The following is a 56,539-nucleotide window of genomic DNA, read 5'->3' as shown; positions in this document are numbered from 1 at the left end:
GTGTGACCCAGGCGGTTCCACGCCAGCACGTCACTACAGCAGAAGGGCCCAGATCTCTATCGGAGATCTGGGCCCTTCTGAGCAGTAGCGGGGACAGGATTTGAACCTGCGACCTCTGGGTTATGAGCCCAGCGAGCTACCGAGCTGCTCCACCCCGCGTCGATGCCTCCACCATACGGCACCTTTGGCCTGGGCTTCTCCGGATTTCCTGGCCGACCTGCTGTCGCAAGCGCTCGCAGCTTGCAGGGGCATTCGTTCTCTGCCGCCTCCGGCCATGGGGGAGTGCGGGCCGCAGCTGCCGGGGAGCGGCGACCCGCACTGCTGTTTCCGAGGATGTCCTGACGACTGCGAAGCTATGCGGTTCGCCTGGTGCCGAGGGCCTACCGGGTGGCCTTGCTATCAGTCTGAGTCCCACGGAAGGCATCGGCGCGAGAGGTCAGATGAGGGAGGGCAGGATGCCGCGGGGCCAGTGTCCGAGCCAGAATGCGGCGGCTGAGGGCCGGTCCTGGGCCTCGGTGGAGCCGTCGTGGAGCAGGTACTCGGTGGGAGCCACATAGCCTTCGCCCGGGGCGAGGCGTATTCGGATGATGCGGATGAGGCGGCCGCTGGCGACGTAGTCGCGGTAGTCCTGGGTGTGCGGGTAGCGGTCGGCGTGGTAGTCGGGGTGGACGGCTCGGCAGACCGCTTGGGCGTCGATGGCACCGAGAATGATGTATCGCACTCCGGGGCCGAGGTTGAGGCAGAGCCTGCGGCGTCCGGTGTGCCTGTCGGCGTACGCGAGCTTGTCCCAGTTGTCGAGGTGCAGCCCGATCAGTCGGCCGTCCTCGTAGTTGTCGGTGGTCGTGGTCATGTCGGGCTTGGCGAGGGCTTGACCGAGGTACACCGCGTCCGGGTCGCCCAGTGGGCCGGTGAGGTCTTCGAGCGGGAGTCCTTCCCGAAACGTGGGCCGGACGATCTCCACGAGGGCGCTGTCCAGGGGGCGACGAGGGGCCGTGACCGCCTTGACGTCCGCTTCCCTCATGGGGCGCCACTGCCCGGCGGGGATGATCGCGCCGGGCTCGTATGCGGCCTCGTCGGGGCGGGTGGTCCGGACGGTGGCGACCTCGCAGCGGGCGCGGAGGGCGGACGGGGCGCCGTAGGCGATGTGCAGGGGCACGAGGTCCTCCCGGTCAGTCGTCCCCGATGATGATGTCGAGTTCGTGCACCAAGGCCTCGGCAAGGTCGGACTGCTGCCCGGGGTCGATGCGGACCTTGGCGAGGTTCGCGACACCGCGGATGGCCGACAGGTCGTTCTCCCGAAGGTCGGTGTTGCGGTAGCGCCCCGTGCCGAATTCGGTGAGCCGGAGCGTGCAATCGGTGAACACGACGTCGGACAGGTCACAGTCGGTGAACGTGGCCTCTGTGAGGACGCAGCCGATGAAGGCCACGGGGCCGGTGACGCGGACCTTCTCGAAGGTGGCGAAGTCGAGCTTGCAACCTTCGAACAGCACGTCGTCGAGGACCAAACCGTCCAGGGAGATGCCCATCAGCTTGCAGTCCCGGAAGTGGACGCGGGTCAGCTTGCTGCCGGTCCAGTGTGCCGAACCGAGCTCGCTGTCGCCGATCTCCACACCGTGGAGGTTGACCTGCTCGAGCTCGGCCCGCTTCGCGCGGATGCCCGCGATTCGGCCGGTGACCAGCTGGGTCTCCGCGAGGTCGAGCGATCGGAGATCGACGTCCCCGTACGCGAAGTCCTGGACGGTGCCGCGGGAGCTGTCGAGGCTGTCGACGTTGCTCAGGTAGAGGCCGGGCTCGTCCAGCTCAGGCAGGGTGATCGTGGTGTGCCCGAAGGTTCGGATGGCCATGGTGCTCCTTGTCGTTGGGGCGGGGCGGCCCCGCGCGGCGGCGGGACCGCCCGCTGTCGGCGGGGTGCTACTTGTTCTTCCAGTTGTCCCAGGTGGGCCGGTTGTCGAAGGTGGCCGTGGGGTTGTCCCAGGTCGGGCGGTTGTCGAACGTGGCGAGGGGCTTGGCGTGCTTGGCTTCCGAGGTGAGCTGGTTGCTCCAAGTGGCGTTGGTCCAGGCGTTCTCCCAGCGGGCGACGGCGGCGGCGCCGGCGGCCTCCAGGAGGGACTCAAATCCATTGGCTGAGTCCATCACGAGCGTGGCGGCGTCAGCGGGCGTGTGCACGGACATGTCGCGTGACTCCTTCGAGTAGGGCGATCTTGGCGGTGGTGCAGTACCGGGTCCTGGTCCCGTCGAACCGGCCGGCGTGCTCGAAATACCGGTTCGCGGCGTGGGCGCCCCCACAGAAGGCGAAGGCGGGGCAGGTGGCGCGGCACGCGTCGACGCCCTGCCAGAACTCAGTGATCCAGGAGGTGCGTTCCTCGGCCTCGGCCACGAGGACGTCCAGGCCGTCTTTGAGCACGTTGCCGGTGGTGAAGTCGCCGAACCGGGCGTCGGTGAACCCCGCCAGCTCGGGGGAGAGCATGACCACCCCGCCGTCGTGGGCGACGGTGGGCATCGGATCCCAAGGTGCAGACGTGGGCGTGGGGGCGGTGTCGTGGCTGCCGAGAACGGCACCGGCGAAGTTGAGCACGCGCTGGATCTCCCGCAGCCGGATCACCGGATTGGCCCGCCAGGCATCCGCGAGGGCGGCCCAGAACTCGGTCGCGCGCACGGGGTCGGAATCCTTGGCCCCGCGGTTCACCCCCTCTTCCTCTTCGACGTTGACGCCGAGGGTGGTGACGCCCAGCTCGGCGAAGAAGTCGTAGAAGCGGGCTGCATCCTCGGGGGCCGGGTCGGAGACGACCGCGATGGCGGAGAACGGGATGCCGTGGCGGCGCAGGCGCTCGATGCCTCGTATGGTGACGCGGAATCCGGGGTGGCCGGCGAGGGTGACGCGGTGGGTGTTCATGTCCTCGGGGCCGTCGACGCTGACGCCGACGTGCACCTCGCGCTCCAGCAGGAACGCGCACCAGGCGTCATCCACCAGAGCCGCGTTCGTCTGGACGCTGTGCTTCACGCCCTTGAAGGGGGACATGAGCGCGGCCAGGTGCTCGCGGCCGGTGGCGAGCGGCTCCCCGCCGTGCCACACGACCTCGAACGCCGGATCGTTGGCTGCCCACGGATTGACGGACGCGGCCACGGACTCTGCGACCGTCACCGGCATCAGGTGGTTCATCTTGCGGAACGGCAGGTAGCAGTACGTGCAGTCCATGGGCAGGCACTTCGTGGTCGGCTGCATGATCACAGACCGGGGCCTGGCCGCGAGCCGTAATGCACTCTGCATCGTGCTCCTCTCGATCGGGTCCGGGCGGTGTGTCCCGCCCAGGCGGTGGTGCTGTTGGAGGCACCGGGCGGAGAGTCGGTGGGGTCAGCGGGGGTCGGTCTGGCGCAGGGCCTGGTGGTCGGCGACGACCCATTCGATGCCGCCGCCCTCGGGGCGCAGGAAGACGGCTTCGGGGATGAAGCGCCGGGTCTTGGGGTCTTCCCAGTCGCCGATGAACTGGACGATCCCCTCGCGGTCTTCGGCGGGGTCCAGCACGCGGGCGCCCTCGTAGAGCCAGGCGGGCCGGCTGCTCATGCCGCACCGTCCGTGCCGGCCGATTTCCTGAATCGCTGCATGCCGCGTTCGGCGCGGACCCTCAGGGAGGGACTGGGGTCCGGATTGCCGAACGGGTCGTCCCACGGGGCGTATTCGGGCCCGTGCTGCGGCGAGCCGCCGGGGGCCCTGCGGGGGAGCGGAACGGGCGCGTTCTCCGTGGGCACGAGGGTGTCGAGCGAGGCGTTCCAGCCGTCCTCGCCCCCGCCCTCGGGACACAGGCGGTAAACCGTGGTGCCGGTGTCCCCGGGGACGTCTATGACCACACCCGTGCGGGAGGTTGCGGTGTCGTACGCAAGGTCGCCGCGTAGCGGCCAGCGGGGATCAGGGTCGTCCGCCTGCTGTCGTACGCGGTCATGGTCAGTGCGACGAGTCGAGGTCATGTAGCGGAACGTATGCGCTCCGCTACGGAGCAATATGAATCCGTGGAATGTCCCCAGGTCAGTCCAGCGAAAATCGTCCGGTCATGCCGCGCAGCCGCTGGCGCGTGGCAGCACGCTCGGCGTAGATGATCTTCCGCAGAGTCGCGCGTGCGACAGGGTGATTGCGGACCAGCTGGGGAGCGATGCGTTCGGCGGTCTCCAGTTCGGTCAGGGCCTGGTCGCGGTTGCCGTCCCACAGCCACGCGCGGGCAAGGTCCATGTGGTGGTGGCCGAGCCGGGAGTTCGGCAGAACCGCGACGTGCGCGGGATCCGCCTCGCGGTTGAGCCGGAGCGCTTTCGTCTGGTCACTCATCTCCAAGGCGGCGCTGACGCCGTGGATGACGACGTTGCCCAGACTGAACGTGACCGAGTGCCGGTCGTGGATCTCGGGCCCGACGTACGAGTTGACCCGCTCGCCGGCCGTACGGGCCAGCGCGAGCCGCTCATCGGACCCGGCGGCGTTTCCGCTGCGCGCGGACGAGATCGCGGCGCGCAGGTGCAGGGCTCCCCACATGCGCAGGGCCAGAGGGTCACCGGCCTCGTACTCGGCTTCGATGCCGGCGAGGGCCTTGTCCCCGAGAGCGAGGGCGTCGTCCCAGTCGGCCGACGCCCACGTGTCCCACATGCGCATCCACAGCGCCATCGCCGGCATCAGCGGGTCACCTGAGAGCTGCGCGGACCAGGTGGCCCGTTCACAGGCCATGGCGACCAGCTCGGGATGTCCGAGGGCATGGGCCGCAGTGTGGGCGAACTTGCAGGCCACCGCATAGATCGCGAATGCCTCTTCACGTTCGTGGCCGGTGGACGCCTCAGCGAGGGCTCGGGCCTCGCGCAGCATGTCCGGCAGCTCCTTCAGTACGGCGGCGTTTGCCGCAGCGTCGCGCAGGCGGAACAGGCGCTTCATGTCGTGCCACAGAACCTCGGACGGCCGAGGGGTGCCGTCAAAGACGGGAGCCAGGTCGTAGCGACGCAGTTCCCGGATGATGGAGGCCGCGGATACCTGCCACTTGGTTTCGGCGCCGCCGCCCGAGTACGGGCGCTCGATCAAAGTGTTCGGATGGCAGTGGAGCGCGGCGGCCACGGCGTTGATCAGACCGGCCCGGTCCAGCTCGATCCGCCCCTTCTCCAGCTTGGACACCCACCCTTGAGTCCGCCCCAGCGTGGCGGCAAGGTCGGCCTGAGTCATCCCGACCGAGAGCCGCTGCCGCCGGACCCGCTGTCCGATCCGCTCTTGCTCCTCGATGTACCCGCTCACACCCACCACCCCGATCTGCGAATGCTTCTGACGCGACGGTACCGCTGGCTTGCTCCATAAGGTGGGCCTTGGCCAAGGGATCTCAAGATGCAGAAACCCCTCGCGACGAGTCGGCGGCGCGCCCTGAGGTGATGTCAGTGGGGGCTTCCACGCTGGTTGGACGGGGTGCGGGGAAGATGTCTGAGGGACGCCATGCCTGAATGGCTGCTCGCGGTGCTGATTCCAGCCGCTTTGCTTGGGGTGGGTGTCTGCACCTTCCTGCTCTGGGGCCGTGCTGGGTACGGACAGGCCGGTGGAACACCACTCCTCGATGCCTAGCAGCTGGAAGGGGCCAGAGGGCGGTGGCTGAGGCCGGTAGGCGGGTCGGTCGGTCACTGCGATCAGGAAGCCTCGGGAGGGAGGACCCCCCCAGGTTGGCTGCTGGGAAAGGTCCTCTGCCGGCCCAGCCTGGTCCGGGCCTTGGGCGCCGAGGGCAAACACTGCTGCCCTGCCACACGGCCAACAGGTGGTGCGGGCTTCGCCGACAACCTCGCGCTGGCCACCCACCCTGCCTACTGGCGAGGCCTCGCTGAACTCCGGGAGATGGCGTTCTGATCGGTGGGTATGCGCCGCACCGGCCTAAGGTCGGCGGGAGAGCGGATTGCTTTCGCTGGGAGGAAGACCTTGATCTGCTCACTCCCCTCGTCTCCCACGTCGGAGCTGCCGATCCGTCTCGGCGCGGCCTGTCGTGAACCGCGCCGCGGATCGGTCGGGGGTGGCGGCAGCCATCGTCGTATGGAACCGCCGTGTGCTCTTGAGGCGACGTCGGGTGGCTGAAGACGAGCTCTCGTGGCAGTTCACTGCAGGGAAGCTTGAGCCCGGCGAGTCTCGGGAGAAGGCGGTTGTACGTGGAACGGGTGAGGAGACGGGAGTGAGCGTCACCGCCCACGAATTGCTCGGGGAAGGTGTCCATCCGGCTACCGGCAGACTGATCTCCTACACGGCCTGCGTGGTGCTCGAGGAGGTGCGCATGTGGCTGCCCCGCCAGACGTCGCTGGAGTGACCTGGGTGCCGCAGGGTGAGCTCCTCCGTTACGTCTCCCAAGGGATCTACGCGCCTGTGCAGAGGTACCTGGACACCGAGCTGCCGTGAATCCGTCCTGCGGCTCGATAGCTGGACGCGACGGGTCCAGCCTTGCTGCTGATGGATGTCACAAAGGGAGGGTTTCCCGACATTGCGGTCGCGTGAGGGTCTGGGCATGGTTGATGTATGAGGCCGCATACCGTGCTGGTCACCCTTTTCGACGGAGTCGAGGCGCTGGACGTAACCGGCCCGCTGGGTGTGCTGGCCGGCGCGAATGCCTACCTTGCCCCCACCGCGCCAGGTCAGACGGCCTACCGCATCGCCACGGCCTCGCCAGGAGGCGGCCCCGTGGACGCGCCTTCCGGCGTGACGCTGGGGGCGGACGGAGACCTGGCCGAGGCTGCCGCACCCGACATCTTGATCGTCCCGGGAGGTACGAGGTACCTGACCGGACCGACCGACTGCAATCCCGACGTCGTCCGATGGCTGCGCGATAACGCGCCGAAGGCCCAGCGTGTGGTCTCGGTGTGCACGGGAGCCTTCCTCCTGGCCGAGGCCGGTGTGCTCGCCGGCAAGCGGGTGACAACGCACTGGAGCCGCGCCGAGGAACTGGCGAACCGGTACCCCAACGTGTCGGTGGACCCGACCCCGATCTTCGTCCAGGACGGCACCGTCTACACGGCCGCAGGAGCGATGGCGGCGATCGACTTGGCTCTTGCCTTCGTCGAGGCGGACATTGGGCGCGACGCGGCGATGACGGTGGCTCGCTACATGGTTGTTTTTCTGCGCCGGTCCGGTGGGCAGTCGCAGTTCAGTGCCCAGATGCGAGCGCAGATCGCAGAGCGTCCGGTGCTGCGCGAGATCCAGCAGTGGATTGCCGATCACCCCGACGAGGACCTGTCCGTCGAGGCGCTGGCCCACCGAGCGAACCTGTCGCCTCGCCAGTTCACCCGCTCATTCTCCAGTGAAACGGGAATCACCCCGGGGCGCTATGTGGCCCACACCCGCCTGGAGACTGCGCGACGCCTGCTGGAGGATACGCACGACGATGTCGTGCACGTCGCTTCTTCCAGCGGCTACTCCACCACCGAAGCGATGCGCCGCGCATTCCAGCGTGTCCTCGGACTCTCGCCGAGCCAGTATCGAAGTCGGCACAGCTGAGGGAGCTGGCCCGGCCGTCCTCGACGGCTTCTGTCCCTTGCGGTCTCGGAGAGGCGATCAACTCACTGGATCATGCGGCCGAGTGGGCGATGCTGGTACAGCTGACCTGGTTTCGCAGGTCGCGCAGGAGGTCCAGAGCCGCGCTGTGCGGAGCGAGCAGATCGTCGATCTGGCGCATGGCGGTCCGGGGGTCGGGTGCCAGCGTGCAGCGGAGCAGGTCCTGGTACTCGCGTCGGGCGTCGGCGGTCAGCGCCGAAGCAGGGATGCGTGCGAGGGCCTCCTGCGTCGAGAGGTCCTCGAAGGCGATGGTGCCGCCGGCCTCGCTGCTCGCCCAGATGATCTGTTGTCCCGTGTAGTCGGCGGTGAGCCGGGTGCCGGGCCCCACCATGCTGCTGAGGGCCGGCAGATCCAGGGGGGAATCGCCGGCCAGCGCCCGCGCAGCTTCGTAGGAGTCGAGCGCCCAGTAGGGCCGGGGTGCCGAGCCTGGAGAAGGCGCCATGGGCGCGACTCGAGTCCTGCGCTGCTGTTGGGTTGCCGGGCCGCCGTGAACTGCGTCTGCTCCGGGGTCCTCGCGGCTTCCCAGCCAGGTGATGGCGACGAAGCGGAGGTCCTGGAACGCGGCGGGATAGAGGACCTGCGACACGACCTCGATGTCCTGGTGGTCGAAGCGCGGGATGTGGAGGCGGAACACATGTCCGTCCCGGTTGCTGACCAGCTCGGGCTTGTTTTCCCAGATGCGGCGACAGTCGCCATTGGCCAAGAGCTCGTTCAGGAGCGCGGCGAGCTCCGGGAGCCGGTCGTGTCTGACCAGGGCCATCCGCAGCATGGCCAGATAGATGCGCGCGTGGTCCTCCCAGTCGACGTACTGCTCACGGGCGTCCGGGTGCAGCAGTGCCCAACGCATCAGGTTGGCGCGTGGCTCCAGGACCCAGGGGAACCACTGCGCCATGGCCCGGTTGAAGCCGACGATGTTCCACGCGACATCGCTCAGGTAGGCGGGGCGGGGCATCTGGTGGTCGAGGAGTAGTTGGAGCGGGTGGAGGCCGGGCGTCTGGCCTGGCGGGGTGACCGCCCGCGGCGGGGAGGCGCCGTCGGTGTACAGGTACAGCGTCTCGCGCTGGTCCTCGTCCAGAAGCAGGGCCTCCGCGAGCTGATCGATCTTCGCCCGCCTCAGGCGGGGCGACGCCCCGCGTTCCAGCTCCCCGTACCAGCGCTCGGTCATCCCGGCCCGAGCTGCTACTTCGGCCTGGGACAAGGGTTTGCTGCGGCGCAGCTTCGTGCCGGCCGCCGCCCGCCACGCGCGCAGAAGACCTGCGAGTCCAATCAGCTCATCGAGGGCAGGTCGTGGATCAGGACTTTGGTCCCGACTTCCTGCTGGGATAGGCATCGCATTCCCTTCGCTCGTCGTGATTGCGCGAGTGCTCGACGTGATCCCTTCATGTGCGGGCCCAGTGATTGCAAGCCCTGGGAAGTTGCACGTGAGGCCTGCAGGGAGCCTGCGGGGAGGGGGCTTTAGTCCCGGAAGTCGCACTTCCTGAAGCGGAAGTTCCTTCTCGCGGCTGGGACGCTTGCGCGGACGGCGTACCGCCCGGTTGATACCCGTCGGGACTGCGCCCACGCGCGTTGCCCGACGTATGGCGGTTTTGGAGGTAGATATGACGGACACGGTGTGCGGCCGTGTATTTCACGTGCAGAGAACCCTGGCGTTCATGGATGGACCGTCGCACGGACCGCGTGCCATAGCGAGGGAAGCAGGTCTGAACAAGAGCACGGTGCACCGGATATTGAATTCCGGACTCGCCTACGACGTATTCGTGCGGGACGATGCCGGGAAATATCGGCTCGGCTCCGGTCTGGTCCGTGCCGGCGTCCGTGCCACGACGTACCGGCTCGCCGAGGATCGTCAGCGCCAGGTCCTGTATCGGCTGCTCGGCGAGGCTGGCGGTGTGCTGTGTGCCATCGAGTCCATCGCCGGGCTCACCACCGCCCGACGCAGGACTGAGCAGCTGGTGACCCGAGACACGGCCTTGGCAGAGGCAGGCGTGACTCGCGCGGAGTACCTGACCTCGGAGTGCTCTCTTCGGGCGGGCGCCGCAGGAAGGGCCATCCTGTCTGGGCTGCCCGCCAGTGCCCAGCGGGTAGTTGCCGGACAAGACCCTCCGCTGCCGACTGTTGGCCCTGGGTACATCCAGGATCCTCGGGAATTCCTGCGCGCCACTGCTGACGTCGCGTTGCGAGGTGTGGCCGTCTCCCGTGAGGAGGTGCGCGCGGGCTGGTGCGCTGTGGCGGCTCCGGTCAGCTGGGGCTCGGTGACGGGAGCGGTGGTGCTGGCGAAGCTCTCCGCAGACATGTCTCCGGACGCCACTGAAGAGATCATTTATACGCGAGAGGCGGCTGGCCGAATAAACCAGCTACTCGCCGAACCTTTCGCTGCGTAAATTCCATCACCGTCCCCGGACGAGGGACATAGAACGCCTCCACCTCGCTCATTGAGGTGGAGGCGTTTCACGTCCCGGGACAAGATGTATTTCCGGGTCTCAATTGACTGAAGAACATTGACCCTGCTCTTCACGTCTCATTAGAGTCAGCCCTCGGTAAACCGTGCTCCTGCCCTGCCGGCGGGGGTTCGGGGGTGCCTGGCGCTTGACTTCACCGTAGATGCCGCGATGGCCCTGCGGGAGTACATGTCGAGTTGGCGTCGATCGCGCACAACACCCTCTGTCCGCTGGAGTGTTGCGGGCATCGTGCATATGTTGCTGCTCCCTCGGGGATCGCCCGGGGAACCGCACCGCGCTCCGTCCAAGGCGAGGGAGGCGGCGCCCAGGAGTTAGCCGCTCCCGGGCGCCGCGCCGACACCCCGAAGGGCGCGGATTCATAACCGGAGCGGGCCGGCTGGCCTTTTCGACGAGAACGGCCGCCCCGCCCCACCTACGAGTGAGGAATTCTCGCATGCCCGAGTACCGGAGCCCACGGGCACACCGGCTCGCCCGCATCCTCGCGGACATGGCACCCGGAGCAGCCGTGCTTCGCATCTCCCAGCTCGATCCGACCCAGAGCTGGCCCAGCCCCTTCTGCCGCGCCTACGACCGGACGGGCCGCGGCATACCCCTCACCAGGGTCCGCGGCCTCACCGCCGCACGCTGGGTCATCCGCGCCCACCCCGACGTCCGCTGGGACCAGCCGTACGACCTCGACCTCGACAGCGGAGCCCTGCGCCCCGCGAACGAGCGGCACACAGCAGCCAAGGGGGCGAGCTGACCATGGCCCGCATCAGAACCATCAAGCCGGAGGCCTTCGCCTCCGAGTCCCTGGCCGCGGTCTCCCTCACCGCCGAGCGCACCTTCTTCGGCCTGCTCACCCAGGCCGACGACCACGGACGCTTCCGGGACCAACCCGCGGTTCTCGCCGGGCTGCTGTGGTCGCTGCGCCCGGACCACGGACCCGTCGGCGTCGAGGACGACCTGGCCCAGCTCGCCTCCCAGGACCTCGTCTGCCGCTACGCGGGCGAGGACGGCAAGCGGTACCTCCACATCACCACCTGGCACCTCCACCAGAAGATCAACCGCCCCAGCGGCATACGCCACCCCGCCTGCGCACAACACGAAGGCGAGCGTGCTACGGCCGCACAGCCCATGAGCCCTCACGGAGCAAGACATGAGGCCTCCGTGACCCCTCAGCAAGGACTCACGGAGGGTTCGAAGCACATGCATGAGCCCTCAATGAATCAGAAAACCCCAGCTCAAAGGGCATTCACTGGACCCTCCATGACGACTCACGGAGCCCCCAGTGAGCCCTCAGTGACGCCTCACCGTCCGGATCTAGGACCTAGGAACGTGGATCTAGGATCTCTACCTTCGGGGAGCGCGAGCGCTCCCGCACCCGAGCCCCCCTCGACCCAGCAGCTCATCGCCGAGTACGCCTCCGCCTGCACGCACCGACCGCCCCGCGACGTACTCGGCCGCCTCGGCCGGGAGGCCGCCAAGCTCCTCGCCGAGGGCATCGACCCGGCCCACGTACGCGAGGGTCTGACCAGGCACCGTGCCAAGGGGCTTCACCCGAGCACACTGCCCAGCCTGGTCCACGAGGCGATGAACGCGGCCCCCACCGGTTTGGCCCGAACGGGATCGCGGCCTGGCCTCCCCGCTCACCGGGGATGGGCCAACCCGACCGACCCGGCCACCGCCTACGCCGAGGAGCTGTGATGCGCGACTACGACGCACAGCGCGTCGGCGGCCTCGCCCGCCGGCTCACCAGCATCCTCATCTCGCGCGGCCAGAACCCCGACGCGATCCCCGCGCCGGTCGAGGAACCGCTGGCCGCCCTCAGGGCAGCCGAGGCGCGCATCCCCGCCCGCTACCGCAACGCGGTCGCCGATCACCCGGCCATCAGCGCCTGGGTACGGGACGTCGCGCAGGCAGGCCGACCCGGTCCCGGCGGAGCCCCCGGGATCGGACAAGGCCGGTCGCTCCTCATCGTCGGCACCACCGGCACCGGCAAGACACACCAGGCGTACGGAGCGGTCCGCTGCCTGGTGTCGGCTGGGGTCCGCCTCCGATGGAAGGCGACGACAGCCGCCGACCTCTACGCGGACCTGCGCCCCCGACCCGGCCACGACGGCGAGCGGGAACTCATGGACCTCGCCCGCTGCCCCCTCCTGATCGTCGATGACCTCGGCGCCGCCAAGAACAGCGAATGGACCGAGGAGATCACGATGCGGCTCATCAACCGCCGCTACAACGAGATGCTCCCGACGCTGCTCACGACCAACCTCGGCATGGCCGACCTCAGAGAACACATCGGTGACCGGGTCGCGTCCCGCCTCACGGAGATGACCGACAAGGTCATCCTCGACGGCCCTGACCGCAGACGCGCCCTTGCAGCCGAACGCCGCCGCTTCGACGCGGCCACCGCCACCTGACCTTCCCACCGGGGCTAGCCACCGCAGTGCGCCCCCTCGTACGCACCAACCCCCGGCCTGCACCTGCAGAGCGCAGGCCGGGGTGATACGGAGACACCCGCATGACCACCCCCGACCCCCACACGCCTCGCACCCTCGGTGACCACACCTGGCAGGACCGAGCCGCCTGCCGATCGACCCCGCACCACCGAGTCGACTTGGGCCTCTTCTTCCCCGACCCTGATGAGACCGACCGCATCCGTGCGGCGAAAACCCTGTGCAGCCAATGCCCCGTCCGCCGCACCTGCCTGGACGCCGCCCTCGAGAACGGCGACCGCGAAGGCATCCGAGGCGGCATGACGGAGGAAGAGCGAGCCTCGCTGCACAGCAAGCTGGCCAACCGTCTTGACTACGCGCGAGTCGACGCCGCCCTCGCCGGCCGCGACATCCACCTCACCGGAGCCGAGCGCCAGGCCGTCGCCCGCGCCGCCTACCAGACCGGTACCGACATCGACCGGCTCGCACGCCTCCTCAAGGTCACCGAGGACCACGCTGGGAAGCTCTACCGCAAGACCCGCCGAGAGTTCCGCAACCGAGCCATCGGCACGAGGAAGCCCCAGAAGGCCGGGCCCGCCGACGCCGTACTGCCGACCGACCCCACGGAGCTCGGTAGGGCCGCATGACGGGCCGAGCCACAGCGCGGATCAACGGCTGGGACCGCGCCGCCATCGTCATCCTCGGTGCTGCCGCCTGTGCGCTCTCCTACGACGCGCTCCAGCAGATGGCCACCGCCATCCACGTCCGCGGATTCCTGACGTACCTGTTTCCCCTCGTGATCGACGGCTTCATCGCCTACGGGGTGCGCGCGCTGCTCGTCATGAGTACCGCGCCGCTCACCGCCCGTACCTACGTCTGGACGCTCTTCGGAGGAGCCACGGCTGCCTCGATCTGGGCCAACGCCCTCCACGCCATCCGCCTCAACCAGCAGCAGTCCTCCGGAGCCGGACTCCGGCTCGGTGACCTGACCGTCGGCATCCTGTCCACTCTCGCCCCGCTCGCCCTCGCCGGCAGCGTCCACCTGTACATCCTCATCGCCCGCCGGACAGAGGTGTCCGGTGTCCCCGGTCAGCCGGGCGACCGGGACGGCCGTACGGCCCGAGTGACCGTCACCCCAGTGACTTCCGGTCGGCTTTCCGGTTCGCTCGCCGACCAGCCCGGGCTTGACAGCCGAGCCCAGGCGACCCCTGAGCGGAGGATCGGGCAGGTGACCGAGGCGAACCCGGCCGGTGACCGTGTCCTGCGGCCAGCGCCCGCCCCTGACACGCAGCACAGCCGCGCGCCCGACGAGAGCCCGGCCGCCGGCAACAGACCTGCGCAAGCCGCCCGCCAGCACCTGACGGCGACCTCCGCTGCCCGTCCCGCGCGCGGCCCTCGGACAGCTCACCCGGCGCCCCCGGTCACTGTCCCGGTGATCGATGACCTCCTCCCGATCGCCCGCCGCGCGGTGACCGAAGCAGGCAAGGCCACCCGCCAGGTGGTCGCGGACGCCATCCGCGGCCAGGGCCTCCCGCTGGCCAACGACCGTCTCACCGGCCTGATGGACCAACTGCGGATCGAGGCCGTCGGCCAGGACACCCGGCCTCGGTGACCTCGGACGATCCCATGCACCACCCCGGCACCCGACCAGGGCAGCCGAGGGCCAGAACCGAACACCACGCCCCCCACGCACCACCGGAGACACCATGCGGCGCACCACCCCCGCGACACGGGCCGAAGTCGACACCTGGATGACCGTGCTCCTGGCCCACGGCCACCTGCACCGGTTCGAGCACGGACCCGACGGCGCATGGACCGTCTGGCGCACCACCACCAGCACCCCCTTCACCCTCCACCACCCCGTGCTCGCCATCGACTACGTGGCCCGGACCCTCCTCGACCTCCGCCGCCCCACATCGGAGCGGCACCGGTGAGCCGTGCCGTCGAACGGCCTGAGCCTCCCAACGGCCCCGAGCAGCACCACTGCCCGGCACCCGGCCGAGCAAGCTGTAGCTTCCGAAACTCCTCCGCAGCCCGTGGCAGCGGAGGAGTTTCGGAAGCGCATGCCCCCGCCCCCTCAGGGGCGGGGGAGGACAGGCACCAGGGGGCGCCGGATCCGATGGCTGCGACCGGGGGCGGACCGCAGCCAGGGGAGGAGAAGCTACCCAGCGCCGCCACGCGCACCCGCCCCCGATTGCGCCAGCACGAGCAGCGCGACCACGTACGCAGCGTCCGCCTCACCCGACACGAACTCGACGACGTTCAACGCGCCGCCGAGGCCGTCGGACTGAAGACCGCCGGATTCCTCGCCGACGCCGCAGTCGCCGTCGCCCGGGCCCAGCACGGCCCGAAGACCTGGCTCCTCGACCAGCGCGGCCTTGTCGCCGAGCTGATGAGCGCAACCACCCAGCTCGCCCGCGTCGGGAACAACCTGAACCAGATCGCCCGCGTACTGAACAGCGGCGGCCATGCGGACTACGCCGATGAAGCCGTACGCCGCGTCCTGCGCGCCGCCACCCGGGTCGAAGGCGCCGCAACCCAGCTCGCGAAGCGCTGACCGGGTGGTACCCGACATCTCCACCGGGGGTCGGACGTACGGGCTCCTCGCCTACCTCTACGGCCCGGGCCGCCGAGACGAGCACACCGACCCCCACCTGGTGGCTTCCTGGCTGCCAGAGCTGGCCCCCGACCCGGGCCGAGACCCCGCCGCCACCCTCAAGCAGCTCACCGACCGACTCGACCTGCCCGTCCTGGCGCTACCGAAGCACCGACGCCCGGCTCGGCACGTCTGGCACTGCCCCGTACGAACCGCCCCCGGCGACCGTCGGCTGACCGACGCCGAATGGGCGCAGGTCGCCCGACGGATCATCCACGCCACGGGCATTGCCGAAGAGGGGGACGGCCAGGCCTGCCGCTGGATCGCCGTACGCCACGCCGAAGACCACATCCACCTCGTCGCCACCCTCGTACGCCAAGACGGGCGCCGACCGCGACGGCACCAGGACGGCATCCGGGCGCAGGCGGAATGCCGGCGGATCGAAGCCGAGTTCGGCCTCCAGGTCCTCAATCCGGGTGACCGCACTGCCGCCCAGCGCCCGACGAGTGCCGAACGATCGAAAGCAGAACGCACCGGCCGCCCTGAGCCGAGCCGGGAGACCCTCCGTGCATCGGTACGCCAGGCCCTGGCAGGAGCCGCAACTGAAGAGGAGTTCTACCGGCGGCTCAGGGAGGCAGGGCTCCGTGTCGAGAAGCGACTCGCACCCTCCGGCGACACACTCGGCTACAAGGTGGCCCTTCCCGGCGACCGCAACCGGGACGGGGAACCCATCTGGTTCTCCGGCTCGAAACTGGCCCCCGACCTCTCACTCCCGAAGATCCGCCAACGTCTCGCTGCTGGTCCCCTGGACGACGGCCCCAGTGGCGACGACCAGGACCATCCGCGCCCGGCCCGTACCCGTCGCACCGCCGCCCCGCTGGTCGAGCGCGCCGCAGCCACTCTCACGGCAGACGATGACGAAGACGCAGCAGCCCAGCTCGTCGGCATGGGAGAACTGCTCGACGCCCTCGCCCACACCTCACCCGTCTCGACACGCGGCGAACTGCACCAGGCAGCAAGCGCCTTCGAACGCGCCACCCGCTCCCACATCCGCGCAGCACGCTCGGGCAACCGCGCCATCCGCTCCGCCGCACGAGGCATCGTCCGTGCCGGCGACGCCCTCGGTCGAGGCGAAGACGGCGGCGCCACCGCGATGCTGCTGTCCACGCTCGTCCTCGCCACGATCGCCGCCGTGCACTGGCACTCGGCCCGCGGCCACGCCCAACAAGCCGCCGCCGCCCGCCAGGCGGCCTGGCACCTCCGAGCGGCATACCGTTCGTCCTCCGCGTCCCCGCTCGGCGCGATGCGCGAGCAGGGTCGACGGCTCACTCCCTCAACTCGGCGACGACATGCTGACGCCGTGAGCTCGACTCTTCCCGAGCGTGCCGATCAGGTTCTGGCCGATCCTGGTTGGGACGCACTCGCGGCCACGCTAGACGAAGCCGAACGGGCAGGCTACGAGCCGACGGCGCTGCTTCAGGGAGCGATCGACCAGCGCGAATTGGAGTCCGCGGACAACATCACGGACGTCCTGGTCTGGCGCGTGCGGCGAACGGCGAAACTCCCCGCAACGGCTGGGGCCGCCCCCCATCGCTGGGACGCCCAAACAGTGAGCATCCGGCAGGGCGCTGCGGAGCACACTGATGGAACAGCCCGTGCCGCTGCCGGGGTGAACCGCCGCCCCCGGCGGTGACCCTCACCGGGCTTGGGTGGTCGCCCGGCAGCTGGAGCACGCGAGAGGGCTGTATCGGCCGTAACGGGGAATGGGTTCCGCGCAGAGCATGCAAGGTCCGATCTCCCAGAGAGGACAGCTCGGTTCTGCCGCGATGACGGCGCACTCGCGGGCTGACAGGCGCCGCAGCTGCACCGGCCGAAACGGCGATGCTCGGCCCGGCCCAGAACCGCTACGTGGACCCGCTGACTGGGACCGGCTCCTTGCAGAGCCCGCGATCCGGCTGCCGGCTGACTATCAGGCCCTCGTGGACGCATACGCTCCAGCATGCGAATCGCGTGACGCCTTGTCAGGCATCCGTCCTACGCTTCCCTTCATCCGTTCATGAGGGGGGAAGTTGAGCACTACCGAGACACCGACGTGGCGGCACCCGATGGTCCGCCTGCACCACCGCCGAGTGGAAAAGCATCTCGCTCCTGCCGGGAAGGCTGCGGCCGAGCTGGGCGCACCACTCGACATGGAGATGATCCGCAAAGCCCTCGGTTACCGGAGGTGGACCTTCCTCCGGAGGTTGCGCCGTGTGGGATACCCGTTCGGCGCGATCGCCCTTTCGGGAGCGGCGGTCCATGGACCTGCGTGCACACCGGGCGGACGCTTCACCCTTTCCCCTGCCGAGTGCTCGTCATGGTTCGCCTACTTCGACCTGGGCACGCCGAGCTCATTCTTCACGCTGCTCGGATGCACCCTGGCCGGCGTCTGGATCATCTCGGCGTGGAAGGGGGACTTCATTGCCGGGTGTTACCGGCCGCTGTACGGCCTGCTCGATCTGGTGACCATGGCCGCCGCCGTGGCTACCGGGGAGGCGGGCGACTACACCCAAGCGGCGAAGCTTGCCGACAAGACGACTGATCTCCGCCAGATGTTCTGGGAGCTGCCGGGGGACGTGGCCAAGGAGTTCGGTCACGCGGGTGACATCCGAGCCCAGATGGGCGACCACGCCAAGCGCGTACTCAAAGCCTTGGAGAGCGATGCTGCCGAGCTGGCTGACGACCCCCGGGAGGCCGCCCGGACGCTGGGGCTCCACGTCACGGAGGTGGTCGGCAACCTCGCTTCCGGTCGCTTCACGCGCCTGCTGCCCGTCGATGAGCTCCCTGAAACCGAACTCGATCCCGATCGGATCGCAGGACGGTACCTGGTACGGGCCTCCGTGAAGTCGGCGCTGCTCGTTCTCCTGCTCTGCCTTGCTGGCGACCGGTTTGGGCTGCCGACCGTGGGCGTACTCGTCGGCAGTCTGCCTGCCTTCGTCCTTACGACGTATCTGATGTTGCTTCACAAGCACGGCCTTGCGGAAGCATCCCGGCTTATCCGCGCCATGAAGGAACCCATCGACGGCCCCAACGCGGCCAGTCCCGCACCGTGACGATGAGTGAGGCTGCGGGAGGCGTTTGTGGCAGGCGGTGCGCCCTCATCACCCGCCGTGCGCTCCAGAAATGGTCACCTGCGCATCCGGCCCTGATACCCGGCGGCGGTCGCGTGTCGTGCATCTCAGGCGGTGGGGTCCCAGTGGTTCTGTGAGCGTGACGGCTTGCCGTCGAATCCAGCTCAGCCCGCTCTCGGGCAGGTACCTGTCCTTCGCGGGAGCGCGAAAAGATCACGCTGTTTAACGCTCAGGCGGTGTTGGTGCTCGAGATCGGGTTCTGACTCACACTTCGGATGTTGTTGGTGATCTTGTCGCAGCCTGTTGGCACGGAGGTGTTGTACCCCCTGAGACTGGCGGACTGCAGCCAACGGACTTGCTCGCGGCTGCCGCTTGGCCAGCAGGCCGGCTTAAACGCCCGTCGCGCGACCAGCGGTCATTCGCACGCACCGATGTTCCACTTGGAGATCACCATCAGCATCCGGAAGAGATGCCAGAACCGTTTCCAAGAATCCCCAGTATCGCGGCGGATGCGCGTCTGCTCTGGGCGAAGCGCCGGTGTCCACTTGGGCGTCAGCGCTGCCGACGGGGCGGGGCGGAGTAGGCGGCCTGAGCCGGAACGATGGGCAAAGCAGTGCCGGGGTTCCCTGGTGCCCTCGTGGACCGGGCAAGGGCTGCAGCGGTCCGCGGTTGCTGTGGTCCAGAGGCGGGATGGACGGTGACGAGCGGGAGATGGAGGTCCGGGATTGCGTGGGCGACCCGCGAGACCGGAGCAGGGTCCGCCAGTGCCATGGCGGAGGCTGCGATCAGGTGCTGGGGCGTGCTGGTGCTGAAGTACGCCTGCCAGGTCGGCGCGGTGAGGGGATCCAAGCCCCCGGAGAGTCGCCATGTGGAGAGCTCGGGGTCCATCAGTTCGTCGTATTCGTGCAGTCGGCCGATGCGTATCCGATAGGCGGAATGGCCGTCCGGCGAGAGCTGGTAGTGGGCTCCGGGCTGACGGTCAGCCGGGTGCCAGTCGCGTTCGGCGAGGAGGGCCGCCGGGCTGCTGGGGGTGTAGTGCTTCCCGCCCCGGAGGCGGTCGCGGAAGGTGTTGCCCAAGCCCTCGACGAGTGTGGTGGTGAAAGCGGTGACCACCTCGGCGGGCGTGTCCCGGTCGAACGTGGTGATCCAGTCCGGTACGCCGAGAGCGTCCTCGGCGAACGTGATGGTCCAGCCGCCGTAGTGACCCTCTACGGGGTTCGCGATCCGAACCCTCTGACACGGGCTGGTGTAGTACGCATCGGTCCCGAAGGCGATGACCTTGGACCAGCCCGCGGCCTCGTCCAGAGGTGCGGAGCCGGTCCGGCTGGATCCGCTCCCAGCCAGGGCCACGGGAGCGACGAGGATCCCCTCGGCATCACGGGGTCCTGCGTCCGGGGCGGGCTGCGGAGCGGTCGGGGTAAGAGGCAAAGGCGGGAACCTCCTGGGGTAATGGCTGTCGTACGAACATCGGGTGCATGGATCGGGCGCGGGCAGCCTGGGCTCGCGGGTTGACGCGGTCAGAGGTATCGGCCGGTGGTATGCGGTGGAGGCGCCGTGCGGCGGTGCGGTAGACGGCGTTGTCTTGGCGCTCGCCGACCGCGAGCAGGTAGATCTCCCGTCGGTGCTGGGACGAGGACGGCGCGTCACGGAACTGGATGACCAGTCGCCAGCGTGTCTCGGGATCCACGTAGACCTTGTGGCATCCGGCGAGCTCGCGCTGCATGGCTGCCCCGCGTTCGTTGCCGTGGACGAGGTGCTGCAGTTCCAGCAGGGCCAGATCCCGAATTTGATCCGGCACCCTGCGCAGGTCAGCCAGGGCGTCGGGATGAGCGGCAAAGGCGAATCGGGCCGTCTTCATCGCGAACGCCGGCGGGGCGCGGCTGGTGTCCTTCCGACTCGCTCACCGGTCCACGTGGCATCCGTGGGTGCCGAGACCGCTGCGTCGGCGCATGTCGTCCTGATGCGCGCTGCGTCAGCACGTTGCCCCTGGACCGACGTTGGTGCCGGCGGCAGCGGTAGGTCGACAGCGGCAATCCAGAGGTCCGCAGCCTCGATACTGCTGAATGCTCCTTCCCGCACGGTGTAGGTCCCGAAGTCCTGGGTGACCTCTTCCATGAACACCCTGTACGGGTGGGCAGCGGAGAGAGGGTGGCGATCGTGGACGAGGGTCGAAGTCCGGGCCCCGGCGTTGGAGTTGCTCTGGTGATCGGTGTAGTGGTCCAGAACCAGGTACCGCTGCCCGACATTGGTCCGTAGGAGTCCTTCGAGCCGGGAGGTCAGGGCGTCTGCCGGCTGGGGCCCGCGGTCGGTGGGTGTGCGGACGGCATCCGGCGGACAGCCCTTCGCGATCAGCCAGTTCTGTGCCAAAGGCAGAAGGGGGTGGTGCGCGTGATTGAAGTCGAAGACTCGCCGTTCGAGGTCCCTGGTGACGTGCACGGCGACGTAGGCCGGGGCGCCCGGGTTGCCGTAGATCGCGGTGGCGTCGTAGAGGACCAAGTAGGTGTCCCTGCCATTGGCGCTGTGGTGCGCGGCAACGACGGCAAGGTCCTCTTCCGCTGACGCGACGAGCTCGTAGGAGTCCTCGGTCAAGGCACTGACCGGTTCGAAGCCGGTGATTCGGAAGTCCGGCGGGCCTGCAGATTTGTCAGTGGATCCCATCTCAGACCACCGCTTCGGGTGCAGAGAGGAGCCGGTGCGCGGGCCGCGTGGGGCTGGTGGTGCAGGCGCCGAAAGGGCCTTCAGGGGAACGGAGTTGCTGCCAGGCGGGATCAAGATGGTCCCGGTGCCATGTGGAGGGCCCAGCGGGGCCGGCCTCGGCATCGGTGAGCTGCTGCCATGCCAGCCACAGGCCATGCAGGCGGGCGACGGCCTCGGGGTGTTCGGACCACTGTCCGCACCAGGGACGACTGGTGGTGATCTCCCGGCCGTATACCGGCAGCAGAAGGTGGTGGACCCAGTCCGTCAGGGCAGCCAGCTCGTCCGTGTACGCAGTGCCGTCCAATGCCAAGATGAAGAAGGAGGACGAAGCGTCCGAAGGGGAGTGGGGTGCGTCCCCTGAGCCGGACAGCATCGGCCGCAGGTTCGAGGCCAGGTTGGAGTCCTCGATCAGTTCTGCCGGTTCTTCCAGGCGCGAGATCTTCTCGTCGTGCTTCCGGCTGTCCGTGACCAGGCGCGTCACCGTGGCGACGAGGTCGTCCAGGTCGTGGTCCGAGACGCGTACCGGCCCGGCGTGGGCATGTTCGGGCATGGCGAGCCCCTTGGCGGAGTCGGATGGATGGCATGTCGAGGGTCCGGGGAAGCGGCGACTTGGCTCAGCCGGAGATCCGGAGTAGAGCCCCGCCACATCACTTCGCCCGACGATGCGGGCAGCCCTGCACTGGAGGAGCGAGCCCCGCAAGCGCGGCGGCGGCCTGCTGCGGCACCACTCCGTTCCCCAGGGCGCTGAGCTGAGCCGGTCGGCTGAGTGCAGGCGTTGAGGTGACCCATCCCGCTTCCAGTCCTTGCATCCACTCGACGAACAGGGGACTCAAACGACCCGCAGGATCGGTCGGTGCGGGAGCAGGACGGGTCAGTGCTTCCCATCGGACCACGGCCGCGGCATAGGGCCCCCACCGCTCGATGTCGAGTCCGGAAGGGTGAAGAGCAGCGGCGGAGAATGAAGGAGGCGCGGACTCCTTTTGGAGCAGGGCAGGCCGGATGAAGCCTTGGTCGTCTTGGCGCGCGTCGGCATCGGCAACAGCCACTCCACCTCGTCCGCGAGATTCGGACCGTGGCCGCCCTGCTTGCGCTTCGCGGGATGCTGGCTTCCACCGTTCGTCGCCAGGTTGCTGGTCGGTGTCTTGAACAGCGCGGCGGTGGGAGGAAGGCCAAGCAGCGAGGAAGACCCGCTCGCGGCGGTGTGGCGCTCCGATGTCAGAGGCGCGTACGACGCACCAGCGTGCATCGAACCGGAGGTCGGCCAGGGAGCCGAGTGCGGCTCCGAATGCCCGCACAGCAGGCTGATCTGCAGCGTCTCCCAGGCACCACGGGCAGAGTTCCATCGCGCCAGGGGAAGTGGCGGGCGAGGTGAGCAGTCCACGGACATTTTCGATCACCACCAGACAGGGGTTGAGGGCCTCGACGGCACGGATGACGTGGTGCCAGAGACCGGACCGGGTGCCTTCGGCCAGTCCGGCTCGGCGGCCAGCTACCGAGACGTCTTTGACAGGGGAAGCCGGCCGTCAGGACGCAGACCTCGGGCACGGTGGCCCAGTCCACGGCTGAGATGTCGCCGAGGTTCGGAACGGTTGGCCAGTGCCGAGCGAGGATTCGAGTGGCGCCGGGATCGATGTCGGCGTGCCAGGCGACGGTCCCGCCCAGTGCTGCTTGAACGCCCAGGTCAAGTCCGCCGTAGCCCGAGCAGAGGCTCCCGATGAGTGGCCCGCTGCCGGGCCTCACGTGGTCATCGGCCATGACGGGGAGCGGGCGTGTACGCGAGCCGTGCGGGTGGCGTCGATCGGGGTGCCGGGGAGGTGAAAGCGGTCGCGTCCGTCATGCGGGCAGAGCGGCTGAGCGCGGCCACGGAGCGTGGCGGGGCGCCGCCGAGCCGGGCGGCAACGCCGTACAGTCCCTGAGCAGCGTCGCCGAGCTCCACGCGCGCGGTCTCCAGGCGATCCTGCACCACCAGGAACGCCGCCTCCCGACCCTCCTCGAGCTCCGGAGCGCCGGGCAGGACGTGGGCGAAGCGTCGGAGGAAGCCGAGTTGCTCGGCCGATGCGGTCAGGGCCTCCATGGCCCGTCCGGCGGGTACGAGCGCCGAGGTATAGGCCAAGATCACCGGTCCCGGGTCGGGCTCCGCCGTATCGGTGGCAACGCGGAACAGGACTTCATCGGATACGTCCGCGATCAACGCAGACAGACGCTGAAGCTGGTCAGCCGCGACGAAGAGATCGGGCATCTCCTTGCGGCTCGAGGGAACTTCGACGATGTCCCGCACCTCCTCGAAGGCACGGCCCGTGGTGTGGAGCGCGAACGTCTCGTCGGGCGGGTGGACTGCTCGTACGGTCATGAGGGACTCCGTCGTGGGGCAGGGCGGAAGGAGACGGGATGTGGAGTGGAGGCCGGGGCTGGGGGCGAGCCCGGACGACGGGCGCTGCTGCGGATACGCGCGGCATCAGCTCGCGCTTCACGTGCCGGTGCCGCCCTGGCAGGCGCAGGCGGGGAGGCCGGCACGTCACCGGTGGCTGTGCGCAAGCGGTCGTGGACGGCGCTCAGAGGCCCAAGTGCATGCAGGGCGTGGCCGATCAGCCTCCCCGGAGCGAGGCTTTCGTTGTCGGCCAGGGCGCGTACCCGACGAGCGGTGTCGGCGGCGGTGCGGACGAGGGCTGCGCGCACCACGCGCTCGCCGTAGTGCTCCGCGGCCCCGCCGAGCGATGAGCTATCGCAGATCCGCAGCACTCGATCCGTATCCAGCGTCCGGTCGGCGAGCGCGCCGCGACGCTGGATCTCCCACAGCACGGTCAACTGGTCGACGGGCTCGCCCCGATGGTGCAGAGCTCCCAACGCTCGGTAGACCTGCTGATGGCCGGCGTCGGCGAAGTCCCCGGGATGCAGCCAGCCCACCACCTGGCCCAGCTGCTCGGGGCGGGCACTGAGGCTGCCGAGCAGGTACTCCTCTTCAGCCAGCAGTTGTTCGTCCGGTTCGGCCGGCACAAATGGGGGTGGCAGCGGATGCGGGACCGGCTGTACGTCGGTGCCCCACCGGCCGCCGAGGTCGCTGAGGGCCGTCGCGAGCGCCTCGGCCTGGCGGACCGACTCCTCCGATGTTCCTCGCGGAGCATCGGCGCGAGCGGCCTGATGGAGCTGGGTCGCATGCTGCGCGACAGAGCGGCGGATCGCTCCCTCCAGCACCATCCGCCCGTACACCACGGCATGATCGGGACGGGGACAGGAGGAGACGACCTGATGGGCGTACGACGCCGTGACGCCCCGGGTCTGGGTGCCAGCCTCGACGACGGTGTCGGCCAGCCACGACAGGGGGATGGGTTCTTGCGTCCCGAGCGAGGCGGCGGGGTGACCGTCGTCCCTCAGCTTGAGGGCCGCGGCGTACAGGGCCTGGTGGATCGGACGGTAGAAGTGGGCCGGCTGAAGCCAGGGCGCGAGTCGGCCGAGCTGGTGTGGCTCCAGGAGCACCGCACCCAGGGTGGCTTGCTCCGCGTAAAGCAGCGGTGTCATACCTATGCCGCCTTGCCGAACTCGTTCTGGTCGACGACCTTGCCGACGGCCCGCTCGGTGATGGCCGCGGTGGACTTCGCCGATGCGGCGGCAAGCCGGTCGGCGTCCGGCTCCCGGTACCAAGGCTTCAGGCTGAGAAGAGTCGGCCGGATGCCGGTCGCGAGGAGGAGCGCGGACCCCTTGGGCAGAGCGCGGATCGCATCGGCAGGCAGCACCCGCTCCTGCCGCATCGACACCGAAGTCGACCTGCCGGACTCGCTGGTGGACACCGAGACGGTGCGCACGTCGTGGTCGCCCACCAGGCGCGAGAGCTTGTCGGCGAAGTCGGCGTCGTCGATGCCCGATCCGATGAGTTTGATCGTCGAAGCGCTCCAGAGCGCGTCCATCCCGGCGTCGCCCCAGACGCGCTGTCCCTGCCGGTAGCTCTGCAGGATCGTGATCGGGATGACCCCGCGGGATCCCAGGTGGGAGTACAGGTCGGGCAGGTCTTTGATCTTGCACACGTTTGCGGCCTCGTCGAGGATCGCAAGCAGGGGAGGATCGAGCCGGCCACCGTCGCGTTCGGCCTGGATCACCGCGGCGCGCATCACCGCGTCGGCAGCGGCCGCGATGATCGCGGAGGCGGAACCGCCTCCGTCCTTCGACAGCAGGAACAGGGTGTCCCCGCTGGTGGCGAACGCCTCCGGTCGGAACTCCCGCACCTCGGCCGTGTTCGAGGGAGGGGTGACCCAGGAAGCGATACCCGGGTCGAGCAGGCAGCTCGCGTACTGCCTCGCCGTCTCGAAGATGCCGTCGCGCGTCTCGACGGCGCCTGCAACCGTGCCGTGGAGCTGGGCTGCCACGGCTTCCAGCCCCGCGTCGTGCAGCAGGTCGACGGGGGTGCGGTCAGCCGGAGAGGCGAGCCAGCCGAGTACGTCGGTGATCGGGCGGCCGTCGTTGGCAGCAGCGAGGAAAAGCGCGGTGAGGGTGTTGGCCGCGGCCGTGGACCAGAAGTCACCGGCGCTCGACTCGTCGACGCAGGCGGTCACGAAGTGTCCCGCCAGACGGCGGGCGCCGGCCAGGTCACGGGCGTCGGCCAGGATGTCCCACCACATGGTCCGATCCGCGTGGGCGATCTGCTGAGGGTCGAGTGTCCAGACCCTTCCGACGCCCGCGCGGGCGTCGAAGGTGGCGGTGAAGGCGTCGTTGGCGGCCTTGTTCGAGGTCAGCATCACGGGCCCGGGCGCGCGGAGGATCGCCGGTATCGCGAGGCCCGAGGTCTTTCCGGAACGCGGCGCCATGATGGCGAGCAGGACGTCCTCCCACGAGGAGCGGATCTCCCTGCGACCGGGCTGCAGCGTACCGAGCAGCACCCCGCGATCGTTCGGGGCCACGTCCTTGGGCTTGCTGCCCGTGAGGCTGGGACGCAGGCTGATGGACTTCGCCGCACCCTCCTTCGGCAGGAGGGACGCGAGCTCACGCTGTCCGGCCAACCCCTTCGGATTGCCACGGAGGCGGAGCCAGATACCTCCGCCCACCAGCGCGGCCGCCAGGACGGTCAGCGCGGGCAAGACGTAGCAGGCGATGACAAGAGCCACCCGGGGGAGACCCGGCCAGGCCTCAGACGAGTGGAGCAAGGCCGCCATCGGTTCGTACGCGGTCCAGGGCCCGGAGGATCCGATCAGCGAGTCGGCAAGGTTGCCGAACAGCCAGGCAAGGGATCCGGCACCGATTCCGAGCCCGACAGCTGCGAGGAGCACGTAGAGGAGGAAGTCGGTGCCGGTGGTGGACGTGGGCGTACGGGTGCGAGGTGAGGGCAAGTCACAGTCCGGTCAGGGGGAACGAGGGCGGGAGAGGTAGTCGCGAGCGTGGAGGGGTCTGCGGTTCACGGGAGGGCTCCTGGGTGCCTGCAGGGGCTGTCGGTCGAGTACCTGACCTGCGGTCCAAGGGCAACGCGGGGGCAGCTTCGACGTGCTACTCAGAAGAACGGGTTCTCGGTGGGCCGGTCGTCCGAGGTGGCCGCTTCGACGAGCTCGGGAAGGTCTTCCGGGTCGGCGTCCCGCTGATCGATCCACCAGCCGGCGCGGGTGAGCGGCCGCAGGGACCCCTCGAACTCCTCCCACGCGGTGTCGCTCATCCGACCCTCCACGACCAGTGCCGTGTAGGCCGCCGTCACCAGCTGGTGACGGCACCGCGATCCCCAGACGAGAGCGCGTTCGGTGCCTTCGAACGGTGGCATCCGGTACCGCTCGGCCCACTCGTCCGCGCGCGCCTGTTCGGCGGAGCGCTTCCGCTCCAGCCATTCCGATCGCGACGCGGCGTCCTCGCCGCGGCCGGACTGCCAGCAGTCCGTGCAGTTGCGCCCCGCCAGCCACCGGGCGTAGCCGGCACGGCGATCGGCTGGACGGTCGGAGAGATCGGCCTGCGTGGTGTGTCCGCAGTCGTGATCGATCGACCACAGAGTCTTGACGGCCATAAAAGTGCATTCCTTTCGGGGCTGGGGACTCAACGGGCACGCCTGGCGCTGACCGGAGGCGAGCCAGGTCGTGGGGCAGCGTCCGGTGGGGTGGATGGCGGACCCGGGCGACGGACCGAGGAGGCTGTGGCTGCCCGCGTTTGTGACGCACGGCTCGCAGGGCTGGCTGAGTCGGCCAACTCGGCGGAGAGCGAACGTAGATCGTGAGCAAGGTCGACGCCGCTGGAGGTGCCCATCTGGTCGCACCTGGCGGCTGCCCGGTCGATGAGCGCTCCGGGATCGACGGCCGCGCCGCCGTGCCGGTCGCGGATCTGCTCCAGGACCTCGCTAACGCCGACGACGCCCTGCCTGGCGGCAGCTGGCTGGTGGCCGGACTGTACGCCAGCAAGCCGCGGGTCAGCCACGACGGTCAGGTGAGCCTCCTGGAACCGCCGACTGGCGCCGGCTGCCGCGCGTACCGCGGCCGCGTGCGGTGTGCCTGCCGGCAGGAGGTAGAGGTCCCTGCTCGCGCTGTGGCTGAACCCGTGTCCGCGCAGGACCTCGTCCAGGTACGGACGTGCGTCGGCGACGGCAGCCGCAACACCGAGGCCCGGGTGCCAACCGAACGCGACATCGGGCTCAAGGGGGAAGGCCACTGGCTGAAGCTCCTTCGGCGTACCGATCTCGGTGCGGGGGTTGGTGTCAGCGGAGCCGTTACAGGTCCGCGAGGCCGCGGAGCGCAAGGGTCGCTCCGGACACCGGACTTGGCCGAGCCGTGGATCAGGTGTATGCGATTTCGACACGAGGTTCGGGGCCCTTGCTCAGGCGGGGCGAAGGCGGCCCTTCCGCGAGGACTCGGATCTGTATTGCCCGTGCCTGCCACTCGACCGACCGGGGGCATGGGCCACCGTAGGCATGGGACAATCCGCACATGAGTTCCATGTCGCCCCGGACGGCGCCGCCCCAGCCCTGTTCAGAGCCGAGCTGTTCGCAGCCGGCCGCGTTCCGGACGCGCTCGCGCGCTGCCTGGTGCGATGCCCACATCACCGCGATTCTTCACAGGGGCGGCCTCGAACCTCTGGAACCCTTCGTCAAACCGACGGCATGGCGCTTGACCCGGTGCCTGGTGTGTAGCTGCGAAGCGCATTACAGACTCGAGTACACCGTCGAGAAGAACGCGAGCGGGGAAGCCACGTGCCGGGCGTGCTACTGGAAAGGGTGGGCACAGGACTCCCGTGACCTCAATGGCGCATACGCGAACTTGGCTCCCATCTCATTTGCGGAAGCGCGAGAGCACGCCGACAAGCATGGCTACGACTACATCGGACCGTTGACCGATCCGTCGCTCGAGGACGACCCTCACCACGTTCGCTGCCGCTTCTGCGAGCGCTTGAGCGCAGATCGGATGGGAGACATCGCGTTCGGGTGCCGGTGTCAGACCAATCCCCGTCGCGACCGGCAGACTTCCCGCGTGTCGCAGCCGAAGGCGAAGCAGCGCGACCTGCTCAAGGACAGTGACCTTCCCGTCCTCGACTGGTGGGATCACGGGACCAACGACGCCGCCGCGTGGGAGACCGTTGGGCTCAGAGCCCTTCGAGAGGTCTCGTGGCGCTGCCCCGATTGCGGGCTGCAGTTCCCGAAGAGAGTGATCGACATGGTCACGACCCCGGAGTGCCCCGATTGCGAACCGAAGCGCCGCGCCGCACAGAACGCGGAGTACGAGCGCTACACGGTGACGCCGGTTGCCGACGTACCCGAGTTGCTCGCGGCGTGGGCCGATGACGAGGACCCGCGCACCGTGACCGTCGCGGGCTCTGGGCCGCTGCGCCGATTCCGCTGCCCGCAAGGACACCACCCGCGAATCTCGCCGCACACGTACCTGAAGTCGGGGTGCCCGTCCTGCCGCAGCCAGGACACGCGGATCGAGCGGACACTGCTTGCCGAGGTCGACCCTGCTGCCTTCGGACTCGGAGCGGAGATCGCCTCGCAGTGGCATCCGGTCAAGAACGGGGCCGTCGAACTGGCGACGGTGTCACCTGGGTCGCGCAAGGCCCGGTGGTGGCAGGACCCGGGCTGTGGCCACGAGTGGCAGGAAACACCAGCGCAGCGCGACAAGGGGCAGCGGCTCCGATGCCCGGTCTGCCGCACGATCCTTGACTCGCTCGCCTACCACTTCCCTGAACTGGCCGCGGAGTGGTCATCTGCGAATCCAGTCTCCGCGTGGCAGGTGCGTCCGACGGGTCTGACGCCGTTCGTGCCCACCTGGGTGTGTGCGGCAAGCCCCGAGCACGTGTGGCAGGTCTCCTTGGCGTCCCGGACGGGCGGCAGCGGCTGCCCGGAGTGCAGGGAACACGGCAAGTCGCAGGTTGAGCTGGACCACCATGCCGCTGCTGAGCGGGCCTTTGGCAATGCTGCATCCGGTCAGTCGCTTCGCCACGATCTATTCGCCCGTCGCGCAGCCTGGCTCGTCGACATCTCGGTCGAACTGCCGCACGGCCAGAAGCTCGTCATCGAATATGACGGTTCTTACTGGCACGCGGACAAGGGCGACCTCGACCTTGAAAAGTCTCGGGACCTGCTCGCCGCCGGGCACCTCGTGGTCCGCCTGCGCGAGCACCCCCTCCCGGCATTGCCGATCTCCGAGCCGGGCTACACGGAGTTCTTCGTCCACGCGACGGCGCCTGACCCGGATGCCACGATTGCGCGCGTCAAGCAGTGGGCGCTCGGGCAGGTGACGTCGGGTTCAGAGTGAAGCTGCCTCGGCCTCGCCACGGCGTGCGTCAAGGCTCGACGTGTTGGTCGCATCGGTCTACTGATCACGGCTGCCGAGGCACCCACGGGCTTACGCGGTCATGCGGAGGTCGGTGTCGAACAGTTTCCGTTCCCGCGGGTGGAGCAGGTGCTGGGTGATGAAGCTCCGGCCGGCGACCTTCCACAGGCCGCGGCCCTTGGTCAGGGCGGAGACCGCCTGGGTCTCCACGCCGGTCAGCCCGAGCACGGCTGCCGCGGTGGCCAGCTGGTCGGCCTCCTGGCGGTAGATGATCCGGGTCGAGCAGTCGGTCAACAGGCCCTCGGCCAGCGCTCGTCCGCGCGAACCCGCGTCCCCGGCCGTCAACAGGTCGGACAGGCGGTGGATGACCATCATGTTCGCGATGCCCAGGCCCCGGGACAGCTTCCACTGGGACTGCATGCGCTCCAGCAGGGCGACGTGCCGCATCACGCGCCAGGCCTCGTCGTAGATCACCCAGCGGCGCCCGCCCGTCGGGTCGGAGAGGGCGGATTCCATCCAGGCGCTCGCGCAGGTCATGGCGAGGACGAGGCCGGTGTCGTCGCCCGCCCCGCCGAGCCGGGACAGATCGATGGACAGCATCGGCGCGCCGGGATCGAAGCGGACGGTCGACGGCGCGTCGAACATACCGGCCAAGTCGCCGTGGATGAGACGACGGAGCGCGTGAGCGAGGTCTTCAGCAACGTGGCCGAGGCGTCCCGACCGGTCGCCGGTGGCGGCCTCGAGCTGCTCGGGGGAGCCGAGAACGTAGGCGACGTCGCCGAGCAGAGGGGTGGTGCCGGTCGACGTGCGGTACGCCACCACGTGGTCGAGCGCGATGTCGAGGGCGGTGTGCTCCATGGGGTGCAGTTCGCGTCGGAGAACGGTCTTCGCCAGCGAACCGAGCAGCAGGAGGCGTCGCTTGCGGACCTCGGTGGTCCAGTCGGCCTCGCTGACGGCGTGAGGCCTGGCTGGTGCGTCCAGGGGATTCAGCCGGCCGGGGAGACCGGGGCCCAGGGCGATGGTCTGGCCGCCCAGCTCTTGGGCGACGACCGTCCACTCACCCTTCGGGTCGCAGGGGACGTAGATGCGGTAACCGAAGGCCACAGCGCGCACGGCGAGGGACTTGGCGAGGGCGGACTTGCCCATGCCGATGATTCCGGCGAGCAGGATATTGGGGTTCGTGAAGCCCTCCAGGCGCCCGTAGAGGGCGAACGGGTCGTACGTGAACGCCGCCTCCGCGTGGACGTCCTGTCCGACGTAGATCCCCTGGGCTCCGAGACCGCCTTCGGCGAGGAAGGGGTACGCGCCGCTCGCGGTCGCAGTTGTCATGCGGTGGGCGGGGAGCTTGAGCCGCCCACCGCGGCCGGAGTCCGGTCCAGGTCGGCCGGCGGCCGGGTAGGTGGGGCGCAGTTCGGGGGCGGCGCCCGTCTTCGTACGGATGGTCTCCGGCTGGGAGGCGTGCCTCGCCTGTACGCGGGCGGCGGCGAACTCGTCACGGGCCACGCGGGCGGAGCGACGGTCGGTCTTGTGCGGGACGAAGAGGGGGCTGGCGGTCGCCCGGGTGCGGGAGGACATGGTGGTGCTCCTGAATCAGAGACGGGTGGACGGGCCGCGCAGCTCGGCGGGGGTGTGGTCGCGCCGTACGAGGACGGCGGTCTCCAGGTGGCGTCGGCAGATGGTCAGCTCGGGCGCTCCCTGCGGGAGGCGGCTGCGGCACTCCTCGCGCGAGGGGACGAGGCCCGTGCTGGGGCGGGGAGCTGCGTGAAAGGCGCCGTGGAGATGCTCCGCCGCCTGCCATATCCGGATCCGGGCCGCCCGTAGCTGGTCGGCCTCTGCCCTGGCCAGCGGTTGAGTACGCGTCGCATGCGCGTCGAACAGGGCGTACAGGGAGAGGAGATGGCGGTGCAGGCCGTCCAGTTCGGTGCGGCTCGCTGCGACGGGTCCTGCCGGGACGGTGATCGCCCGGTGGAAGTCGAGGGCCTCGGTGGCGTACGCCAGCTCCGCCTGGGACTCGGTCGGCATGAGGAACCCCTTCGGTCGGCTACGGGCGGGCGAGCGGCAGGGCGGCGTTCGTGAAGGCCTCGGCCTGCTGCCAGGTCAGCGGCCGGAGGTCGACGAGGGCGGCGACGGCCGCGGTCTCGATGGCCGCGCAGGCGGAGTTGAGCTGCTCGGCGGTGTCGGCGGAGACGGTGATCAACCCGGTCAGGGCGACGTCGGCGTGGCCGGCTATGAGCTGGCGTTCGCGGTCCTTGATGTCTGCGTACTCCACCGAGTCTTCTTCGGAGTCGACCTGGCCCTTGCGCTGGCGCTCGGCGGCGTCCGCGATCACGGTGGCCTTCTTGCGCTGTACGTCCTTGAGTGCGGCGTCCAGCCCCTTGGGCTCGTAGGTCAGGGACAGGGTGCGCCGTACCCCAGAGGTGAAGAGAAGCTGGTGCAGGAAGCCGGGAGAGGTTTCGATCCGGGGCCAGTTCTCGATCCAGAAGGTGGCGTGGTGGGCCGAGTCGGTCTCGATCCGGTCTGCCTTCTCGACCAGGACGACGGGGCCGGCGGCAGCCGGGTCGGCCTGCGGTCGTCCGGTGGCCGACCACTGGTCGAGGGCTGCCAGCGCCTTGGGGTCGTAAGCCGTACGGATCACGGCGGCGATCTCGGTCGCGAGCAGCCACCCGGACGGGGTGAGGCCGGAGGTGCGGGCGGCCTGGTCGAAGGTGGAGGTGAGCTGGGTGAGGACGGCGAAGCTGCCGGTGAGCCCGCCACCGGCCTGGTTGATCAGACGGCGGCCCGCCTTGAGGTCCAGGGCGAGCGCCACGTAGCTCTCGTGCGGGGCTGCGGCCGGGCCGGCCGCGGTCAGCAGGTCGGCGTAGACCGGCCCGGCAAGGTGCGCTTGGGGATTGCCGTACGCGCCCCAGTACCGGTTCAGGGAGTCGCCGCTGTCCGGCACGGTGCGCTCCAGCACCTGGACCCGGGCGATGTGGCCCGTGCGAGCGAGCGCGGCGAGAGTGCGGCCCCAGCCGGCGACGTTGTGGTTCTGGGTGGAGGGATCGAGCAGGGCGAAGGCCCGGGAGGAGACCTTGACCACGGCGGTGAGGGTTCCGTTGTGGGGGTCGTGTACGGCGCTCAGACGGCCGTCCGGCGAGGTGACGACGCGCAGGGACGCGGCGGTGCCGGGGAGGTGGAGCAGTCCGTCGCGCCGCGGTCGGCTGGAGGGCCGGGTGAGCCAGACCAGCTGGCGCTTGGTGCGTCGCCATGTGTACCGCAGGGCGATCGGCGCCCAGTCGGCGAGCGACCGGCCGCGATGGCGTACGAAGACGGCCGAGAGGATGAGCGTCCACAGGGGGATCAGCTTGAGCGCGCTGGCTACACCGGAGGCCATCAGCACCGCGAGCAGGAGCAGGCCGGTGATGGTGGCGGCGACGAGCTGTGGCGCGGACAGTCCGAGCAGGACGCCACGGCGCGAGCGGTGGGGGAACTTCACCGTGGCAGGGCCATCGGGCTGTGGAGAGTCGAAGGGCATGGCGAGGCCGTCCTTGGAACGTCGAGAGAAGGCACGAGGTGAGGGACGGGGGCGGGCTGAGGCCGCACAAACCACGGCCCGCCCCCTGGTTGGGCAGAGCTAGGAGGCTGGACCGTTCTGCTGACTGGGGTAGACCCACCACTGAGATGTGGCGTCGCCTTGCGGTGTCGGCCCGCCGACGGGACCCGCCGAGCCGGTACGGGGAGCGGCCCGGTATACCTGGATCGGCTGCGTGGCCGATCCCCCGGAGCCCTGCGGCGTCGGCCCGGACGAGGCCGAGGCGGCACCGGTCAACCCGCTTCCGGTGTCCTGGCTGGGACGCTGGATCAGCGGCTGCCCGCGGTCACCATCACTGGGAGGCCGACGGATGAGTGCGCGGCCCTTGTCGCCCGTGCCGCCCGCGTCCTCGCCGAATCGGAAGCTGGTCTGCTTCTGCTCACCGCCGGAGATCTCTCCCGAGCCTCCGCTCGGATCGATCCCGGAGACGACACCGTCGGAGCCCTGGCCCGGTACCTTTGCCGGTCCCTGTGGAGCAGGCATACCGGTACTGGCCTGGACAGCGAGCTGCCCCGCCGTCTTCGCGGCTCGAGCGGCCACCGCCGCGCCCGACACACCGGTGCGGTGCAGATCCTCCTGCCCGCCGCCGTCCGCAGCCCAGTGGACGAACTTGTAGGTCGCGTACGGGCACAGCAGAACCAGCACCATGATCACGATGCCTGCCATGGCGTCCGACAGGGCACCGAGGCCGTCCGCCGGATCGGTCTTGCCCATGGCGGAGATGCCGAGGAGGAACACGATCGTCATCAGCATCTTGCTGACGATCAGCGTGCCGGTGGCTTCGATCCACCCGCGCCGCCAGCGCCGGGCGACCTCCCAGCCGCCGCCGGCACCCGCGAAGACCGCCAAGGTGACCAGGACCAGGATCCCGATCTTGCGGGCGACCATCACGGCCCAGTACAGGAACGCCCCGACGGCGGCGCCGAGAGCGACGATGGAGGGGATGCCCCAGCCCAAGCCGTACATCGCGCCGTAGAGGTTGACCTTGATCATGCGGCGTACCGCGTCGTCGATCGAGCTGTTTGCCGCCTGGAACAAGCCGGCGCTCAACGCGTCGACCACGGTGAGGGCGACGGTGGTGAAGGCGATGGCGGCGAACGCGAAGATCACGCCGCCGACCGTGCCGCTGACGGCCTGGGCGAGCGCCCGCTCGTCGCGGCGCCACGCGGCGCGCATCAGCTGCAGGCAGAAGGTGCCGACGGTCAAGATGAGGCCGATCGGCAGCAGCAGCTCGTAGTTCGAGCGGAACCACTCGGCGTTGAGATCGATGCCGGTGGTCTGGTCGACGGCCTGGGCGGCGAGATCGGCGCCGCCCTGGGCCATCTCGCCCATGGACTTGGCGATCCACGCGCCGATTCCGTCGGTGACGGCTTCGCCGGTGGAACCGACCACGCCGCCGACGATGCCGCAGACCTTGTCCATCATGGGGATGTCGCAGGCTCCCACAGGGGGTACCTCCTTTCAGGGACGGGGGGAGTCACGGCGAGACGGTCGGCAGGACGCCGGCCAGCGCACAGCTCTGCTGCGGCCGGCACTGAACCGCGAGCGTGAGGGAGCGGGCCTCCGCTCCACCGCCGGCACCGGCCCAGGCGATGGACTGACGCCCCGAGACGGTGACGGCGTAGACGTAGGCGGAGGTGATGGCACCGGGGTCGGCGGCCAGGGCTGCCTTGAATACCTCGGGGAAGTGCCCCTCGCCCACGGTGGCGGTGATGTGCTGCTGGTTGTCCCGCAGCCGGGACCACAGCACCGGGTCAGGGATCTGTTTGGTGACGGAGGCCCAGTCCGCGTACTTCGCCTCGCTTGTCATCCACCGCTGGAGGCCGGTCAGGTGCTCGGGTTGGGAGAGGGCGCGGGTGTCATAACTCCACAGGGCCTGCGCTGCCGCTTTCCCGAAGGCGATCGGGTCACTGGTCGTGGGCGGAGTGGGGGCGCCGCCCCCCGATCCCGCGGAGGGCTTGGCCGGGACGGACGGAGCGGCCGAAGCCCTGGCCTCCGGTTCCTTCGGGCTACCGCCGGCATCGGTGCGGGTGAAGTAGGCGAGCAGTCCGGCCACCCCGGTCAGTACGGCCAGAACGACAGCACCGATCAGGATCCGCCGCCAGACCGACGAGCTGGCAGGAGCGCTGTGCCTTCCCTCGGAGAGACGCTTCTTCGGCATCAGTGGACCTGCGTGCCCATCGCTGAGAAGAACGCGACGATGCCGTTGGCGGCGCCGAGCAGCAGGGCACAACCCGCCGCGACGACGGTGCCCTTCTTGCCATTCGCCTCCGCCTGGTGGCCGCCGCTGTGATGGCCCCATGCCCAGAGGAGCGCGGAAATGGCCAGCGCGCCGACCACGGCGATGATGCCGAACAGGTTGATGGAGCTGATCACGTTCTTGAGGACGTCGAGTCCGGGAAGGCCACCCTCGCGGGGTGAGACGCCAGGGTCGTACGCGAGGAACTGGACCTTCTCAACGAACTTCATAGGGAACTCCAGTTCGAAAATGGGCATGGGGAGGCCCGAGAGTGGGATGGGGGAGAGGGGAGGGAGCCCGGTCAGACGACGCGGCGAGCGGCGAGCGCGTCCGGCTTCCAGTCCGCGAGGGTCGAGATCTTGACCACGTCACCGGTCCGTGGCGCGTGCAGAATCAGCCCCGAGCCGATGAACATCCCGACGTGTTCGGGTGCGGCGGCCGTGCCGCGCGTGAACAGCAGATCGCCGGGCTGGAGGGTGTCGACGCGCACCGCGCGTCCTTCGTTGACCTGCGTGTACGTGGTCCGGGTCAGCGAGACTCCGCCGGCCTTGAAGGACATCTGCATCAGCGAGGAGCAGTCGCACCGCCCCATCGGGTCCGGGCCCCGCGGCTCGGTGCAGGCACCGCCCCACTGGTACGGGGTACCGAGCTGCCCCAGGCCCCAACGGATAGCCGTCTGTACGGGCTTCGGGGCATCCGCCGGAATCTGGTACCCGGCCGGGAGCGAGCCGGGCGGAATCGGACCGAAGCCCGTACCGTCACCTCCTGCACCACACCCACCACCAAGGACCTTCAGGGCTGGAGTGCCGCCCGTCGGGATGGTGTTGGCGCCGCCCTGGGGGAGGACGGCGCTGACGGCCTTCTGCAGTGCTGTCGCCAACGGCTCCCATTTCGCGTACGCATCAGGGAAACCGCTCGCCTGCACTGCCTGAGCAGCCTGGGTGACGGTCATCGATTCCCACCCCGACACCTCGAGCAGTCCCTCGTAGAACTTCGTCGAGGCGTAGACGGGGTCGCGTACCTGCTCTGGTGTCCCCCAGCCCTGCGAAGGGCGCTGCTGGAACAGCCCCAGCGAGTCCCGGTCCCCGTAGTCGAGGTTCCGAAGTCCTGACTCCTGCAGGGCGGTGGCCAGCGCGACGATCTGCCCGCGAACGGGCACCTTCATCGCTACGCCGGTCGCCTGGATCGCCTTGGCGTTCGGGATCTGTTCCTTGGGGTCGTCCAGGCCCGGCACGGACACTGAGCCGCTGCTGCTGCCCTTGAGGACCGACTCCACCTGCCCGGCCACCGCGGCCGTATCGACACCCTGCTGGTCGCCGCAGGCAGCCTGTGCGTTCGAGGAGCCGATCAGGGCAACAATGAGCGGCGCGATCAGGATCAGTGGAGCGACCGCTACCGCTCCGGCTATCGCGGCAACCTTGATCACGGGTGACCGCCGTGTTCTCGCCTACGTCGAAACCTGGGCCGGGGCGAAGGACGTGCCCGGGCAAGCTGCATCCGCAGCTCCTTACTCGTAGACAGAGCAGCACCGGAGTTCTCGTCGAAAGGCCACCGGTGCCGCACTGGTCGTGAATGCTTGGCCTCAGCGAGCCAAAGGCAGCGATGACGCAGGGGAGTCGCTAACTCGCATCTACGTCATTGGTGTTGACGCGCGGCAGCCAGCCGCGCTCGTAATCTCATTCGGCACATGAGAGGTACGTCCCTCCGAATTTCCAGCAGCTCCAGGGCCTGGACTCGGCGAGACTGTAGAGACGGAATCCGGCCGCACCAAGCAGGCTGGGGATTCGCGAAGGTCCGCCTTCGAGGCGAGTGCGGGCTCATTCGGCGTGGCTGGGGAAGTCGGTTAACCTCCACCGCACCAATCCCACGAGAGCGCCGCCCGAGGCTCTACGGAGGGGTAATCCCCGGTGCGTACTCCCAGATTCCACAACAGATCTGGGATCGCGACCGACCACAAGACGAATGAAAGGCCGCACCTGTGTCGTACACGCTGCACCGAGGAGATGCGCTCACCGTCCTCAAATCCCTGCCGGACGCGAGCGTGGACGCAGTGATCACCGATCCGCCCTACAACTCGGGCGGCCGCACTAGCTCGGCCCGAACCGGGCGGACCGCCCGCGCGAAGTACACCAGCGGCGACGCCAAGCACGACCTGCAGAACTTCCCCGGCGAGAACCGCGACCAGCGCTCGTACCGCGCCTGGCTGACCGACCTGCTCACCGAGTCGTACCGGGCCTCCCGCGAACACGCGGTGGCGATGGTCTTCACCGACTGGAGGCAGGAACCGACCACCACCGATGCCCTCCAGATGGCCGGCTGGACCTGGTCCGGCACCATCCCCTGGATCAAGCCCGCCTCCCGGCCCCGCAAGGGCGGTCCGAAGCAGGACTCAGAGTTCATCGTCTGGGGCGTCAAGGGCAGCCTCGACAACACCCGCGATCTCTACCTGCCCGGCCACTACATCGCGTCCCAGCCCCGCAAGGACCGCGTGCACATCACCCAGAAGCCGGTGGAGGTCATGCGGCAGCTCGTCCAGGTCTGCCCGCCAGGCGGCACGGTCCTCGACCCCTTCACCGGCAGCGGCTCCACCGGCGTGGCCGCTGTGTTGGAGGGCCGGAACTTCATCGGCGTCGAGCTCTCCGACCACTACGCCGGCCTCGCCGAGGAGCGTCTCCGCGAGACGTGTCTACAGGACGACTTCGCCCTGGCCGGGCCTGGCAAGTGAGACGGCTGCGCCTGGGCCGCAGGGTGAAACGACAGAAGGGCGGCTGCCGTCCGGTGACAACCGGACGGCAGCCGCCCTTCTGCCCTGGTGGTGATCAGCCTGCGTCGATGCTCTGTCGGATCAGCTCACCAGCCTGCTCCAGATCCTCGTGCGACCTGATCCGTACCTCCAGGTCTCCGGTCCCGAGGCGCCCCAGACCGCTCACGTCCCGGGAGAACCCCTCGACCAGTTGGACAGTCCGCGGATCCACCTTCAAGTTCAGCACCAGGACCCGATTGCGCGGCTGGACGCGCACGGTCGCGACGTTCTTGATCCTGCGGTACGCGAAGTAGTGGACCTGGGCCTCCCGGCGGACGTCCCCGTATGCCAGCAGCACGGCGTCCAGATCCGCGAACAGGTCCTGCAGGTCCTGCGGGGCTTCGTCGAGGTACTGCTGCACCGACTTCGGGATCGTCGTCCCCGCCGGCTCCGAGGCAGCTGACACCCGCCGACGGACCGGCGCAGCCTGGCCGCCGACCGAAGCCACCAACTGCAGCGTCACGACGTCCTCGAACATCCGGTAGGCCATGAGGTCGATCCGGCGCCCGATGACCTCCAGCGCGACGGCACTGTGCGAGGTGAAGTCGCCGGCCACGCAGACCAGCCGCGGATTGGTCCAGTCGACCGTCTCCACGGCAGCAGCCCCGAGCCGGTCACGCACCAGGCCTTCGAACTCTGCGTGACTGTCCTCGAGCCACGCCAGGTAGGAGAGCGCCTGGGTGATGACCTCCTTGTCCCGGGTTCTCTTGTACTCGATGATCACGGGCGTCCCGGTCTCGTCCAGCCCAAGGGAGTCGATCCGCCCGCGGTGGCGCCCGGTGGGGTACTCGCTGGCCAGGAATCGGATGCCGAGCATGGCTTCCATGTTGGCCTCGATCAGAGACTGCAGCTCCCGCTCCAGCGCGACGGAGGACCCCGCCATCTCCACCGCCCGGCCATCCCGTATCCGGAAGGCCTTCAGATCACTCACGCCCGCCCCCATGCAAGTCCTCGGATCATCCGAAGCGACAATCGGCTTGGTCTGCCAGGTATTCCCCCCTGGGCGCGGGACACGGTGCATCTACTCGCTCAGGACCATGTACCGGAGACGCACGGCCTCACCAAACCCGAGGGCCGCTGCGAGGCTGCTGGACGTCAGGGCGCGGGGCTCTGATCCCTCACGCAAGCCCTGGAGTGCCATGTGACGCCGCAATTCATGGACGTCAAGTCGACAGCGACCTACCTGAACATGTCCGTCCAGTGGGTCTACCGGGAAGCGCCACGCCTGGGGCTTACCCCCTACAAGTTCGGCGCTGGCCGCAACGCGAAGATCCAGTTCAAGGTTTCGGACGTGCAGGCTTGGGTCAAGCAGCACCGGCTCTCGTCCTGATATCTACGTCAAGGTTGAAGGACGACGTCCAGGTGCCGCTGGACCGGTTCGAACAGTCCGTACGGGATGTATCGCGGGATCTCTGACAGAGTCACCCACGCGACTTCGGCTATCTCGTCGACGTCCGCGACATGCGCGGTCCCGCCGGCCAGCTCGCAGGCCGTGTACGAGACCCATCGTCCGGTGATCGGATGTACCCGCTCGCCCAGCGGGACCACGGCGAGCACGTCCACCCCGGCCTCCTCCTTCGTCTCGCGGACGGCGGCTTCCTCGAAGGACTCGCCCGGCTCGACCTTGCCCGCCGGGAACTGCCATGAGAGCTGGCCCTCAGCGACCCTTCGCCGGACGAGCAAGACACGCCCCTCGTGAACCACAACCGCACCTGCGACCCAAGGCGCAGGGGCAGCGGTGCTATTCAGCGATGCCTGTCCGTTATTCACGACACTCCCGTCGTTGGGGCGAAGATTGGGCGATAGCCGACGGGACGCTGTGGTCGGTCACCCTCACGTGCTCCTCGTTGTTGCTTTGAGAATTGAATAGGGGCGGCTGTCCGATCGTCATCCCTCGAAGAGCCTTTGCTCCACCGCGGCCGCTGCTGCTGCATCTTGCGGGGCGCGCTCACCAGGCCTTCCTCGAGTTTGGCTCAACAGAGGCGCCAGGCGGGTATGGAAGCCTAGTATGGAGCGGTGACGACTGGAGCTGCCTCCCCTTACTCGACCGGTGGTGGCGGTGTCCTGCTGGAGCATCGATACGCGGCAACGCTTCTTGCCGCTTTGCTGGCTGAGGATCCGGTCGGTGAGCTCGGGGATGACCTCGTTCCGCAAGTCGTGCGGCTGCAAGCCAGCGACGTCAGCCCGATCGATGACATTGTCGTAGAGGGCCGCACGGCCGACGGCCAGCTGCGGCGCGTATCGATCGGAGTGCGCAGGGATCCGGAACTGACCACCAGCGATACGACCTCGGTGCCGCTGGTGCATTCATTCCTACGGGTCGTATGCGATCACTGGGATGAGGTTGCGGCGGGCCGTTGGAGGGTTGCGCTGGCCGTTGGCGTGTCGAGTACCGCCGTGCAGCAGACGGATGCACTGGCGCGGATCGCGCAGTCCGTCCGTTCCCCGCAGGAGTTCCGGGAAGCCATTGAGCGGCCGAGGGCGACGAACCACAGTGTCCGAGCACGCTTGAAGCACCTGGACGCCCTGGTGACTTCGGCTGCCAAGGATGACCTTGCACTTGCCAAGATTCCCGCCAGCGAGTTGACGTGGCGTTGGCTATCCGCCCTGAGGGTGCGGCAACTGCGCCTGGAAGGCGTTGACGGAAGTGATCGCACCACGGCGATCTCGGCATTGAGGCGGACGGTAGCCGACGAAACAGTAGAGACCGCCAACAAGGTGTTCTCTGCGCTGGCGGAAATAGCGGGCGGATGGGCTTCGTCCGCTGCACGCGTGAATCAGGCGCTGGTACGCCGAGCGCTCAGCGGGTATCCGTTGAATCGGTCCGCGTCCTATCACCAGGCATGGTCGCGGCTTGACGGTCTGGCCCGCCGACTGCGCGAGGGAACCGGGGCGGACCTGGCGGCCGGAGAGGTGCGGCTGGAACTGGACCGTGCCGAGGAACGGGCTCGGCTCGCCGACGTCATGACCAATGCAGGCCGTACCGGGGCGGGTTTGGTGGTGACCGGTGAACCCGACGTCGGAAAGTCAGCACTCACGCTACGAGCCGCCGAGCAACTGGCCCACCAAGGAGCTGTGGTGGCCTCGCTCAGTCTGCGTGACGTTCCTGTCTCGGTAGCTGAGGTTGAGCACCTTCTGGGGGGCCAGTCGTTGGCAGACGTACTGATGGCCGGGGATATCCGCCCCACACGGCTGCTCGTCGTTGATGGTGCGGAAGCCGTCCTCGAAGGCCGGCGTGACCTGATGCGGGAACTCGCTACGGCCGCCTTCAAGGCCGGATGGGGCGTGGTTGCGGTCACTCGCACGGACGGGGCGAGACGTGTGCAGGAGGTACTGCAGACCGCCACTTCGCTGGCAGGTGGCGCCGGAGTGCCCGCCGAAGACGCCGTGGCGCGACTCTCTTCTGGAGACCGCCGCAAGCTCGTCGACAGTTTCCAGTCGCTGATCCGACTCAGTGCCGATGCCCGGGCTGAATGGCTGGTAGGCCGACCGGGCCTGGTGGATGTCCTGCTGCGGGCCGGCACCGTGACTGAGGTAAACGAACTGCTTTCCGAGGCTGATGTGTTCGCAGCAGTCTGGAACGGACTCGTCCGTAATCATGAGGAACATACACCCGGCAGGGCATCGCCCGACGACCGCGAACAGGCCGTGCTGACAGTCGCACGCCGCGCTCTCAACACACCTGATGGTGCAGCGCCGGCTGGCGGGGTGTGGGCCCAGCTGCGCTCTGACGCGGTTCTGCGCGCGCCGGCCAACCCAGCATTCGCCTCAGGCGACGAGTTTGCCACCGACCTGATTCGCGACTTCGCGCTGTGCCGGCTGTTCCTCACAGCTGGCTGGGAGCCCTTGCGGATGGCTGGAGCACCCCGATGGACGATCCGCGCCGTGCGGCTGGCCTGCCAAGCCAAGCTGCTCGCCGGGGATCGAGCAGCGGTCTGGCGCGTGCTGCGCCGCGAATTCGACCAGCTCAGCCAGTCTGAGGGGGAGCGGTGGTCGGAAGTCCCGATCGAAGCGCTGTTGACCCTCGGTGATGCGCAGGCAGCGATCGAGCATGTCTGGGATGAACTTGCCGCAAACGATCACCAAGGGCTGCAGACGTTGCTGCGTCTGGCCGACCTACGCTACGTGACTGGAAGTTTTGGAGACCCCTTCGCGCTTGCGCCAGTGGTTGCGGTCACCTACTGCAGCGACCACAACCTCGGACAGGACGACCGCTACTCGCAGCGGCCCATGGGTAGGACCATCCGCAAGCTGGTGCTGGCGTGGCTGGGCGGAATGGCCCGCGATGGCCACGGGGCCAACCCGCTGCGGCGACAGGTGCGGGATCGCATCCTCGCCTCGAAGCCGGAGTGCTACGACGAGTTCGCGGTCGAGGCACTGGTCATGCTCGGCCCTGATTTCGACGATCGCACCGAAGAGTGGCTGAGAGGCGTGGCAGCAAACGCTCCTGCCCGGCTGCGTCCAGCCGTCGAGTCGACTGGCGTGATTTTCAGCCTCGTGCAAACGCGCCCGCGTCTGCTCCTTGACCTCACCGAGGCGTATTACATCGACCAGCCAGACTCGGACGAGACGCGTGGATGGGGGCTGCGCGACGACGGCATTCGCGACCACAGGTACGGGCTCGGCTTCGGCGTGCCGTTCGCCGCCTGGCACTACGGACCATTCTTCTGGCTGTTGCAGCAACTGCCCGTCGACACGCTAGGCATGATCAACCGGATGCTGGACCACGCTGCGGCAACCCGCGTGGGGCCCGCTCGGCAACACCGCAGCTCGGCCTTCGGCGAGTCCAGGAACGCACTGGTCGGAATCGAACTCGACGTGCCCGGTATCGGCTCCCGGAGCTATGTTGGGGACGGACATGTGTGGGGTTGGTACCGTGGCTCCACCGTCGGCCCCTACCCTTGTATGAGCGCGCTCCTGGCCGTCGAGCAATTCTCGGACCACCTCATCGACAAGCTGAACATTCCTCCCAAGAGGGTCGTGGATCTGCTGCTGCAGAGCTGCAATAACCTTGCCATGCAGGGGCTCGTCGTCGGGCTGCTCATCCGTCACCTCGAAGCGGCGTCAGACCTGCTCGACCCATGGCTGGTCTCCCCAGTCGTGTGGTCACTGGAGTTCGACCGAGCCGCTGCGGAAGGTCGCTTCCATGTGCGGGGCTCCGACCCGGAGGACGCTGTAGGTGAAAACCGGCGTCGGCTCACACCTCGCGACGCCGCCGCAGAAATGACCGTGCGCGCCATAATCGCGGGCGACCAGCCCCGGCTCGACGCCCTCGCTGAAATCGCTGACCAACTCGTTGAAAACGCACAGACCGAGCTTGACAACGATCCGGACGACCAGCTTCTTGTCGTCCAGGGGTGGGCGTCCGTGCTGCGGTCCGAGAACTACCACGCCCGCCGGGCCCCGGACGGCCCGGTGGTCATACAGTACGAACCACCCGTTCCAGTCGCAGAAGCGCTCGTTCCTTCGATCGTAGACTTCAAGGTCGGCAGCGAGGCGCTGCGCCTGGAATTGACGTACTTCGACCACGGCGAGCACCCAGACGGATGGCCGGCCGACACCCTTCTGGCCGACATCTCGCTCGCACGGCAGATCGCTGCCGATCCGCCCACGAGTGGACCGCTGCACCCCGAAGACCCGCTCGCCGCCGTTGCGGCCGCCGCTATCGTTAGTTATGCGCGAGGGCTTTGCAGCATCCCGGACGACGACTTGCGATGGGCGGCAGCCAGCGTCCTTGCAGCCGCGGTGAACCCGAAATTTGACGTCATGAGCTATGAAGCGACGACGTATCCAATGGCCGCAGACCGCTCAGCCGCGAAAGCCGTCCCGTCGTTGCTCCTCCCACAATTTGACCATCTCGGCATTGACCCAGTGCGCATCGAAGAGGCGCTCACTGCACTGGCCACCCGCCTGTACCACGAAGTCCGAACTGCTTTCGTCGCCGGATGTGCTCTGGTGTGGCCTGCCCCCTGTACCGATACCCAAGACGACACGCTTTGCCGGAGGCATGCGCAGCTGTGGAACGCTGTCCAGGCGGGTCTCAGTGACTGCCGCCTTGGCCCCTGGAACCAACAGGGGCAGCGCCGACTACCGCATTTGCTGCCGCCTCCATACACGGCCACCCTGCCGGCCGTCCCTACCGCGGACTTGCTGGTAAATAGACTTTCCATGCCGATTGCCTGTACCGCCGCCGCCCGTACCACGGCCTGCTTGTCTGAGCAGACTGCCGCACTGCTGCCGGTTCTGCTGGATGCGCACCGCACCGGCACCGATCACTGGATGACCGAGGGATACGACGGCTACCAAGATTCCCAACGCGAACTCGTAGCCCGAGTACTCATCAACCTGACTGCCGCCGGTGAAACTGAGCCGCTTACTGCGCATCTGAAGACGTTTGCAGCCAATGCCAGAGCCCTGCAGCAGCTGCTTCACGACTTCGCCGTTCTCTTCACATACGATTGCCAGCTCCGCGTGCTGCTCCCGTCCGTGTGGCAATTGGTCCTCAGGACCACACTCGATGCCATTGACGCCGGCGCCGACCTGCACGGGAATGGGCACTGGTCCGACTATGCCGTCGCTGCACTCTTGCCGACTCCGCAGCTACGCAGCTCCGACCCAGACCCCGACGAAACCCTCAACCGTGCTCGCTGCGATTGGCTACCGCCCGACGCCTTCGGTGAGCTGGCCGAACGATGGCTCTCCCTTGGGAGCAGCGAACCCAAAGCCGCAGATGCGCTGGCACAGTTCGCCCGCACTGCCCCCTATCCCTGGCAGTGCACGACAGGACTGACATGGCTCGAACGTATCATTGACGGCCACTACGGCGAATTGGCTAACCGCTGCTGGTTTGTCACCCACTGGCTGGCTGAACTCCGCGAAGCAATGATTCTTGATGCTACGGCGTTGACTCGGTGGCGCCTTATCGTTGATCTTCTTGCCGCGGCCGGCGACAGCCGAGCTGTCGAACTCCAGAGGATTGACGAGTAGAACTCTAGGCAGGGGGTGTGCCGAGCCAAATGGCTCTGCCAGGAAAATCGGCTGCAACGTGAGCTTCTTCATGCGACGATCGGGAGCTGAAGGACTCTTGCATGTGGGGCAGGGTTGGAACGGATGAAGGATCATAGAGAGTGTCGACATGAATCCTTGTCGATAGCGAACCCGTACGAGCTGCTGCGGAAGTACACATGCCTGCAGTGCCAGGCCGTTCTCACGTGCTCGTGTGATCGGGAACTCGCCCTTTACGTACTTCCTCATCAGGCCACACGGGGTGTGGACGCCCAGACCCGTCTTCCGTTCGATGTCACCCTCCCCCTTGCGGACGGCGTATGCCACGAGTGCCGCGGAGAGGTGCCTCCAGCATTCCCGACGAGGCCACACCGTGGGGCTGCCAGTTTGGTCCACCGGTACTACTGGCGAGAGATCTACAAGGAGGCAAACCACCGCTTCATTCAGTGGGCGTTGGAGCAGGGACTGCCGTTGACGGGGCCCGACGGGCAGCCTGTGGTAATGGCGCTCTCCCACGAGCATCGGGACAAATACGAAGCCATCCAGCGATCGATTGTTCGTGAGATCCGAGACCGGCACGAACGTGATCCGAAGTACGACTTCACCAGGCCGTCAGAGGCGGAGGTGCTGGCCTCTTGTCAGGTAGTGGTTGAGGACTTCCCGGCATGTTATGTCACCCCGACCATCGGCCATGTACAAGTGGTGCCGCTTGACTCGGTAGATCTCAATATCGCTGTGAGCGTCGAGGAGTTCGTGGCCCACCACATGCGCAAGGCAGGGCGGCAGGTCATGTTCTGCGAGAGCAGGCCATTTCAAGCGCTCTATGCCACCTTGATGTGGTTGTGGGTGCAGGATCCGAGGGATCCTCGAAGCCGGCCAGCCGGCTTCGGTGCGCGCGACGGGGCGGATGTCGGCCGGGAGGGGCTCATTTGGACGATGCTTCCCGACGACTTCGGCAGCCCTTCCCACGCCAGCCGTCGTGCAGATTCGTTGAAGGAGCATCTCGAGAGCCTTCCACGCACGGCGGATGAGCTTCTGTGGGTCTTCGACCACTGGAGCTCGTATGCGCAGGACTTGCGGCAGTACCTCTGGGCGTATCAGGCCTCTGACGTCGAGCGCGGCCGCAAGCTCATCGAAATCTTGGGACCGGACCAGATCAAGAGGGTCCTCCGGTTCCTTGCAGACGACTACTGGGGAAGATATCTGGGATGGCCTGACTTGGTGTCCTGGCGGGAGAGTACGGCCGGGGTCGCAGATGTCCAGTTCACCGAAGTTAAGTCGAGCAGCGACAAGCTGAGTGAGGATCAGCGCGACTGGATCACGAACAACAGCGCTTGCCTGCACCTACCCGTGAAACTTGCCAAAGTGCACAGGACAAAACAGCTTCCACGGCGCTGAACTCAGTGCCCCCGGCTCAGTCAACTCGCCTCGCCCGCCTAAACTGGTGGGCCTCACCTTGCAGCGGCGTCGGCCTGTCAGAGACATCTACGCCGCCAGGCCCACGTCGAGGATCTTGGCGGCTTTGCCGATGGAGCCGGGCATGAGGTGGCGGTAGATCTTGAAGGTGATGTCGAGGCTCTTATGGCCCATCCACTCGGCGACGTCGGTGATGGGGATGCCGTTGGTGAAGCAGTTCGAGGCGAAGAAGTGGCGGAGGCTGTAGATCACCATGCCGTCGGGGACGTCGACCTCGCCTGCGCGCTTGATGCGTTGCCACTGGTTCTGGAGGTAATAGGCGAGGTACGGCTTCGTCGGGTCCATGGGGTGGCGGAGGAGGTAGCCGTCGACCGTGCCGTGTTTGTCGGCGTACCACTCGATGGTTTCGCGGACGCGGGCTGGGAGGGGGACGTCGCGGTAGTCGGTGGGCTTGCGGTGCTTGAGGCGGCCGTAGGTCTTGGTGGTCTGGTTGACCTGTTCGGTGATGCGGTAGACGTCGCTTGCGACGAGGTTGTTGAGGTTGACGGCGAAGGCCTCGCCGTTGCGCATGCCGCAGCCGCTCATGAGATCGGCGATGAGGAGGAAGCGGTCGTCGCCGGCGGTGCGTATGTCGCGGAGCTGGGCGGGGGAGGGGATGACCGCGCGCTCGGGGTCGTACTGCGGGGGCTTGACGCCCAGGACCGGGTTCTCGGTGTAGATGCCGAGCCGGTAGGCGTCCAGGAGGACGGACTTCACCTTGTCGAAGGCGTTGGACTGGGTGGCGAGGCCGGCGCCGTTGCGCTCCATGGTCCGGATGAAACCGTCGACGACCTTGTGGTCGAAGGTGCTCATTCGGCGGCTGCCGAGCGTCGGGAGGATGTGGTGCTCGAGCAGGGACTCCAGGGTGCGGAGCGACGACTCGGCGAGGTCGCGCTGGCCGGCCTTCCACTCCGCGGTGTACTCGCGGAACTGCATCGCGCCGTACTTCTGGATGCGGTCGGCCTTGCTCCGGTTCCGGGGAGCGGCCTTCTTCTCCTGGTAGACCGCGGTGAGGCGGGCGATGGCCTTCTCCTGGGTGGAGAAGCCTGCCTCCTCGGTCTGCTTCCCGGCCGCGTTGCGGTAACGGAGCGTGTAGTCGTGTGGGCACTTCGACCAGCGGGACTGCGGGTGCTCGCAGTCCTTGTAGAAGGTGCCCATGCCGTGGGGCAGAGACTTCGTTGCCATGCGGTGCGGGACTCCTGGGGCGCCAATGCTGACCTTTTGCTGACCCCAGAGGTTCCAATCCATTCCTGACCTGCACGAAGACGGATATCTCGTGTTACGTTCTGGAACTGGATCGGTCGCTCCAACGAGGAGATCGTCCAGTTCCGCAAGGACTGGACGGAAGGCACCCGCTACGGCGAAGTAAAGGGCTACGACGGTCCTCCGATTCCTGCCCCGGAACTTCCCCCAACTCGCTTGAAGCCCAGGGGTAGAACGCGCTGAACAGCGCAGATGTCATCAAGGATGCGGGCTGCACGTGGCGGTTCGCATCGTTCCGCTTCTAGGGGGCGGGCGGGAGTCGACGTGATCTCGGTCGTGTGCTCGGCGAGGGCGTGTGGAATCGGCCCGGCCGGGCGTGAGCCGCGTTCCTGCGGACTCGTGATCCCGGCCGGGCCGTCCGGTCCCGGTAACCTCCTAGTGGCGGGCGCCCTGCGGGTTGCGTCGTATGCCGGTTGCGGCGAGGGCGGCGCCGATGACGCACAGGGCGCCGGTGACGAGCGCGGCGGTGTGGACTCCGTTGATGAATGCCTGGCCGCTGCCTTCGATCACCGCGGCCTTCAGCTGCGCCGGCATGTCTCCGGAGACGGGTGAGATGCCCATGGCGACCGCGTCCTTGGCCCCGTGCAAGCCCTCGGCCATGGGCGCGGGCACCCCGGCGGAGGTGAGTTCGGCGGTCAGGGTCGAGTTGACCCGGCTGCTGATCAGGGAGACCAGTACGGAGGTTCCGAGCGCGCCGCCGATCTGGAGCGCGGTGGCCTGGAGGCCGCCCGCGACGCCGGCGTCCTTGACCGGGGAGTTGCCGACGATGGCGTCGGAGGAGGCGGCCATGACCATGCCGACGCCGAGGCCCAGGGCGATGAAGGGCGGCCACATGGCGATGTACGGCGAGTCCACGCCACATGCGAGCACGCCGAATGCGGCGCCGCCTTGCAGCGCCATGCCGAGCGGCATGGACAGCCCGGCGCCGTACTTCTCGGTGAGCTTCGCGCCCAGCGGCGAGGCGACCACGGAGGCCAGGCTCAGCGGCAGGGTGCGCACGCCCGCTTCGACGGGGGTGAAGCCGCGTACGTTCTGGAGGTACAGCATCACGAAGAAGATCACGCCGAGCAGGACGAAGAAGTTGATCGCCGTGATGATCGCGCCGATGGTCAGCGCGCGGTTGCGGAACAGCCGCATGGGCAGCAGTGGGTGCTCCACCCGGGTTTCGTACCAGCCGAACACCAGGAGGATCGCGAGGCCGGCGGCGAGCGTGCCCAGCGTCGAGCCGGAACTCCAGCCCCACGTCTCGCCCTTGACCACACCGAACACGACGATGAGCAGTCCGAGGGCGAGCAGGACGACACCGGGGACGTCGAAGCGCTGGTCGCCGGAGGCGGAGGCGTTCTTGCTCTGCGGCAGGACGAGTGCGCTGAAGACGAGCGCGAGCACGCCGATCGGAGCGTTGATGTAGAAGACGGACTCCCAGTTGACGTGCTCGACGAGGAGCCCGCCGACGATGGGGCCGAGCGCGGTGGACACCGACGACACCATCGCCCAGATGCCCACGGCCATGCCGAACTTCTTCGGCGGGAACACCGCGCGCAGCAACCCGAGCGTGTTGGGCATCAACAGCGCGCCGAAGAAGCCCTGTACGGCGCGGAAGACGATGACGCCCTCGATCGATCCGGCCAGGCCGATGGCGACCGACGCGAGCGTGAAGCCGACGACTCCGACCAGGTAGAAGGTGCGCCGGCCGAAGCGGTCACCGAGCTTTCCGCCGAGGATCAGGGCGGCGGCCAGCGCCAGCAGGTAGGAGTTGGTGACCCATTGCAGATCGGCGGTGGAGGCGTTCAGGTCCCGGCCGATCTCCGGGTTGGCGATCGCGACGACGGAGCCGTCCAGACCGACCATGAACAGGCCGAAGGCGACGGCGACGAGCGTCAGCCAGGGATTGGCGCGGCGGCCCACCGGAGCGGCGGGGCGGATGTGTGCGGGCAGGGGAGAGCTGTCCACGGCAGTGGAGGACACGGAGATGCCTTGCTTCCTCGTACAGGTGAAGGGCGACGGGACGCGGGTGCGCGAGAGCCGTCAGTGGGCGGCGGGGTGAATGTGCCGCGCCATGCCCCGCAGCGCGCCGAGCACCGACCCGATGGCGTCGAGATCCCCGTCCGTGAGGGTGTGCAGGGCCTCGACGAGGTAGCCGTCCAGGAGGCTCCCGACCTCGGCGAGGCGCTGCCGGGCCTCGGCCGTCAGGTGCAGATGCGCGACCCGCTTGTCCGCGGAGTCCTGCCTGCGCTCCAGCAGCCCCTGGCTCGCCAGCTGGGTGACCAGGGCGCTCACGTTGTTCGGCTTCATCAGCAGGACCTCGGCGGCCTCGCGCACCGTGACACCGTCACGCTCGCCGACGAGCCGCAGGAGCGCGAGCTGGCTCTCGGGCGGCTTGGGGTGCGGAAAGTCCTGGGCGAGACGCCGGTCGAGTGCCCGGTTCAGCGCGGGCAGGACGGCCGACATCGCTGACGCGATCTGCCGGATGTCCTGCTCGGACGCGCTGGGGGTGGCCATACGGGCAATATAAGTATGCCTAGATACCTATGTCAACATACTTAATTGCTCGTCCGGTCGGGGGATCGCCGTCCCGGCCATCACGCACCGCGCTGACTCCTAGGCCAGATGGCGGCATTTGGAGTACTGGCGACATGTCGTGATTGATAATCAGATATACCTACGCATACAACGTTCCTCGCAGCTCGAACAGGGACACTCCCTGATCGGGTCGTTCGAGGAGGATCCATGCAGCACTTCGCCGTTCGCGGGAATCCGCTTGTGGGGAGCGTCCGGGGGTACGTGTCGAAGCGCGGCGTTCGGAAAGCATCGTGCACGGTACTCGCTGCCGCAGCCGTTCTGACGCCGTCCGTCGCACTGGCGGCTCCTGCGGCACCCGGCACGTACGCATACGTCGCCAACACGGGCCAGAACAAGGTCCGGGTGTTCGACACCGCCACCAACGCCCTCGTGACGAGCATCGACACCGGAGCGTTCAGCGGGCCCCTGCAGGTCGCCGCCACCCGAAACGGCAAGAAGGTGTACGTGACGGAGCGGGACTCGGGCGCCGTGTCGGCGATCGACGCTCTCACCAACACCGTGGTGGCCGAAATCCCCACGGGGAACGGCACTCCGGAGAGCGTGGCCATCTCGCCGGACGACAGTCGCGCCTATGTCACCGTGGAGGGGAACGGCCTGGCCAACCGCGTGGTGGCGATCAACACCGCCACCAATGCCGTCGTGGGCACCCTCGAGACGGGGGCGGACACGCTCCCGAACGGGCTGGCGGTATCCCCGGACGGGAAACGCCTTTACGTCGCCTACCGGGGCGCAGGTGTGGTGGCGGTGATCGACTCCGCCACCATGACGCTCATCACGACGGTGGGCGTCGGGCCGAGCGCACCGCGAAGGGTGGCCATCTCGCCGAGCGGCGCACGTGTCTACGTCACCGAGAACTCCTCGGGCGAGGTATCGGTCATCGACACCGCCACCAACACGGTCGTGGTGCCGATTCCGGTCAACCAGGGGCTGGAAGGCGTGGAGGTCTCGCTGGACGGAAAGCGCGTCTACGTCGCCGACCGGAACAACGCCCGGGTGGCGGTCATCGATGCCGCCACGAACAGCGTCGTCACTTCGATCCCCACCACCGGGGATCCCGCGGAAATGGCGGTTTCCCCCACCGGAGCCCGGCTGTACGTCAGCCACCCCAACGGCGCGCACGGGGTATCCGTCATCGACCTCGCCACCAACTCCGTCTCCGCGACCATCGACAGTCCCGAAGGCGCGCTGATCGGAATCGACCTGGGCTCCGTGCCGGGTACCTCAAAGGTGTCCTGTCCGGCCGGCAGCGTGCTGACGGGCGGCGGCTTCGGATCCACTGGTCCCGCACCGGATCAGTTCGTCAGCAGGCCGGTACCCGGCACCAACGACTGGGAGGTGAACGGGCAGAACAGGACGCGGGACGACGTCACCCTCACCCCGTACGCCGTCTGTGCCACGCCATGACGGCCTCGCGACGACCCGAAGGCAGCCTTCGTCTGCCCACGGCCCCGGGTTCACTTCCAGCGGACAATGATCAGGAGTAAGCGCATGCCGTCTGAAAGCTCTGGAAGCACAGCAGCAACGTGGCGGAGCGGTCCGCCACGCCGGACCGGATGGGTCGCCGGAGCCGTTGTCTCGCTCGCCCTGACGGGTGCCGGTTTCGCGGTGCCCGCAGCCGCCGCCACCCCGCAGGACCCGTCGGACGGGCAGTACCTGACGGTGGATCCGCCTCCGCAGTACGACGGATGCGCCGAGGGAGGGCCATGGGACGAGTCGTGCGAGTCCCACCCCGGAGAGCCTCCGTTTCCTCCCGGACCTCCGGGACCTCCCGGACCGGCTGGACCGGCTGGACCGGCTGGAGCCCCCGGTCCTCCTGGAGCCCAGGGCGCTCCGGGGGTCCCCGGCCCAGCCGGCAGCCCGGGATCAGCCGGGCCCGCCGGACCCCAGGGAGTAGCCGGACCTGCGGGCCCTCCCGGTCCCCCCGGACGCGTTTTCACCCTCGTCATCACGGGCCAGCCCGTCTTGATCCCCGCGGCTCCGTAGCGGCACCGGGCCCCTCGCGGGCTGCCGCACCGCACGGCCGGCACGACCACGTGCCGCCGGCCGTGCGGCGCACCTGGCGGCACGGAAGGTGAGCCCGTGAGGGGCTCGGCGAGACCCCCGGAGCGCCGAGTGGGTCACGATGACCCTCGCCCCGACCGGGGCCGTTGGATGGACGGTGATCTGGGAGGGAAGAGGTGCGGGGACGGCGACGAGGCGGTTCCGGCGGATGCCTACTTCCACTACGACGAGGGTGCCCTACACCTGGAGTACCGGCACGAGGGCGAGTCGATGAGCATCGTTGAGGACGCGCCAGGGACGTACACCGTGACGCGGTCGGCCTGACGGGTTCTGCGGTCATCGAAGCCCCCTCCACTGAAAAGGTCGGGAGGGGGCTTCGATGTGCTCGCTACCGCGGCGCTGACGAGTCCGTCGAGCAGATCCAGCGCGACCTGGTCATCTACGCGAGGTGCGAGCGGGCGCGGGCTTCCAGGCAGTACTCACGGACTGTTCACCCCTCAGCCAGACCCACCGGCCCGGAGCCCGCGGTTGAACCCAAACGCATAGCCCAAGTGCTGGACAGAGCTCTCCGTTGTCCGTTGTCCACTCGAAAGCCCTTGCAGCCCACAGACCGCCAGCCTAGCTACCTGACCAGGCCCGCAATGCAGAAATGCCCCCACCTGGGAGGTGAGGGCATCGAGCGGGCCCGGCTTGCTCAAGGCCGCTGTTCCGACAAGGACGGTCTGCCCCGTGATCCGTTGAGCTCTTCCCCAAGGGTCCTCTGGCCGAGAATGGCCACGAGGCGCTGGCTGACCTCTGTCTGCGTTCCGCGCCCCGAAACCTTGGCCAGATAGATCCGCGCGTGATCCTCCCAGTCGACGTACTGCTCCCGGGCGTCCAGATGCAGCAGTGTCCAGCGCATCAGGACGGCCACGATCAGCTGGTGTCAGCCGGTGGTGCCGGCGATACCGCCGGGTGCTGGAGGCGGGCTCTGGAGGGTGGACCGGTGCGGAGGGTGGCTACCACTGCCCGATGATGGGGTTGTCCGTGGGGTTGCCGAAGCGGACGTTGTAGATCACGGTGTCGGAGTCCTTCGCGGCGCCGTAGAAGCCGGATTCCGCCGGCCGGTGGATACCGACCTTGTCGGTGCCGTCGCCGTTCCAGTCACCCTTGATCGGGACGTCGCCGGGGTTCCCGAACTTCACCTTGTGGTCGACCGGGGCGGAAGTCTGTGAATCGGTGAGGTAGAACGTCGTGTCCGAAGAGCGGTAGACACCTATCGTGTCCTTGCCGTCGCCGTTCCAGTCCCCAACCATCGGGGTGTCACCATCGACCCCCATCACGAGCGAGTAGGCCACCGAGACGTTGTCGTTGGACAGGTTGAACGACAGGTCCGAGGGACGGTAGACGCCGATCGTGTCGACACCGTCACCGTCCCAGTCACCGACGAGCGGCACGTCGCCCGGGTTGCCGAACTTGCGCGCCACGGCGACCGAGAGGTTGTCGTCGGACAGGTAGAAGCCCTGATCGCTGGGCCGGTACACGCCGAACGTGTCCTTCTTGTCCCGGTTCCAGTCGCCTGTCAGCGGAACGTCACCCTGGGCACCGAAGACCGCCTGTCCCGACAGCTTTCCGCTCCGGTCCGCCTTGTAGAACGTCGAATCGGCGGGACGGTGTACGCCAACGGTCGCCGCCGCCACGAAGGTGTGGTCGTGGATCCACTGCCCCAGGTCGTCCGTCCGCGCGGAGATGGCGCCCGTACGGGTTTCGGCGGCGTCGGTGCCGAGGCAGCCGCCTTGCCAGGAGCGGGAGTTGACGCCGACGAGCTCACCGGCGGCGTTCAGGAGCGGGCCGCCCGTGTCGCCCTTGCACAGGACGTCGGCGCCCTTGCCGGTGACGGCCAGGGTGGTGGCGGTGCTGGAGTTGGTGGTGAAGGTGCCGGTGTGGAGCTTGCCGGGGACCCACTCCGTCTTCGTCCGTCCGAACCCGGCCGCCGTCAGCTCGGCTCCGGCCGCGGGGGCACTGTTGGCGCGCTTGACGCCCGCGATGCCGGTCGTGGGGGTGGCCAGTCGGGCCAGGACCACGTCGCGGTCGGTGCGCGGGACGAGCTCACTGACCTCGACGGTCTTCGCGTCGCCGAGGGTCACGACGGCCTTGAGGGCCGGCTTCCCGGCCGGTACCGCGTCGCCGGGCGTGGCGCCGAAGCAGCTCGCGGCGGTCAGGACCCAGGAGGCGTCGACCAGAGTGCCCGCGCAGGCGCGGCTGTTCGTCTCGTCGCCGATGTTCAGCTTCACGACGTACGCGTGCTGACCGGCCAGGGCCTCGGGGCCGTGAAGGGCCACGGCGGGACCGGCCGATACCAGCCCCGCCGCAACCGCGGTGGCCGTGGCCGTGGCAAGGAGGCAGGTCATCTGCGCGGTGCGCGGACGGAGGACATGCATGCGGAACTTCCTTACGGATCGGGAGTTGTTGGCTGCGGCGGTCCGCAGTGGATGATCAACGGAGCGGAGGCGCGCGCCATGGGGGCTCCACCCCGAATCGCCGGCGCGAAGCCGTACGCATGCCGTGCGTACGGGAGCGATGAGACATGCTGCTCCAACTCGCTGCCGGTGCATGGCAGTTGCGCGGATCTCTCTTGCCGGCCCCGAGCCGGATCCCTCGCCCGGATCCCTGGTGGTGATCTTCCGGGGAGACGTTAGCGGGTCGACCGCGCATTTATCAATGATGGATGAGGTCTGATCAACGTTGGTTGATCTTGGGGTCCGATACCCAGGGCGCCGGCGGCCCCGCGCCGGAACGCTGCCGCCACCTCGGCGATGCGTCAACCGTCGATAACTTTTCGCCAATAAACGAAAGTTGATGGCCGATCAACCATGGTTGATTTTCAGTGATGCTGCGGCATACGGTGTGCCCCTTCGCACTTGCAGACCGATGTTGCACACACCAACTGTCCTTTCCGGAAGTCCTGGTGCGCGCTGCCGTGCTGTCTGCCTCGCTGCCTACCACGGGGAATACATGACCGAGTTGCCGCCGGCGTTCTGGAGCAGACGCCGGATCCTCACTACCGCGGCCGGCGTCGCCGCCGTCCCCGCGCTGTCCTCGACCCTCGCTCTGGTCGCCACGCCCGCCCGGGCGGCCGAGGGCACGAGCACGGATCCCACCGGCCTGCCCGCCACTGACAGGGGCAAGGCGGTGTGGGCGTACAAGACGGGAGGCCGTGCCGTCCGCGAGGAGGCCGCCGCCGCGCTCGCCGGTTCCCCGGCGGCCGTCGCAGCCTTCCTCACCTCCCAACTGCCCGCCGCCAAGGCGTATGACAACCGCTTCGCGATCCTCTCCGCCCTGCCCTACGCGGGCAAGTCGGTCCAGCAGTCGGCCGGTGCGGCGCTGTCGGCCGGGGACAGCGCCGTCGCCACGTTCCTGGCGGGTGGTTACACGAAGGCACTGGAGACCGATCTCCGGGCCGAGGTCTTCACCGTCATGAACCACAGCGGTGCGGGCGTCAAGCGTGAGGCCGCCAAGGCGCTGAACCTCGGGACCGCCAAGGCCCTCGACACCTTCCTGACGACCACCCAGTTCACCGCGCAGCAGGAGGACGACCGGGCCGAGGTCTTCACCATCCTCTCCACCGCTTCGCCCGAGGTGAAGAAGTACGCGGAAAGGGCGCTGAGCCAAGGTACGCCCGAGGCGATCCGCCAGTTCCTCGGCTCCGGCCAGTACATCGCACGGGCCCGTGACGAGGAAGCGGCGACCATCGACCAGCTGGTCGCCATCGTCGAGCGGGAGGGCCAACGGGCCCAGCTGCAGACGGAGCAGGCCGTCGCCGCCTCCGACAACGCCAAGCAGGCCGCTGCCGAGGCCAAGACCGCCGCTCTGAAGGCAGCGGACGAAGCACGGGCCGCCCAGCAGGACGTGCGCAAGGCAGCCAGTGCCGCGAACAGCGCCGCGAGCGCGGCCAACGGCGCGGCCGCGGCCGCCGCCACCGCGATCGGCGCCGCACGCATCGCGCAGTCCGCCGCCGGGCGCGCGGCCGCGGCGGCCCCGGGCGCCCCGGCCCCCCCCCCCGCCCCCCGGGAACCCCCCCCCCCCGCCGACAACCCCGCGATCGCC

The 56,539-nt window shown here is 68.4% G+C and carries 50 protein-coding genes, 1 tRNA gene and 5 pseudogenes (1 of these 56 cut by a window edge); 22 read left to right on the top strand and 34 right to left on the bottom strand.

Annotation, left to right across the window (positions count from 1 at the left end):
- From ABZZ17_RS25780 to ABZZ17_RS25740, 9 genes and pseudogenes are all read right to left on the bottom strand, one after another.
- Positions 1-35, bottom strand: a pseudogene (locus ABZZ17_RS25780) (transcriptional regulator); its annotated part reaches 94 nt to the left of the window's first position; the annotation flags it as partial.
- Positions 36-85: 50 nt separating this feature from the next.
- A tRNA-Met gene (locus ABZZ17_RS25775) sits at positions 86-159 on the bottom strand.
- 277 nt (positions 160-436) lie between these two features.
- Positions 437-1,156 carry a hypothetical protein gene (locus tag ABZZ17_RS25770; RefSeq protein ID WP_356878947.1) on the bottom strand — a complete coding sequence of 240 codons (720 nt, stop codon included), beginning with the start codon at positions 1,154-1,156 and terminating at the stop codon, positions 437-439.
- Positions 1,157-1,169: 13 nt separating this feature from the next.
- Positions 1,170-1,844, bottom strand: a complete 675-nt coding sequence (locus ABZZ17_RS25765; RefSeq protein ID WP_356878945.1) for a pentapeptide repeat-containing protein — start codon at positions 1,842-1,844, stop codon at positions 1,170-1,172.
- 67 nt (positions 1,845-1,911) lie between these two features.
- Complete coding sequence (amcA, locus tag ABZZ17_RS25760; RefSeq protein ID WP_356878943.1) at positions 1,912-2,172, bottom strand: multiple cyclophane-containing RiPP AmcA; 261 nt, start codon at positions 2,170-2,172, stop codon at positions 1,912-1,914.
- A complete protein-coding gene (gene amcB / locus ABZZ17_RS25755; RefSeq protein ID WP_356878941.1) occupies positions 2,150-3,223 on the bottom strand; it encodes a cyclophane-forming radical SAM peptide maturase AmcB in 1,074 nt (357 codons plus the stop codon). The genes amcA and amcB overlap by 23 nt, the downstream gene beginning before the upstream one ends.
- 129 nt (positions 3,224-3,352) lie before the next feature.
- Positions 3,353-3,562 (bottom strand): hypothetical protein, encoded by a 210-nt coding sequence (locus ABZZ17_RS25750; RefSeq protein ID WP_356878939.1) that lies wholly within the window; start codon positions 3,560-3,562, stop codon positions 3,353-3,355.
- Positions 3,559-3,963 carry a hypothetical protein gene (locus ABZZ17_RS25745; protein WP_356878937.1) on the bottom strand — a complete coding sequence of 135 codons (405 nt, stop codon included), beginning with the start codon at positions 3,961-3,963 and terminating at the stop codon, positions 3,559-3,561. The genes ABZZ17_RS25750 and ABZZ17_RS25745 overlap by 4 nt, the downstream gene beginning before the upstream one ends.
- Positions 3,964-4,021: 58 nt before the next feature.
- A complete protein-coding gene (locus tag ABZZ17_RS25740) occupies positions 4,022-5,257 on the bottom strand; it encodes a helix-turn-helix transcriptional regulator (protein ID WP_356878935.1) in 1,236 nt (411 codons plus the stop codon).
- A 525-nt stretch (positions 5,258-5,782) separates the two neighbouring features.
- Here ABZZ17_RS25740 and ABZZ17_RS25735 point away from each other — a divergent pair.
- The 3 genes and pseudogenes from ABZZ17_RS25735 to ABZZ17_RS25725 form a co-directional block, all read left to right on the top strand.
- A pseudogene (locus ABZZ17_RS25735) lies at positions 5,783-5,988 on the top strand (flavoprotein); the annotation flags it as partial.
- Positions 5,985-6,388, top strand: a pseudogene (locus ABZZ17_RS25730) (NUDIX hydrolase). The pseudogenes ABZZ17_RS25735 and ABZZ17_RS25730, both read left to right, overlap by 4 nt.
- A 117-nt stretch (positions 6,389-6,505) precedes the next feature.
- A complete protein-coding gene (locus tag ABZZ17_RS25725) occupies positions 6,506-7,480 on the top strand; it encodes a GlxA family transcriptional regulator (protein ID WP_356878933.1) in 975 nt (324 codons plus the stop codon).
- 70 nt (positions 7,481-7,550) lie between these two features.
- On the opposite strand, the gene ABZZ17_RS25720 is transcribed toward ABZZ17_RS25725, so the two are convergent.
- Entirely contained in the window at positions 7,551-8,867 is a 1,317-nt protein-coding gene (locus ABZZ17_RS25720; protein WP_356878931.1) for a helix-turn-helix transcriptional regulator, read from the bottom strand.
- A gap of 268 nt (positions 8,868-9,135) precedes the next feature.
- Between ABZZ17_RS25720 and ABZZ17_RS25715 the strand changes: the two genes are divergently transcribed.
- The 10 genes from ABZZ17_RS25715 (at position 9,136) to ABZZ17_RS25670 (ending at position 18,101) form a co-directional block, all read left to right on the top strand.
- Positions 9,136-9,918: an IclR family transcriptional regulator C-terminal domain-containing protein gene (locus ABZZ17_RS25715; RefSeq protein WP_356878929.1), complete on the top strand. Its 783-nt coding sequence runs from the start codon at positions 9,136-9,138 to the stop codon at positions 9,916-9,918.
- Between the two features lie 511 nt (positions 9,919-10,429).
- Positions 10,430-10,738: a hypothetical protein gene (locus tag ABZZ17_RS25710; protein ID WP_356878927.1), complete on the top strand. Its 309-nt coding sequence runs from the start codon at positions 10,430-10,432 to the stop codon at positions 10,736-10,738.
- Positions 10,739-10,740: 2 nt separating this feature from the next.
- The gene (locus ABZZ17_RS25705) at positions 10,741-11,682 is read left to right on the top strand and encodes a hypothetical protein (RefSeq protein ID WP_356878925.1); all 942 of its coding nucleotides are present in this window, start codon (positions 10,741-10,743) and stop codon (positions 11,680-11,682) included.
- Positions 11,682-12,398 carry an ATP-binding protein gene (locus tag ABZZ17_RS25700; protein ID WP_356878923.1) on the top strand — a complete coding sequence of 239 codons (717 nt, stop codon included), beginning with the start codon at positions 11,682-11,684 and terminating at the stop codon, positions 12,396-12,398. The genes ABZZ17_RS25705 and ABZZ17_RS25700 overlap by 1 nt, the downstream gene beginning before the upstream one ends.
- 101 nt (positions 12,399-12,499) lie before the next feature.
- A complete protein-coding gene (locus tag ABZZ17_RS25695) occupies positions 12,500-13,060 on the top strand; it encodes a WhiB family transcriptional regulator (RefSeq protein ID WP_356878921.1) in 561 nt (186 codons plus the stop codon).
- Positions 13,057-14,025 carry a DUF2637 domain-containing protein gene (locus tag ABZZ17_RS25690; protein WP_356878919.1) on the top strand — a complete coding sequence of 323 codons (969 nt, stop codon included), beginning with the start codon at positions 13,057-13,059 and terminating at the stop codon, positions 14,023-14,025. Before ABZZ17_RS25695 ends, ABZZ17_RS25690 begins: the two co-directional genes overlap by 4 nt.
- A 94-nt stretch (positions 14,026-14,119) precedes the next feature.
- Positions 14,120-14,347: a hypothetical protein gene (locus tag ABZZ17_RS25685; protein WP_356878917.1), complete on the top strand. Its 228-nt coding sequence runs from the start codon at positions 14,120-14,122 to the stop codon at positions 14,345-14,347.
- Between the two features lie 185 nt (positions 14,348-14,532).
- Positions 14,533-14,970, top strand: a complete 438-nt coding sequence (gene mobC, locus ABZZ17_RS25680; protein WP_356878915.1) for a plasmid mobilization relaxosome protein MobC — start codon at positions 14,533-14,535, stop codon at positions 14,968-14,970.
- 4 nt (positions 14,971-14,974) lie between these two features.
- Entirely contained in the window at positions 14,975-16,702 is a 1,728-nt protein-coding gene (locus ABZZ17_RS25675; RefSeq protein WP_356878913.1) for a relaxase/mobilization nuclease domain-containing protein, read from the top strand.
- Positions 16,703-17,138: 436 nt separating this feature from the next.
- On the top strand, positions 17,139-18,101 hold the full coding sequence (locus tag ABZZ17_RS25670; protein ID WP_356878911.1) for a hypothetical protein: 963 nt from the start codon (positions 17,139-17,141) through the stop codon (positions 18,099-18,101).
- A 570-nt stretch (positions 18,102-18,671) separates the two neighbouring features.
- On the opposite strand, the gene ABZZ17_RS25665 is transcribed toward ABZZ17_RS25670, so the two are convergent.
- The 10 genes and pseudogenes from ABZZ17_RS25665 to ABZZ17_RS25620 all read right to left on the bottom strand — a co-directional run bounded on the left by ABZZ17_RS25665 (position 18,672) and on the right by ABZZ17_RS25620 (position 26,787).
- Complete coding sequence (locus ABZZ17_RS25665) at positions 18,672-19,469, bottom strand: DUF317 domain-containing protein (protein ID WP_356878909.1); 798 nt, start codon at positions 19,467-19,469, stop codon at positions 18,672-18,674.
- Between the two features lie 25 nt (positions 19,470-19,494).
- Positions 19,495-19,977: a hypothetical protein gene (locus ABZZ17_RS25660; RefSeq protein WP_356878907.1), complete on the bottom strand. Its 483-nt coding sequence runs from the start codon at positions 19,975-19,977 to the stop codon at positions 19,495-19,497.
- Entirely contained in the window at positions 19,974-20,777 is an 804-nt protein-coding gene (locus ABZZ17_RS25655; RefSeq protein WP_356878905.1) for a hypothetical protein, read from the bottom strand. Before ABZZ17_RS25655 ends, ABZZ17_RS25660 begins: the two co-directional genes overlap by 4 nt.
- Position 20,778: 1 nt before the next feature.
- The gene (locus tag ABZZ17_RS25650) at positions 20,779-21,366 is read right to left on the bottom strand and encodes a DUF4913 domain-containing protein (protein WP_356878903.1); all 588 of its coding nucleotides are present in this window, start codon (positions 21,364-21,366) and stop codon (positions 20,779-20,781) included.
- Between the two features lie 97 nt (positions 21,367-21,463).
- Positions 21,464-22,288: a DNA cytosine methyltransferase gene (locus tag ABZZ17_RS25645; protein WP_356878995.1), complete on the bottom strand. Its 825-nt coding sequence runs from the start codon at positions 22,286-22,288 to the stop codon at positions 21,464-21,466.
- A gap of 100 nt (positions 22,289-22,388) precedes the next feature.
- Positions 22,389-22,571: pseudogene (locus ABZZ17_RS25640) on the bottom strand (DNA methyltransferase); the annotation flags it as partial.
- Positions 22,561-23,166 carry a hypothetical protein gene (locus ABZZ17_RS25635; protein WP_356878901.1) on the bottom strand — a complete coding sequence of 202 codons (606 nt, stop codon included), beginning with the start codon at positions 23,164-23,166 and terminating at the stop codon, positions 22,561-22,563. The gene ABZZ17_RS25635 and the pseudogene ABZZ17_RS25640, both read right to left, overlap by 11 nt.
- Positions 23,163-24,332, bottom strand: coding sequence for a DnaB-like helicase N-terminal domain-containing protein (locus ABZZ17_RS25630; RefSeq protein ID WP_356878899.1), 1,170 nt, complete (start codon positions 24,330-24,332; stop codon positions 23,163-23,165). Before ABZZ17_RS25630 ends, ABZZ17_RS25635 begins: the two co-directional genes overlap by 4 nt.
- Before the next feature lie 2 nt (positions 24,333-24,334).
- Positions 24,335-26,071: a TraM recognition domain-containing protein gene (locus tag ABZZ17_RS25625; protein ID WP_356878897.1), complete on the bottom strand. Its 1,737-nt coding sequence runs from the start codon at positions 26,069-26,071 to the stop codon at positions 24,335-24,337.
- A 218-nt stretch (positions 26,072-26,289) separates the two neighbouring features.
- The gene (locus ABZZ17_RS25620) at positions 26,290-26,787 is read right to left on the bottom strand and encodes a hypothetical protein (RefSeq protein WP_356878895.1); all 498 of its coding nucleotides are present in this window, start codon (positions 26,785-26,787) and stop codon (positions 26,290-26,292) included.
- Between the two features lie 1,450 nt (positions 26,788-28,237).
- Between ABZZ17_RS25620 and ABZZ17_RS25615 the strand changes: the two genes are divergently transcribed.
- On the top strand, positions 28,238-29,518 hold the full coding sequence (locus ABZZ17_RS25615) for a zinc-ribbon domain-containing protein (RefSeq protein ID WP_356878893.1): 1,281 nt from the start codon (positions 28,238-28,240) through the stop codon (positions 29,516-29,518).
- A 90-nt stretch (positions 29,519-29,608) separates the two neighbouring features.
- Here the strand turns inward: ABZZ17_RS25615 and ABZZ17_RS25610 are convergent, their stop codons facing one another.
- From ABZZ17_RS25610 to ABZZ17_RS25580, 7 genes are all read right to left on the bottom strand, one after another.
- Entirely contained in the window at positions 29,609-31,111 is a 1,503-nt protein-coding gene (locus tag ABZZ17_RS25610) for an ATP-binding protein (protein WP_356878891.1), read from the bottom strand.
- A 15-nt stretch (positions 31,112-31,126) separates the two neighbouring features.
- Entirely contained in the window at positions 31,127-31,558 is a 432-nt protein-coding gene (locus ABZZ17_RS25605; protein WP_356878889.1) for a DUF6238 family protein, read from the bottom strand.
- Between the two features lie 19 nt (positions 31,559-31,577).
- On the bottom strand, positions 31,578-33,047 hold the full coding sequence (locus ABZZ17_RS25600; protein WP_356878887.1) for an SCO6880 family protein: 1,470 nt from the start codon (positions 33,045-33,047) through the stop codon (positions 31,578-31,580).
- Positions 33,048-33,146: 99 nt separating this feature from the next.
- Positions 33,147-34,526 (bottom strand): ATP-binding protein, encoded by a 1,380-nt coding sequence (locus ABZZ17_RS25595; RefSeq protein ID WP_356878993.1) that lies wholly within the window; start codon positions 34,524-34,526, stop codon positions 33,147-33,149.
- A gap of 55 nt (positions 34,527-34,581) precedes the next feature.
- A complete protein-coding gene (locus ABZZ17_RS25590; RefSeq protein ID WP_356878885.1) occupies positions 34,582-35,265 on the bottom strand; it encodes a hypothetical protein in 684 nt (227 codons plus the stop codon).
- Positions 35,265-35,573, bottom strand: a complete 309-nt coding sequence (locus ABZZ17_RS25585) for a DUF6112 family protein (protein ID WP_356878883.1) — start codon at positions 35,571-35,573, stop codon at positions 35,265-35,267. Before ABZZ17_RS25585 ends, ABZZ17_RS25590 begins: the two co-directional genes overlap by 1 nt.
- Positions 35,574-35,644: 71 nt before the next feature.
- A complete protein-coding gene (locus ABZZ17_RS25580; RefSeq protein WP_356878881.1) occupies positions 35,645-36,769 on the bottom strand; it encodes a C40 family peptidase in 1,125 nt (374 codons plus the stop codon).
- A gap of 552 nt (positions 36,770-37,321) precedes the next feature.
- Between ABZZ17_RS25580 and ABZZ17_RS25575 the strand changes: the two genes are divergently transcribed.
- A complete protein-coding gene (locus ABZZ17_RS25575) occupies positions 37,322-38,068 on the top strand; it encodes a site-specific DNA-methyltransferase (protein ID WP_356878879.1) in 747 nt (248 codons plus the stop codon).
- A 94-nt stretch (positions 38,069-38,162) separates the two neighbouring features.
- Here ABZZ17_RS25575 and ABZZ17_RS25570 read toward each other — a convergent pair whose 3' ends face one another.
- Positions 38,163-39,089, bottom strand: a complete 927-nt coding sequence (locus tag ABZZ17_RS25570; protein ID WP_356878877.1) for a DUF5655 domain-containing protein — start codon at positions 39,087-39,089, stop codon at positions 38,163-38,165.
- A 198-nt stretch (positions 39,090-39,287) separates the two neighbouring features.
- Between ABZZ17_RS25570 and ABZZ17_RS25565 the strand changes: the two genes are divergently transcribed.
- Positions 39,288-39,476: a helix-turn-helix domain-containing protein gene (locus tag ABZZ17_RS25565; RefSeq protein WP_356878875.1), complete on the top strand. Its 189-nt coding sequence runs from the start codon at positions 39,288-39,290 to the stop codon at positions 39,474-39,476.
- An 8-nt stretch (positions 39,477-39,484) separates the two neighbouring features.
- Here the strand turns inward: ABZZ17_RS25565 and ABZZ17_RS25560 are convergent, their stop codons facing one another.
- A complete protein-coding gene (locus ABZZ17_RS25560; RefSeq protein ID WP_356878991.1) occupies positions 39,485-39,895 on the bottom strand; it encodes an NUDIX hydrolase in 411 nt (136 codons plus the stop codon).
- 267 nt (positions 39,896-40,162) lie between these two features.
- Between ABZZ17_RS25560 and ABZZ17_RS25555 the strand changes: the two genes are divergently transcribed.
- Both ABZZ17_RS25555 and ABZZ17_RS25550 read left to right on the top strand, forming a co-directional pair.
- Positions 40,163-45,133, top strand: a complete 4,971-nt coding sequence (locus ABZZ17_RS25555) for a hypothetical protein (protein WP_356878873.1) — start codon at positions 40,163-40,165, stop codon at positions 45,131-45,133.
- 519 nt (positions 45,134-45,652) lie between these two features.
- Positions 45,653-46,549, top strand: coding sequence for a VRR-NUC domain-containing protein (locus tag ABZZ17_RS25550; protein ID WP_356878871.1), 897 nt, complete (start codon positions 45,653-45,655; stop codon positions 46,547-46,549).
- 87 nt (positions 46,550-46,636) lie between these two features.
- Here ABZZ17_RS25550 and ABZZ17_RS25545 read toward each other — a convergent pair whose 3' ends face one another.
- Positions 46,637-47,791, bottom strand: a complete 1,155-nt coding sequence (locus ABZZ17_RS25545; RefSeq protein ID WP_356878869.1) for a tyrosine-type recombinase/integrase — start codon at positions 47,789-47,791, stop codon at positions 46,637-46,639.
- Positions 47,792-47,884: 93 nt separating this feature from the next.
- Here ABZZ17_RS25545 and ABZZ17_RS25540 point away from each other — a divergent pair.
- Positions 47,885-48,052: pseudogene (locus tag ABZZ17_RS25540) on the top strand (pirin); the annotation flags it as partial.
- Positions 48,053-48,244: 192 nt separating this feature from the next.
- Here the strand turns inward: ABZZ17_RS25540 and ABZZ17_RS25535 are convergent.
- Together ABZZ17_RS25535 and ABZZ17_RS25530 are read right to left on the bottom strand one after the other, a co-directional pair.
- Complete coding sequence (locus ABZZ17_RS25535) at positions 48,245-49,822, bottom strand: MFS transporter (RefSeq protein ID WP_356878989.1); 1,578 nt, start codon at positions 49,820-49,822, stop codon at positions 48,245-48,247.
- Positions 49,823-49,897: 75 nt separating this feature from the next.
- Positions 49,898-50,371 (bottom strand): MarR family transcriptional regulator, encoded by a 474-nt coding sequence (locus ABZZ17_RS25530; RefSeq protein WP_356878867.1) that lies wholly within the window; start codon positions 50,369-50,371, stop codon positions 49,898-49,900.
- A 228-nt stretch (positions 50,372-50,599) separates the two neighbouring features.
- Between ABZZ17_RS25530 and ABZZ17_RS25525 the strand changes: the two genes are divergently transcribed.
- Positions 50,600-51,856, top strand: coding sequence for a beta-propeller fold lactonase family protein (locus ABZZ17_RS25525; protein ID WP_356878865.1), 1,257 nt, complete (start codon positions 50,600-50,602; stop codon positions 51,854-51,856).
- Positions 51,857-52,603: 747 nt separating this feature from the next.
- On the top strand, positions 52,604-52,777 hold the full coding sequence (locus ABZZ17_RS25520; RefSeq protein WP_356878863.1) for a hypothetical protein: 174 nt from the start codon (positions 52,604-52,606) through the stop codon (positions 52,775-52,777).
- 370 nt (positions 52,778-53,147) lie between these two features.
- Here the strand turns inward: ABZZ17_RS25520 and ABZZ17_RS25515 are convergent, their stop codons facing one another.
- Together ABZZ17_RS25515 and ABZZ17_RS25510 are read right to left on the bottom strand one after the other, a co-directional pair.
- On the bottom strand, positions 53,148-53,366 hold the full coding sequence (locus tag ABZZ17_RS25515; protein ID WP_356878861.1) for a hypothetical protein: 219 nt from the start codon (positions 53,364-53,366) through the stop codon (positions 53,148-53,150).
- A gap of 85 nt (positions 53,367-53,451) precedes the next feature.
- A complete protein-coding gene (locus ABZZ17_RS25510; protein WP_356878859.1) occupies positions 53,452-54,873 on the bottom strand; it encodes a S1 family peptidase in 1,422 nt (473 codons plus the stop codon).
- Between the two features lie 574 nt (positions 54,874-55,447).
- Here ABZZ17_RS25510 and ABZZ17_RS25505 point away from each other — a divergent pair.
- The coding region (locus ABZZ17_RS25505; protein WP_356878857.1) for an ALF repeat-containing protein at positions 55,448-56,539 on the top strand (1,092 nt) is incomplete at its 3' end.

It is taken from the genome of Streptomyces sp. NPDC006512 (genome assembly GCF_040611935.1).
Taxonomy (GTDB): domain Bacteria; phylum Actinomycetota; class Actinomycetes; order Streptomycetales; family Streptomycetaceae; genus Streptomyces.
The sequence above is the reverse complement of the archived record's forward strand: the minus strand, read 5'-3'. Positions and strand labels throughout refer to the sequence as shown.

Excerpts from the sequence above, each read along its gene's own strand:
- ABZZ17_RS25660 (WP_356878907.1), bottom strand. The coding sequence starts at position 19,977 with ATGAAGACGGCCCGATTCGCCTTTGCCGCTCATCCCGACGCCCTGGCT.
- ABZZ17_RS25650 (WP_356878903.1), bottom strand. The coding sequence starts at position 21,366 with ATGCCCGAACATGCCCACGCCGGGCCGGTACGCGTCTCGGACCACGAC.
- amcA (WP_356878943.1), bottom strand. The coding sequence starts at position 2,172 with ATGTCCGTGCACACGCCCGCTGACGCCGCCACGCTCGTGATGGACTCA.
- ABZZ17_RS25545 (WP_356878869.1), bottom strand. The coding sequence starts at position 47,791 with ATGGCAACGAAGTCTCTGCCCCACGGCATGGGCACCTTCTACAAGGAC.
- ABZZ17_RS25525 (WP_356878865.1), top strand. The coding sequence starts at position 50,600 with ATGCAGCACTTCGCCGTTCGCGGGAATCCGCTTGTGGGGAGCGTCCGG.
- ABZZ17_RS25635 (WP_356878901.1), bottom strand. The coding sequence starts at position 23,166 with ATGACCGTACGAGCAGTCCACCCGCCCGACGAGACGTTCGCGCTCCAC.
- mobC (WP_356878915.1), top strand. The coding sequence starts at position 14,533 with ATGGCTGCGACCGGGGGCGGACCGCAGCCAGGGGAGGAGAAGCTACCC.
- ABZZ17_RS25690 (WP_356878919.1), top strand. The coding sequence starts at position 13,057 with ATGACGGGCCGAGCCACAGCGCGGATCAACGGCTGGGACCGCGCCGCC.
- ABZZ17_RS25620 (WP_356878895.1), bottom strand. The coding sequence starts at position 26,787 with ATGGCCGTCAAGACTCTGTGGTCGATCGATCACGACTGCGGACACACC.
- ABZZ17_RS25570 (WP_356878877.1), bottom strand. The coding sequence starts at position 39,089 with ATGGGGGCGGGCGTGAGTGATCTGAAGGCCTTCCGGATACGGGATGGC.
- ABZZ17_RS25750 (WP_356878939.1), bottom strand. The coding sequence starts at position 3,562 with ATGAGCAGCCGGCCCGCCTGGCTCTACGAGGGCGCCCGCGTGCTGGAC.
- ABZZ17_RS25745 (WP_356878937.1), bottom strand. The coding sequence starts at position 3,963 with ATGACCTCGACTCGTCGCACTGACCATGACCGCGTACGACAGCAGGCG.
- ABZZ17_RS25655 (WP_356878905.1), bottom strand. The coding sequence starts at position 20,777 with ATGGGATCCACTGACAAATCTGCAGGCCCGCCGGACTTCCGAATCACC.
- ABZZ17_RS25630 (WP_356878899.1), bottom strand. The coding sequence starts at position 24,332 with ATGACACCGCTGCTTTACGCGGAGCAAGCCACCCTGGGTGCGGTGCTC.
- ABZZ17_RS25610 (WP_356878891.1), bottom strand. The coding sequence starts at position 31,111 with ATGTCCTCCCGCACCCGGGCGACCGCCAGCCCCCTCTTCGTCCCGCAC.
- ABZZ17_RS25520 (WP_356878863.1), top strand. The coding sequence starts at position 52,604 with ATGGACGGTGATCTGGGAGGGAAGAGGTGCGGGGACGGCGACGAGGCG.
- ABZZ17_RS25705 (WP_356878925.1), top strand. The coding sequence starts at position 10,741 with ATGGCCCGCATCAGAACCATCAAGCCGGAGGCCTTCGCCTCCGAGTCC.
- ABZZ17_RS25595 (WP_356878993.1), bottom strand. The coding sequence starts at position 34,526 with ATGGACAAGGTCTGCGGCATCGTCGGCGGCGTGGTCGGTTCCACCGGC.
- ABZZ17_RS25590 (WP_356878885.1), bottom strand. The coding sequence starts at position 35,265 with ATGCCGAAGAAGCGTCTCTCCGAGGGAAGGCACAGCGCTCCTGCCAGC.
- ABZZ17_RS25710 (WP_356878927.1), top strand. The coding sequence starts at position 10,430 with ATGCCCGAGTACCGGAGCCCACGGGCACACCGGCTCGCCCGCATCCTC.
- ABZZ17_RS25550 (WP_356878871.1), top strand. The coding sequence starts at position 45,653 with ATGGCGCTCTCCCACGAGCATCGGGACAAATACGAAGCCATCCAGCGA.
- ABZZ17_RS25585 (WP_356878883.1), bottom strand. The coding sequence starts at position 35,573 with ATGAAGTTCGTTGAGAAGGTCCAGTTCCTCGCGTACGACCCTGGCGTC.
- ABZZ17_RS25715 (WP_356878929.1), top strand. The coding sequence starts at position 9,136 with ATGACGGACACGGTGTGCGGCCGTGTATTTCACGTGCAGAGAACCCTG.
- ABZZ17_RS25605 (WP_356878889.1), bottom strand. The coding sequence starts at position 31,558 with ATGCCGACCGAGTCCCAGGCGGAGCTGGCGTACGCCACCGAGGCCCTC.
- ABZZ17_RS25530 (WP_356878867.1), bottom strand. The coding sequence starts at position 50,371 with ATGGCCACCCCCAGCGCGTCCGAGCAGGACATCCGGCAGATCGCGTCA.
- ABZZ17_RS25765 (WP_356878945.1), bottom strand. The coding sequence starts at position 1,844 with ATGGCCATCCGAACCTTCGGGCACACCACGATCACCCTGCCTGAGCTG.
- ABZZ17_RS25685 (WP_356878917.1), top strand. The coding sequence starts at position 14,120 with ATGCGGCGCACCACCCCCGCGACACGGGCCGAAGTCGACACCTGGATG.
- ABZZ17_RS25725 (WP_356878933.1), top strand. The coding sequence starts at position 6,506 with ATGAGGCCGCATACCGTGCTGGTCACCCTTTTCGACGGAGTCGAGGCG.
- amcB (WP_356878941.1), bottom strand. The coding sequence starts at position 3,223 with ATGCAGCCGACCACGAAGTGCCTGCCCATGGACTGCACGTACTGCTAC.
- ABZZ17_RS25720 (WP_356878931.1), bottom strand. The coding sequence starts at position 8,867 with ATGCCTATCCCAGCAGGAAGTCGGGACCAAAGTCCTGATCCACGACCT.
- ABZZ17_RS25700 (WP_356878923.1), top strand. The coding sequence starts at position 11,682 with ATGCGCGACTACGACGCACAGCGCGTCGGCGGCCTCGCCCGCCGGCTC.
- ABZZ17_RS25695 (WP_356878921.1), top strand. The coding sequence starts at position 12,500 with ATGACCACCCCCGACCCCCACACGCCTCGCACCCTCGGTGACCACACC.
- ABZZ17_RS25600 (WP_356878887.1), bottom strand. The coding sequence starts at position 33,047 with ATGCCCTTCGACTCTCCACAGCCCGATGGCCCTGCCACGGTGAAGTTC.
- ABZZ17_RS25510 (WP_356878859.1), bottom strand. The coding sequence starts at position 54,873 with ATGCATGTCCTCCGTCCGCGCACCGCGCAGATGACCTGCCTCCTTGCC.